Here is a 57,671-nt window from a genome sequence, read left to right as displayed (position 1 = left end):
GCTGTTTAACCATTTCTCATAACTTTTGTATCCTTTTCCAAGTTTTTTAGCCGAGAAGTATTTTACCTTTCCTAAGGCTAGGTGTCCTGGCCCAGTGTTTTCCAGGTTTTGGACCATTACCTCCAACTTATGGGAGGCCATCCTATCATCAGAATCCATTCTGGTGATCAATGTCCCTGTTGCCATGGAAAAAGCTGTTCTTAGGGCATCTATAATCCCATTCCCTTGGTTTTTATACACTTTAATTCGCGCGTCCCCTTGGGCATAGCTTGTCAAAATATGTAAGCAAGAATCGGTTGAATGGTCGTCTACCGCCAGCACTTCCCAATACGGGAAGGTCTGATCCAGTATGGATTGAATACATTGCGCTAAATAGGCTTCCGTGTTTTTAACGGGTATTAGTATGCTTACTTTATTCACCTGCATTTCATTGGCTTCAGTAGTGTGTGGTTCACTCAGTGGTTTTAAATTCTGATTTCAATTCATTGATGGCAGCCAACATGGCTTTAAAGGAGGCCTCTTGGGTGTTTGGATTAAGGTCCTGGGATTGATGGTAGTTTTTAATAAAATCGCTAGCAGATGACCAGACGGTTTGCATTACGCCCAAATATCGATTTTGCAATTGTGGGGTGGAATTTTGTTTAAATTGATGCATCATGGCTACTTGCGCCTTGGCCACAACTGGTTTTCGCCATGGGCAGCTTATAACATTAAAACCCTTAAGGGCAAATAGGGCAGGGGTTGGCAGTGCTTGCTCGTAGTGCCAATCGCAGATAACCACTGAGGTATCTATCATGTCTATCGCTCTAGCAGTATTGTTCATACTGGCTTCCCACATACCAATTCCCGAGGTGGCTCCATCAATGAGTCTATCTCCCCAAATCCACAGCTGAACTCCCTTGTCTTTAAGATGTGAGTTTATAGTGTTTACTTCTTTTGCAAATAGTGTAGCTGGATCTTTCCCTTTACATCTGGGGCAATGCTCATCGGCTATATAGAATACTTCGTCCATCCCTGCATGAAAAGCTTCGGCTTCAAAAACGGCTACAATTTCATCTACAAGATCAAAGACAATATCCTGTACTTCTGGATGTAAGGGACGATAACTCTTACAATAAAGTCCATCGTCATTGGGCCATTCATATTTTTCAGGAAGGTCTATATGAGGCGTCTCGTCTAGCTGAGGGTAAACTTCTAAAAGTTTGGAAATTTTTTCTGCCCAACTTTGGTGTCCCAAAAGATTTATTTGTGGGATTAGTTGTATGCCATGCTTTTTGGCCACGGCAACTATTTTTTTAACCTGACTTTTAGATAGTGGGGCATTACCTCTTAATTCTGGTCTAGACTCATAAGCATAGTTGTAATCTACCCTCAATACCATGGTGTTAATGCCGTTGGGCCCCAATTCCTTATCAATAAATCTTACAAATTCTTCAACACCATCGGAAGTAGGAGCGGCTATAAACAATCCTTTTACAGAAAAAATATCTTGGGACGAAGCCAGGTGGGTTCCTAGTAATAGAATGGTTAGTAAGACGTTTTTCATAGTATTTACCGTGTATATTTTTAGAGTTCCTATCATAATTTTTCAAGTAGATATAATTACAGGAAGATAAGAATAATTAACGGCAACTTTAAAAATAATCATCTCATATTTAACACTTTGGAAATTGCTTCTTCAACCAAAGGTTCCATCACTGCATAGCCTTGGGCGGTAGGGTGGACTTCATCATTGGCATATTTTTTTGGCAATCCGTTTCTTTCATCGGCCATTGCCGAGAAATAATCCAAATAATAAAACCCATTATTTTCTGCGTATTCTTTTAATAGCTTGTTTAATGCAGGTATTTTTTCATTTGGCTTTAATCCTGGACGCCAAGGATAATCGTAGGCCGGTAGTACCGATGAAATAATAACCTTTATACCGTTTGCATTGGCTAATTGAGCCATGGATTTAATATTATCCACTATCATTTCCAAACTAGCAGGGCCTGTATTACCAGCAATATCATTGGTGCCCGCTAATATCACCACAGCCTTAGGACCTAGGTCTATCACGTCCTGTCTAAATCTAATGAGCATCTGAGGCGTGGTCTGTCCGCTAATACCTCTATTGATATAGGGTTTTCCTTCAAAGAATTCTGGGCGAGAATTTAGCCATCCAATGGTAATGGAATTACCCATAAAAACCACCCTATTCTCATTTGCAGTAGGTGGGGAAAGGTTTTTGTTTTGTTCCGCAAAGTGTTGAAGTCCAGCCCAATCTTGAGCCAGGGTAGGCAGGGTGAAAAGCATTGCTAATGTAAAATAAATTGTGGCGGTAGATAAATTCCTCATATTTCTATGGTGTTGGTTATGGTGGTGCTATATCTCGGTTTTAGGTGCTTTTAGTATCCTAAAAAAGAATTAGACTAATAAGACTATCCCTATCGCTAATTATGCCTTTTTATCATTCGCAATAAATTGCCTTTCCTCCTCACTGTTTAAGGATAAATCTTGTACGACCTTTTTTTTATTTGGTCTAATTTTAAGCAAGTATAAAGCTAATGCGGCTGTAATTACTAGGTAAAAGATGTTGTTGTGTTTACTGTATGCAAAAATTCCAACAAGGGAAGCACCTTCCAACAACCCCATACGCAACACACTGGCTTTTAAATATACTTTAAATTTTTGGTTTAAGGAAGCTTCTCGCTTAATGGGGGAAAGCATTTTATTGAATACAAACTCTCCACCAAAATAAGCGAACATGGCTGTCAGGGGTACTAGGTAGATAAATATACCATCTTTAGCAGATACACCGGAGACAATTGTTGTTCCTTGCATATAGATAAATGATCCCAATATTAGGATCCCCAATAAAAAAAGCCCGTGAATAACGGAGAGTAATTTTAAGTCCTTCTTAGGAGACCATTGCTTTTTAGGCGGTTTGTTCATAGTTAAATAATATCAATTTATAGGGCTTAAAAATAGGCAATAATTATAAGCCAATGCAAGTACTTTAAGAGATCCCACACGTCGTAGGTTTATAGGCAGGCTGGGATGATGGCCTTTCACGGTGCCTGGGTTTTATTCGCAAATAAAACAAATAAGTGGGCATTATTGGATGGGCAAATAGTATTCTCAGCTATAAAAATAGTTTAGAACTTCTCAAACACCCCTAGTCCAAATAAGGCGAAATCGTATTTTACTGGGTCTGTGGGGTCTAGTTTACGCAGTTGCGTATCCAATTCCAATAAGGCTTTTGCATCGTTTTGTTTCCTTTGAATTAACCCCAGTTTTCTGGCTACATTACCCGAATGGACGTCCAAAGGACAGGATAATTGGGAGGGCTTTATAGTTTTCCATATCCCAAAATCTACCCCAGTGTCGTTATTTCGTACCATCCACCTCAGGAACATATTGATTCTTTTAGCCGCGGATCCCCTTAATGGGTCTGCAACGTGTTTAGTAGACCTTGGCTGGTGGGGTAGTTCAAAAAAGGTGGCTTTAAAATTGGAAATAGAGGTTTGAAGGGAGTGGGAATCACTGTGTTGGTGAAGAAGATGCTCCATCCCTCCATGATTTTTATAAATATTGTTTAAACTACGGATAAAATAGCTTAGATCTTCTCCGTTAAAAGTTCTATGCACAAAATTGTGAAACCTATCTAAATCTGCTTCCTGGTGACTCATAACAAAATCGTAGGGAGAGAAATCCAATAGCTCCATCATTTTTTCTGCATTCTTTATAATGCTCTTTCTATTGCCCCAAGCGATGGTTGCCGTTAAGAATCCGCTGATTTCTATATCTTCCTTTTTAGTAAATCTGTGGGGGATTTGTAAGGGATCGGTGTCTAGAAATTCCGGATTGTTATATTGTTGGGATTTAGCATCTAAAAATTCCTTTAATTCTTTCTTTGTCATTCTAAGGGGAGGTTTGCTAGTTTCATCATCAATATAGGCACAAGGAGTACCGCATTGTGGGAGGCATGTAAAATAATGGCCCAACCCAAGCCCATTTTAACACGAACATACCCCAAAAAAGAACCTAATATCAGTTGTGGGCCTATTAAAATTGGGGATAGGATTAGAATTTCCTTAAAAAGATCGAAATTCAACAGGTGTACATATCCAAATAATATAATGGATGCGTAATAGGTATATTTAAAATAAGTTTTTTCCCTAAACCAGCTTAATGGACCTCGAAATACGAGTTCTTCTAGTACCGGTGCCATAATAACGGCGAAAAATAATAGGGTAAGGGCAGAGGATTTCTCAAAGAAGTGTTGACTGGCATGTGGACCCAAGTCTAGCTTCAGTATTTCCGTAAGCCAACCAATAATCAAGCTCATAGACATCCCCAGCACTAACCCAAGAACCAATAGGTGGAGTAGTACTTTAAGCTTTAGATCCAAGGAGGCGTGGCGCCATTGAATGCCATCTGGGGATTTAATAAAACGCCATACTCTTTTAAGCATGGCTATTTGGTTATGGATCCATCTACCATGGTCAACTTTCTATCGGCCATATTGGCGAGTTCCTCATTGTGGGTTACTATTACAAAGGTCTGCCCAAACTTATCCCTTAGGTCGAAAAACAATTTGTGGAGGTTATCCGCGCTTTCAGAATCTAGGTTTCCACTTGGTTCGTCGGCAAAAATAACTGCGGGATCATTTACCAGTGCCCTAGCTACCGCAACCCGTTGTTGTTCCCCACCTGAGAGTTCATTGGGCTTGTGGTGCAATCTATGGGATAACCCAAGGAACTTTAGAAGTTCGGTTGCTTTTTCTTCGGCCTCCTGTTTTTTGGTGCCTTTGATAAAAGCAGGTATACATACATTCTCCAGGGCTGTAAACTCTGGCAAGAGTTGATGAAATTGAAAAATAAATCCGATATGGTTGTTTCGAAATTTGGCCAAAGCCTTCTCTGATAGTTTATTTACTGCCTGACCATTGATCAGAAGATCACTTTCATTTTTATTACTTTGTACATCCAAAGTGCCCAAAATTTGTAATAAGGTGGTCTTACCAGCCCCAGAAGGGCCAACAATAGAAATTACTTCCCCCTTTTCTATGTGGAGTTCTACCTCTTTTAGTACCTGAAGGTTTCCGTAGAATTTATTTATGTTCGTAGCTCTGATCATCCTATATAAATATGGTTCTAAACTAAACATTCCCCTTGCAACTGCAAAACCTAGTTGGGTCTAGGGGACTGAAGCTTTGAAAAATCAAAATTAAGGGAAAATAAAGGAGGGTGTATTAAAAATATAATAAAATGGACTTTCATTTCCATTTGATCATTTTTCAAGGTTGGGAGGCTAGGTAGATCTAATAATTCTAAATCGGTTTCCAAGGTATTTGATTATTATATGACAATTTTACTTTAACTTAACCATGGAAAAATGAAATAATCAATACCTTAAGTGGGTTTCCTAGATAGGGGATTGACTTTACAATGAACTTAAAATAGAATAGTACGGGTATGGGACCATATAAAAATTTAGAGGAATATAACCTGGAGATTACCGATGAGGTAAAAATGCGTTATAGGTCTATAATAACGGAAATAGGAGAAGATGTAGAAAGGGAAGGTTTATTAAAAACGCCAGAAAGGGCAGCAAAAGCAATGTTGTTTTTAACCCAAGGGTATAAGCAGGATGCCGTAGAAATATTGGAAGGGGCCATTTTTAAGGAGTCTTATGACGATATGGTTATTATAAAGGATATAGAACTCTATTCCTTGTGCGAGCACCATATGCTGCCTTTTTTTGGAAAAGCCCATATTGCTTATATCCCAGACGGACAGATAGTAGGGCTAAGTAAAATTCCCAGAGTGGTAGATATTTTTGCTAGGCGCTTACAAGTGCAAGAGCGACTAACTCACGATATTCTTGAATGTTTAAATGACACCCTTAAACCCAAAGGGGTAGCGGTGGTTATAGAAGCATCGCATATGTGTATGATGATGCGGGGCATACAGAAACAAAACTCGGTAACTACTACTTCCGGATTTAGGGGGCAATTTGAGAAAATAGAGACTAGAAGCGAATTTTTAAAACTGATCAGTTCAGACCTATCCTAATCTCATTGAATAGAATGCCTTTACGGTAGGCACACAATTTATTACACCAATCTTATTTATTAAGCATGTCGATTTCTAAGAACCAAAAATTTAAAAACCTTTATTTAGGGTTGCTTTTTGATGCTATAGGGATGATTTCCTATGTAATCCCCGGAATAGGAGAGTTTTCCGATATAATTTGGGCCCCAATTGCGGGTTGGTTGATGACTAGAATGTATAAGGGAAGCATGGGCAAGGCAGCCGGATTAGTCGCATTTTTGGAAGAAATAACCCCCGGTTTGGATATTATTCCTTCTTTCACCCTAATGTGGTGTTATACCTACCTATTTAATGCTTCTAAAGTAGACAACTTCATTCAATCAAATAAATAGCGCTTTATCATAAAGAGGAAGCCATTCTACTAGTTAGGGTAGTCAGAAACACCTGTCCTAAAGTTTAGTTATAGGGTTGCCTAAACTCTATATTATTATATACATTTACCGATTGCAGTGGATGGGTAGTGCGGTAAACCAACACCTTTGTAGTAAACGAATATGGTCTGGTGATATTTCTAAAGAATTTCTTATTGCACTATCTTGCCTTTACAATTTTATATTAGTAGTATCTTATGAAGAGAAGACATTTTGTTAAAAGAACGGCCTTAGGGTCTTTGGCTGGATTATTGGGCGCCGAAATTGTTTTCGGTGCTAATATGCCAGAAAATTATGATTTGTTGGGTTTACAGGATCCGGATCCATTTAAATTATTTGGTAAGGACAAGGAGATGAAGGTGTTAAACAGCAATCCATGGAACATGGAGGCGCTTGCACACCAGTTGGATGACAGGGTTACTCCCAATCCTTATATATTTGTACGTAACAACGGTAAGGTTCCCGAAAACATTAACGAGAAAGAATGGACCCTTACTTTTGATGGCGAGTCGGTTAAGGAAGAGAAAACCTTTACCTTGGAAGAGTTGAAAACCAAATTTAAACAATATACCTATCAGCTCACCTTAGAGTGTGGTGGTAATGGGAGACGGGAATTTGATCCGCCTGCGAAAGGAAATCAGTGGGATATTGGTGCGGTGTTTTGTGCCAATTGGACTGGTGTTAGGTTAGGGGATGTCTTGGACGCAGTAGGGATAAAAAGCGATGCGGTGTATATAGGATACCATGGAATAGATCAGCACCTAAGTGGCGATCCTACTAAGGCCTCCATTTCCAGAGGGGTGCCGATGGCCAAGGCCTATCAAGACGAAACCTTGTTGGCCTTCCAAATGAACGGAAAAGATATTCCCTTGGTACATGGGTTCCCATTGCGATTGGTTTGTGGTGGATGGCCCGCATCTGCCTCCGGAAAATGGGTGAATAGGATAAGTGTAAGAAACAAGGTGCACGATGGGGAAAAAATGATGGGGACGGCTTATAGAGTACCTTGTAATCCTCTAGCACCGGGAGAAAAGGTTAAGGATGAGGATATGTGTATTATAGAATCCATGCCCGTTAAATCCTTAATTACCTATCCTAAAACTGGGGCGCAATTGGCAGAGGGAAAGAAACTTACTATAAGGGGACATGCTTGGGCAGGCGAGCTAGAGGTGACTAAAGTTTACTATTCCATTGATTTTGGTGTTACCTGGTCCGAATGTAATCTGGAAAAACCTGTAAATAGATTGGCTTGGCAACATTTTAATGCAAGTATAGATTTCCCTAAAAAAGGTTATTATGAAGTATGGGCCCGTGCCGTTGATGCCAATGGGGACAGCCAGCCTATGCTAGTGCCAGGGTGGAACCCTAAGGGGTATTTGAACAATGCATGCCATAGAATTGCTGTGAAAATTGTATAAATGAAGAAGCAAGACGAATTTAGGGAAAAAGTCATGGCTATTTACAAGGTGCTAATAGTATCTTGTATCATGGTATTTCTTATAGGGGTTTTAGGGGTTATTTATATGGTATCTCCCAACTCCTTTTCATTTGAATCCAACAAGCCTACTACTAAAATGGTTAGTGTTGATGAGGAGGACGATTGGGATAAAATTGAAAATGGTATTCATATAAGAACCGGTTTAAAGGACGCCGAAGGACTAATGGCCGTGGTTAATAATTGTACTAACTGCCACTCTGCCCAATTGGTGATGGAAAATAGGATGAACGAGGAAAGGTGGATCCAGACCATAAGATGGATGCAGGAAACACAGAACCTCTGGGACCTAGGGAAAAATGAAAAAATTATTGTGGATTATTTGGTTACCAATTACCCGATAATAAATAAGGGTAGGAGGGAGAATCTCAACGAAATAGAGTGGTACTCCCTGGATGAATAAATAATTAAGGGATTATGTTTTTTGAAAAATATATAAATGCCTTTACTTCCTCATTTTTCGGGATGGTAAATTGGACCTGGAGGTCCATTACTTTTGATGTGCCTTGGTATACCAATTATTTCTGGGGCCTTATAGTGATTTCCCTCATCGTATGGGGGTTAGAAATTGTTTTCCCATGGCGTAAAAATCAGAAGATTTTTAGAAAGGATTTTTGGCTAGACGGATTTTATATGTTCTTTAATTTCTTCCTTTTTGCCATTGCAATTAGCGGATTTTATAAGGTATTGGAGGTGTTATTCAGTGATTTGGGCATTAAAACTAGCAGCTTAACCATTTTAGATTTGTCTTCCTTGCCCAATTGGTTGCAATTGGTGTTGTTTTTTCTGGTATTAGATCTTGTACAATGGTACACGCATATGCTACTCCATAAACATCCCTTTTTATGGCAGTTCCATAAGATACATCACAGTGTGAAGGAAATGGGATTTGCGGCGCACCTGCGCTTCCATTGGATGGAAAATGTATTATACAAGCCTTTAAAGACCTTTGGTGTAATGATTTTAGGAGGGTTTGAACCAGAGCAAGCCTATTTGGTCCATTTTTTTGCGATTACCATTGGGCATCTTAACCATGCCAATATTAAAATAACCTATGGGCCTTTAAAGTATTTGCTAAATAACCCCGTAATGCACTTATATCATCATGCTTACGAGTTGCCAGAAGGCAAAAAGAATGGGGTTAATTATGGTATAAGTTTAAGTGTCTGGGATTATATTTTTAAGACCAATTATATTCCTGAAGATAGTGGGAAACTTCCCTTGGGCTTTAAAGGGGATGAAGAAATTCCGAAGTCATTTTTTAAACAATTAACCTACGGCTTGCGTAAGAGCATTCTAAGTTAAAAACAAATTTTTAAGCAGCTAATTTAACAAAAGGTTCTTCTCTTTTTGCCACGGCAAAAATCCTTAATACCAATTTGTTGGCAACTGCATTTATTACGCTCATGTGGTGTTTGCCTTCTTTTGTCTTTCGATTGTAATATGCCTTCAATTGGGGATCGTGCTGTACAGCGCTAATAGCGCCTTTGGTTAAAATAGCCTTCAAAGTTTTATCTCTCATAAAGTGAGTTCTTGTTTTACCTCTTATACTGCTTCCAGACTGATGGGGAAAAGGTGCTAGGCCGCAGTGACAACTGAATTTTCTCGGGTTGTCGAACTTAGTGAAGTTATCAGTTTCCACTATGCATTTTGAAGCGATGACCGGACCTACCCCGATAATTCTGGTCACTTTCTTATAACTACTTTTTAAGTCATGGTCTGCCTCAATGATCTTTTGCATTTCACTATCAATTTTTTTAATGCTTTTTTGAAGGAACCTATAATGCTTTCTTTCTTCTTTGATTAACATTTTCACATCAAGGGTCCGATTTAATATCTCATTGGCTTTTAAGCTATTCTGCACTTGGACCGACATCTTTACATAACGTTCCCTTGCAGTAATAAGAGCTTTCAGCGTCCTCAGGTTTTTTGACGGTAGCTGGTAAGGTGTCAATTTGTGATTTTTTACTATGGCGTATTCTGCAATGCGATAAGCGTCTTTTGCATCACTTTTTCCTCTCTGAATACCCAATGATTTTTTAAGATCCAAGGGGGTTATTAGGTAAAAAACAAATCCCTTTTTACTTAGACAGTTTATCAGGGCAGAGCCGTAATGGCCAGTGTGCTCCAAAGCAAACACCGTTGTGTTCCTGTCAAATTCTTCAAGCCAATTTGAAATGACACGGGAATTATTATCAAGCACACCTTTGAATTTTACTTGCACATTTTCTTTGTCAAGGCCACAATAGTCTAAAGTGTCCTTCGAAATGTCGATTCCTGTAACTAGATTTTTCATAACTTTGTTTTGGCTATTAAAAACCTGAAGAACCAAAAGGTCTGTGTACTAACGCTATTAATAAGCCTTTAAGCTTAACATTCTAAATGGTACCCAAAACCTAAGAAGGGAAAGGACTGATGCTCAGGTTAAATCTAAAGTTTAAGAGCCGAAATAGTTCACCTTTTCCTTCTGGTTTTTCAGAAATTTAATATGATTAAATTTCCTCTAAATATACGATGCTAAACTAATAGCAAGCCGTAGGTACTGTTATTTAAGGAAAGAATTTTAAAAAAGAACAGTAGCTCCTAGGGTTATTGATCTTCCCATATTAAATATTCCATCGGGCTTTAAACGAGATAGATGGGCAATGTATTTTTTGTCCAGTATATTGTTGGCGCTGAGGTTAAAATTTACCTGTTTTTTCACAATTGAGACCTCACCACCAAATCCGGCGCTTAATAGGGAGTAACCTGGTGATACGGTTTCATTATCGGCCACTCTATTTTGTTGAAAGGTGTTGTTTAAGGTAATAAAGGCGTTGGACTTCTTTAACCAAGAATCATTATTGGAAAACTCCACCCTAAGGGTGTTGATTAGGGTATTAGCTGGAATCAGGGGAAGTTTGGCTCCTTCGTTTAATTCTCCTAATACCGTCTGGTAGCTACTTTCTACATGTAACCAATCATAAGGGTGTGGGTGAAAATGAAAACCAATTTCTCCTCCATATAGGGTGGCGTCTTGCTGAAGATACCTATAGACAGATCTACCATTAAGAGAAGTCCCATCTGGTGCAATAAATATATAATTCTTAACCCTATTGTGAAAACCGTTTACAAATAATTCCACATGCTCATTTTTAAACTCCAAGGCTAGGTCTAATTGAATATTCTGCTCATTTTTTAAATCAGCATTCCCAATTTCGAACCTGTTGGCCCCAGCATGGCCACCGTAGGAGGTAAGTTCAGCTAAATTGGGGGCCCTAAAACCTGTCGCGATATTAAAACGACCGGTGAGCGACTCGGAAATATTGTTTTTATACCCAAACGCACCATTAAAGCTGTTAAAGCTACGATTGATAGCTGCAATATGTCCTTCTTCCCCCATTTGTCCGTAAGGGCTGCTTTCTATCCTTCTGCGGTCAAACCGAATTCCGAATTGGAAATCGTTGTTTCTATTAACATGATAGTGAGTGGTTCCCAAAATGCCAAAATCTTGGGTGGTTGCATCCGGAATCAAGACTTCTTCTCCGTAATTGGTATTGGTCTGATAAATTCCTTGTACCCCTAGAATAGTTTCAAATTTTTTCCATCTAGGAAGTTGGTATTGTACGTTATAGCTAAAAGTTTTAAGGTCCATATTAAGGGCTGCTTCCGTATGCTCTTCCTCCTCATGGCCATGTTCTTCTTCCTCGTGACCATGTTCCTCACCTTCATGATGGTGGTGTTCTTCAAACTCTTTCCTACCATTTCCAACATATCCCAACGTAACATCCAAACTAGAGTTCTCAAAGAATATTTTGGTCTTGGAGCTAAGAATATGGCTGTTTATTTCCTGAAGCGGCATTTCTGGCGTTCTTGAGGTGGTTTGTAGGCCAATGGCTTCCGGGATCCCTAGATCTGATTCGTTATAGTTATACCTAACTTCCGTTCTAAAAATAGTGTTCTGAAAACCCAGTCCCATTTTTAAATCCTTCTCGTTAAATCGGGTATTGGTTACTCTAACTCCATCACCCCCGGTATAATCTATGTGACTATTGGCAGCGACCCTTGCAAGGAATCTCAATTTTTCACCAGAAGACTTAATGCCCGCGCCGGTGGTAAATCCCCTCGTATTGGTGTTGTAGTTAAAGTTTGCCTCACCTTCCGTACTTTGAGCAGGAGCAAATCTTTCAGGATTTAAATATAGTACTCCTCCCATGGCATCGGAACCATAGAGTAGGGAAGCGGGACCTTTTATGACTTCAACACTTTCTATGCCCGCTTCATTTACGCCCAAGCCGTGTTCTGCCCCAAATTGCTGATTTTCTAGACGTATTCCTTGGGTGTATACCAAAACCCTATTGGAGGTGAGTCCTCTAATGACAGGTTTTCCAATACCTACGCCGGTAGAGACTACATCTACCCCGGGAATTTTTCCAATACCTTCTACCAAAGTAGGGGCTCCTGTAGATTTTAATGCTGCTACTTTAGCATATTCTACCTTCATCACATTGTCGCGTTGAAGTTTGTGAAATGGGGTAGAGACAATAACTTCATCCATTTCAATGGCACTGGGGGCGAGGGCTATATCAAAGGTGTTTTCCCCAGGTTTAATAGTGATGTTTTGGGAGAATGTTTGAAAGCCAATGTAGGAAGCCACCAATTTATAGGTGCCAAGTGGCAAATTATTCAACTTATACTCGCCATTTACAGTGGTAATCCCTCCTTTTTCCAAATCGGGGAAATAAACAGATACTTGCTCCAAGGGTTCATTGGTAGCTTTTTCGATTATCTGTCCTCCCAAAGAATTCTGGGAATGCATGCTAAAGACTGCCATGGCGCAGAGGATGGATAATAATGTTTTTCTCATGTTTAGAATGTTGTTTTTTGGTATTTAAATCGTTGCCAAGCGTATTGTATGTCCGTTGAATACGATATGCTTAATACACTAATTGACAATAAGGGTATCACCCGTATTGGGGTGAAGTTTTTATAATTATTTAATTTTTGGATTTAAGTTGTATTGGTATTCCACCAAACCATAGCAATCACAAATAGGCTTAGGTACTACTTACTATAAAATAATTGGTCCCTAGGAGAGTTGATTGCCACAACCAAGTACATAACAGTTGGCTTATAGAACCTTACCCTTAATGGAAGCTTAGTGAATTAGGAAGGAAGCTTATTAAAAGGTATTCTCCCGCCTAAATAAATGTTGCCTCTGGCATTAAGGAATTGCTATGAGTATGGAAATGTGGAGGTGGACTAAGCCAAAGCCGGTGGTCCTCTTTCAGAAAAGTGTAGTTTTTGATATTTACTTAAAAACTGGTAATAATCGGTGACATTCTCAGTTTTAAATGTCCAGCTATTATCATTCAGCTCAACATACTCTGGAGTAATAAAATGTGAAATGTTGTATTTATAGAACTCACATTCAACTTCTATTTCATGGTAGTGTAACTTACCTTTTTCCTTACACACAAAATTGTGGTGCTCCAATAATGCGTGTTTTGCCTTTAGAGTTCCGGGCAAGGCAAATAGCGCCACCATTAGGATGGAGAAAAAAGATAAGATATGTTCTCGGAGGTTCATCACAGCTCAAATCTATCCTTATACTTACACAAGGGGTGTTAAAGAAAGTATAATTTATTTAAAAATGAACCCAAGGCCCATTCTACTGAGCATCTTTTTCTCAAATTCCCAGAAAAATTTAAATTGCCCAAAGAGCCACCCGTATATAACCAGAAGGATTTGGTAAAAAGGGAAGATTAAAATAATCCTAAAGAAAAGATAGATGAGACCTCCCCATAGAAATTCGGGGGAAAAGCTATCGCGCTGTAAACCTACAAAATTCAAAAAGGGCTTTGCTATAAAAACCGCAGAGGAGCCAGTAATTGAGAAAACCACAAAGATTATTGCCAATTGAAAATTAGAGGTTACTCCCCATCGTTCTTTTAACTTCTTCATACATTTCGTTAATCGATGGCAAATATAAGTTTTTAAATGCGGGGAACAAAGGGGCCTAGACGCTGATTGTATTTACGCTGAAAATATATAAAGTAATTATACAGCTTATAATTTACCTCATAGCCGTAGTCAATACTGGGATTATAATCTATCTGTGCTTCGTATAGATTGGGATTATAGGTGAAAGGTTGAGTAACGCGTATGTTCCATTCGGTTACATAAATTTGATTTCTATTTTCTAGAAATGATTGAGAGTAATAACCTTCGGGTTTGGCGACGCTTTGTAACCAGAAATCGAACCCCGGTTCTATAATTAGAATCTCATACTCGGTCTCATCACTGGCAATTGCAACGGTATCTGCTTCCGTCTGCGAGAAGGCCATTTTCTCTTCCTCAGAGGCTGCCACTATTTGTTTGGTCCCTCCACATCCAATAAGAAAAGATGAGAGCAACAAAGATAGTAACATGATATAAGCTAGTATTCTTCCCATACCTTTAAGATACAAAAAGCTAGTTTATATTACAAATAGCTATATTTAAATTATGTTAAAGTGGTTATTTGCCAAAGAGTCCGCCTAGCATTCCGCCAATTCCGCCCTTCTTTTTATCGCCACCCAAGACCATGCCAGCAACATCGTCTAGCACACTGCCATCTCCATCGGCATCCAAGAGGGAGGTAATAAGGCTTTTGTTCTGATCTGGCTGTCCGCCTAACATGCTTCCCAAGAGGGTGTTTAGCCCTCCAGCATCCTTAACATCGCCTTGTTTTTTTTGCTGTCCTATGTATGCCATGACAAGGGGAGCTGCAATTTTTAATATTTGCGCTACAGCTTCTGTATTTAAGCCTGATTTTTGACTTAGGGTGTTTTCTACAACTGTCTTTTTTCCACCAAAGACGTGATCTAAAATGCCTTCTCCATCCTTAATAACGGATGAATCTACGCCTCCACTAAATAACCCTCCTAAATTGTTTAGCATGCTCCCATCGTGTTTATTATCGGATAATGCACTTAATAGGCTGGCTGCACCTTGAGGAGAGGACGCATTCTTTTTCATTCCACCTAAGAGGAGTGGCATTGCCATACTTAAAACTTCGGCTGTTTTGTTTTCTGGTTGCCCTGTGTGGTTAGCTACACCGTTAACCAATTGCTTACCCATGGGGCTACTTAGTAAATTTAATATTCCTGACATTTTGTATTATTTTATTTTGTGATAACTGCTTAGCACAAGGTACAAAAAAATCAGTTTTAAATGGTGCTATCGTCACCTAATAGAAAGGTAGGTCCAGGCTAAATTCCATGGATCGTAGTTTAGCCTGGAACCTATTAGGGATCCCCCTATTAATTGTGCAGTGAAATAATCTGTGATGCCAATTCACGTCCAATCCGCTCTTGTGCTTCCGAAGTTGCTGCGCCTATGTGTGGTGTAAGCGATATGTCTGGATGCATTAGGATTCTTACTTCGGGCATGGGCTCGGATTCAAAAACATCCAATCCGGCAAAGGCTACCTTACCGCTTTCCAATGCGTCTACTAAAGCTACCTCGTCTAACACCCCTCCACGGGCAGCATTCACGATTCCCACGCCATTCTTCATCATTTCAAATTCTTTTTTGCCAATGAGGTACGATTTCTGGGCGGGTACATGTAGGCTTATGAAGTGAGAATTTTTAAGGAGGTCTTCAAAAGTTGTTCCCGCTAGTTCAAATTCTATGGACCTTCCATCAAAAAAAGGAATGTTAACCGTTGCCTTGTCTAATTTTGGATCTACAAATAAAACTTTCATCCCTAATCCTAGGGCTATTTTGGCCGTTTCTTGGCCCACCCTTCCAAAACCGATAATTCCTAGGGTCTTATTGCGGAGTTCCACTCCCTTGGCATAGGCCTTCTTTAATTTGCTGAAATTGCTATCGCCTTCCAAGGGCATATTTCTATTTGCGTCATGTAAAAAACGAACTCCACTAAATAGATGGGCAAAAACCAGTTCTGCTACAGAGGAAGAAGATGCAGCTGGGGTGTTAATTACATGTATGCCTTTAGATTTCGCATACTCTACCTCAATATTATCCATACCTACTCCTGCACGTCCTATAATCTTAAGGCTAGGACAGTTATCTATTACTTCCTTGGTTACTTGGGTGGCGCTTCTTACCACCAATACCGTAATCTCATTTTCATTGATGTAGGGAATAAGCTGCTCTTGCGCCACGCGAATGGACATTACTTGGAATCCTGCGTTTTCCAATTCGCTTTTTCCATTTTCTGATATTCCGTCGTTTGCCAGTATTTTCATATTTCTATTTCTTATCCCCGCTCTCCAACATGCGAGAGGGTATTTTGGGGGTTATCTCTTTTTTTTGATTGTTAAGCTTTTTAGGAGGTAAAGGGAGAGTTTTAGCCTTTTCTCTCCAATTCGCTCATAACGTCAACAAGGGTGCCCACACTGTCCAAGGATAGGGCATTGTACATGGAGGCTCTATACCCACCAATAGATCGGTGACCGTTTATTCCGCTAATGCCAGCTTCTTTGCACAAACGATCAAAATCTTCTTTCAGCTTCTCATCCGTTAAAGTAAAGGTAGCATTCATTAAAGAGCGATCTTCTTTCTTTGCATATCCTTTAAACACTGGGTTTAAATCTATTTCCGAATAAAGGAGTCGGGCTTTTTTCTCGTTAATTTCTTCTATGGCAGCAATGCCTCCCAGTTCCTTTAACCATTCCAAAGTAAGCATGGATACATAAACCGGAAAAACTGCTGGTGTGTTAAACATACTTTCTTTATCTATATGGACTTTATAGTTCAACATAGACGGAATTTCCCTAGAAACCTTACCAAGGATTTCTTCCTTAACAATTACCAAGGTTGTTCCCGCTGGTCCCATATTCTTTTGTGCTCCCGCATAAATAAGGTCGAACTGGGAAAAATCGAGTTGTCTAGAAAAAATATCCGAACTCATATCACAGATCAAAGGTGCTGAAGCCGTGGGAAATTCCTTGAATTGGGTCCCATATATGGTGTTGTTGGAGGTGATGTGAAGGTAATCCAAGTCTGTAGGGACCTTATACCCCTTGGGAATATGGTTAAAGTTATCACTCTTGGAAGAAGCCACTTCTACGACCTCTCCAAATATTCTAGCCTCCTTAATAGCCTTATCTGCCCAAGTACCTGTATTGAGGTATCCTGCTTTTTTCTCTAAGAGGTTATAGGCCACCATTAAAAACTGCATACTGGCACCGCCTTGTAGAAATAAAGCCTGATATCCTTTTCCTTGCAAGCCCAAAAGCTCCAAGGCTAAGGAACGAGCATTTTCCATCACTTCTACAAAATCCTTGCTCCTGTGTGAGATCTCTATTAAAGACAGTCCTAGGTCGTTAAACTCCAGTACAGCTTCTGATGCTTTCTTCATTACTTCCTGAGGGAGGATGCATGGTCCAGCGCTAAAATTATGTTTTTTCATTTGTTTTACTTTTTCCAGTTTTAATTGTGCCTGTGTAAAAAAGGCGTCTAAATATCATAAATAATTTGAAACGGATGTCCTTGCTTCATGAAAAACTTCCGTTAAAGTTTCAACAGGAAATCCACCGTATCCATATTGTCTGCATATGCATTTAAGGCAGGCTTTTGTGTTTGTCCAAACGGAACTTCATCAGTGGAAAATCCATCTGAAACAATGCATTGCAACTTGTCCTTGTCTTTCTCCAACAGTTCTCTTAATTTTTCTAAGGAGTCATAGGTCTCATAAAATAAGGTTGCGATAGGGGAGGCATAGCTAGTATCCTCCTTAAGCATAAGGAATCCGTTTTCTAAAATAGGGAACAGGCTCATTAAGTACACCGCTTTATTGTAATCGTAATTATTGGCATATTTTATTTGATCCACGATGTTGTGGTAAGGGTAAATAGCCTTAAAAAAAGCATCAAAATCATAGCCTTTTGGGACAAAGAGTTTGGAAACACTTCTACATCCTAGGCCGTAATATCTAAAAACATCTTCGCCCAAGGCTTGTAGCTGTGACTCAGTTTCTTTCCCGGTTAGAACGGCTACGGAGTTCCTGTTTCTTCTAATAATATTGGGTTTCTTTTTAAAGTAGTGCTCAAAATATCGGGAAGTATTATCACTTCCGGTAGCAATAACTGCGTCAAATCCTTCTAACTTACCATCCGAGAAAACAATGGCTTCTTTTAAGCTTGGTTCCACTTCGCATAAGTAACTGCTAATAAAGGGTAGTAATACCTTATCATTGGAAGAAAGCTTAATAATAATCCTGTGGCCTGTAATAAGGGTACTCAAAAAATCGTGAAAACCTACTAGAGGAATATTTCCAGCCATAATCACCGCCACAGACTTAGAGGTTTTATTGTCTAAATGGTATTTGGATAGCCAATTGGTCAGTTTTTCTTTATCTAAAAGATCCCCCCAGGTTTCTATGCTAAAAAGTATATTTTCTGGTGTAAACCAACCATTCTTATGTCCGGCTAAGGTGATGGCTTCATCAAATGCCGTAAACCGTGGATTGGAATTCTGATTATTTTGGGGCTTATTTTTAGCATATTCGCAGTAATCTTTAAAAAAACTGCCCAGCTTAACCAAAGCATTTAATCTTGTTGCGTGCTTAGTCATTATATTTGTAAAAGATTTTATTAGGCTTTATATTTGTGCAAAAGTATCGATCCTTAATTTAATTCAGCATAAAAGAATAGAAAAATGGCAATTATAATAACAGATGAGTGTATAAATTGTGGAGCTTGTGAACCTGAGTGTCCAAATAACGCAATTTATGAGGGGGCGGACGATTGGCGATATAGTGACGGTACACTTTTGGAAGGGACCGTGAAATTGCCTGATGGTAAGGAGGTAGATGCTGATGAGTCCCAAGAGCCAATAAGTGACGAGGTCTATTATATTGTTCCTGATAAGTGTACGGAGTGTATGGGCTTCCACGATGAGCCACAATGTGCTGCTGTGTGTCCCGTAGACTGCTGTGTTCCCGATGAGGACCACGTAGAGACTGAAGAGCAGCTTCTGGCGAAACAAAGATTTATGCATCCAGAATGAGAAGTATCCTAGCTTTTTTAAGGATAACTAAACGGTAAGATTTTTAGAATTTTCACCAATAATAAAAAAGACCTGTCTTATTAATGACAGGTCTTTTTGGTTAAAGGCTAGTGTTGGAAGGGGGCTATTAAAAGCTAAAGGAAAGCCTAGCGTAGTAGTAGGCGCCTCCGAAGCCCATTTGTACCGCATCCCAGTAGCCACCACCTTCTACCCAGTCATCCTGCTGGTCCGGGTAAATATTGAATAGGTTGTTGGCCCCGATATTTAGTTTTAGCCCATCGGTAAACTGGTACCCCAAAACTAGGTCTGTTACCATTTTCGAGTCATAGGTATCCGTAGCCTGCATCACTTTATCTGCAAAACTGGCATAATCCGAAGTGGGTTCTAGCATTTGAAAATCTAATAGCTCTACCTTACTAAAATGGGTAAAGCCCAAGCCTGCATCAAATTTATCTTTACGATAGTTAACGTTTAAGGTGAGCTTACTTTTAGGGGCAGAAGCTAATAAAAAGCCTTTGTCTCTTTCGCCAAAGAAAGTTTCAGCATCCAATCCGCCATTATTAACCTTATCTATCTTCATATCATTGATGTTTCCGGTAAAGGTGGCCGATAGTCTACTGTCCCCAAAATTCTTCAACCAGCTAAGTACGATATCTAAACCAGTGGTTTTGGTATCTACCCCATTAACGAAAAACTGGGCTGCTTCCACATTGGGAATTTGTGGGGCATCAAAATTCCCCGTAAGCACTATCCTGTCATCTACTTTAATGTAGTAACCATCTATCGTTGCAGTGAAATCCCCAAAAGTTGCCGTAAAACCTAATCCCGCGTTAAACGCTTTTTCTTCTTTTAATTGTCCAATTCCAAAAGAAGCGGTAACAGGGCTGTTATTGGGGGACAGCAATTGATCCACGGCATCGCCCCCTATAAAATTGGTGAACCGTAGATTGTAGTAAATCTGGGCTAGGGACGGAGCTCTAAACCCTGTACTTACAGAGCCGCGAATATTAACCTTATCCGAAGCCTTAAGTCGGGCTGCCAATTTCCCGTTCAAGGTGCTGCCAAAATCGCTAAAATTCTCAAATCTTGCTGCTGCACTTAGAAGGAAAGGCTCGGAAAACTCAAACTCGCCGTCTGCATATAATGAAATGTTACTTCTGCTTCTATTTACCTCATTGGCCGGGCCATACCCTGGAAACCCTTGGGAGCCTCCTGGACGCAGTTCTCCACTCTCTGGATCTGTTGGCTGGGTTTGGGTAGAGGGATCGGTAATTAAATTGCCTTTAACGTCATAGGTTCCCCAAGTGCCTTCTTCACCCGCAAATATGATGAAGTTTTCGGTTCTGTATTCAGCCCCAAAAGCTAAGTTTACTCCTTCTAGGGTATCCTCAAAAAATTTGGAGAAATCTAGATTCACCGTATTTTGCATCAAACTATGACCACCTGCATCAAAATCTGTAGGGGAAACATCCTCTAAAGAGGCATTTAAGGTTCCTTTTATGAAATAATGAAATTTGTTCTTCCCATAGGTATTGCTCATGTCCATTTTCCAACCATTCTCCAGTACCGTCCTAAATCCTGCGGAAAGGGAATTATCAATAATATTGGAAGTGATCCGAGGATTAAATCCGTTGGGATAGATAGAAGGTATTACCCTGTTCCCGTCATTTCTCGTAAAGGCAAAGGCGTCTGTATCCCGGTAGTTCCTACCGCCAAATACGTAGAATTCTGATTGTGTTGATAAGGGGATAGAGGCATTGGTCATTAGGTTGAAACCTTCAATGGAAGCCTCTCCGAATCCTCGTCTAAAATCGAATCCAGGTCTAAGGGTCTTGTTTTTCTTAAGGTATTCCGTGGTTACATTAACATAGCCGCCATTATTTCCGATTGCGGCACCAAAGTTTACCCCTGCTTTTACAGACCCTCCGTCTAAGCTTTTATCTTCCCCTATAACATTTCCGTCTTGCTTGGTGTCTAATCTATTGCCGTCGGTATTTGGGGTTCCGGGAGGAAAATCTCCAGGAGCATTGGTGTTATAAGCGCCATAAGACACAAATCCGCTTACCTTGTCCGTTTGATCTTTTAGTACAATATTAATTACCCCTGCAATAGCATCGGAGCCATATTGTGCGGCTGCGCCATCCCTTAAGATTTCTATTCTCTTAATGGCGGAAGCGGGAATAGCATTTAGGTCGGTGCCAGTATTACCTCGGCCCTTAGTACCAAAAATATTGATAAGGGAAGATTGATGTCTTCTCTTACCATTGATGAGTACTAGGGTTTGATCTGGACCTAGCCCTCTAAGCGTTGCCGGGTCTATATGATCTGCCCCGTCCGATCCAGATTGTTTATTAGCATTAAACGAGGGAGCTGCATACTGTAAGAGTTCATTGACCTCTATACGCCCGCTTTGGGTAGCAACCTCTGCTATATCTATCACGTCTACTGGTACCGCCGTATCGGTAGCTGTGCGTTTGGGGCTTCTGGAGCCTACTAATTGAACTTCATCTAACATCATCCCTTCAGATAGGGAAATATTGATGGTTTCTCTTCCAGAGACTTCAACCGCTACGGTATTATAGCCGATATAGCTAAATACCAAAGTGGCATTGGCAAATACGGAAAGCTGATACTTTCCATCAAAATCGGTAGTGGTACCATTGGAAGTTCCTTTTTCCACAATATTCACCCCTACTAAAGGGAGTCCATCCTGGTCAGTCACAGTACCATTTACGGGAGTTTGGGAAGATACAAGAGAAAAATTAAAAACAAGGAAGCATGCTAATAGTCCTATTGGTTTCATAATGGTTGATTTATTGGTTCCTTTAAAAATAATGAATTTAATGTCTACTTAATTTATAATCGGTAAAATAGATGCTAAAAGTCCTAGAAATAGTATCTTTGCCGCTGTCAAAAAAAATGGTTGGAAAGCTATTCGGTTTTCTTACTCTTTTATAATTAATTAGAACCATGAAAGCAGGTATTGTAGGATTGCCCAATGTAGGCAAATCAACCCTTTTTAATTGTTTGTCCAACGCCAAGGCACAGAGCGCCAATTTTCCATTCTGTACCATAGAGCCCAATATAGGGGTGGTGAATGTACCGGATACTCGATTGGAAAAGCTGGAGGAGCTGGTAAAGCCAGAAAGAGTGTTGCCTGCCACTGTAGAGATCGTAGATATTGCAGGATTGGTAAAAGGTGCCAGTAAGGGAGAAGGTTTGGGGAACCAGTTTTTGGGGAATATCAGGGAAACCGATGCTATTCTTCATGTGCTTCGCTGTTTTGACAATGATAATATTGTGCATGTAGATGGTTCCATAGACCCTATACGGGACAAGGAGACCATTGATATGGAGTTGCAGTTAAAAGACCTAGAAACCGTTGAGAAAAAGCTAGACAAGGTAAAACGTGCCGCAAAAACTGGGAATAAGGATGCTCAGAAAGAAGAGGCAGTACTTCAAGTTATAAAAGAAGGCTTGGAAACAGGTACCTCCGTGCGTGCATTGGATATATCCAAAGAAGATAGGGCAGAGTTTGTGAAGCCCTTGCAGTTTATTACGGATAAGCCAGTGATGTACGTTTGTAATGTGGATGAAGACGCTGCAACTACAGGTAATGCCTATGTAGAGCAGGTGAGGGCAGCCGTTGCCAAAGAGAATGCCGAGGTTATCTTTTTGGCGGTTGGTACAGAGGCCGATATCACCGAGTTGGAGAGTTATGAGGAGCGACAGCTGTTTTTGGAAGACTTAGGGTTAACCGAACCCGGCTCAGCAAAGCTGATACGAGGTGCTTATAAATTATTGGATCTAGAAACTTATTTCACCGCAGGTGTTAAGGAAGTCCGCGCTTGGACCATTCCTGTAGGAGCTACCGCACCACAAGCAGCTGGGGTAATTCATACTGACTTTGAGAAAGGGTTTATTAGGGCAGAGGTAATTGCTTATGAAGACTTTATCGCTTACGGTAGTGAGGCAAAGGTGAAGGAAGCGGGAAAAATGAGGGTAGAAGGTAAGGAGTATGTTGTAAAGGACGGTGATGTTGTGCACTTCCGCTTTAATGTGTAGGTAGGACTTCGATTTTATTCTTCGTAATAATCTAGTATTTTTGCTTTTGGGACATTGGTCAATCTTGATGTCCGTACTGTGAGAAATCGATTTTAACTTTCCATCGGATGCTAGGTGGTTAGCTATGCCTAATGCTCCCTAGGGACTAATATAGGTCTTAAGGCTGGAAAGTAGATTTTTTTTAGTATAATAGTCACGTGTTGCAGTCAAGGATTATGAGCCGATAATAATCTGAGGTATAAATTATGTACCTTGGTAGGCTTGCTATCAACAAACTTTAGCTTTTATTGTTAATTACTTTAACAGCTATGGGTTTCATCTTTTTATAACCCTTGCTATATTAGCAACACTTACATTTAAAGCCCTGAAAATGTTAGAAAATACCCAGTATACAGAAGACAATATCCGATCGCTAGATTGGAAAGAACATATTAGGATGCGTCCTGGTATGTATATAGGAAAGTTGGGGGATGGTTCCTCAGCCGATGATGGTATATACATCCTATTAAAGGAGGTCATAGACAATAGTATCGATGAGTTTGTAATGGGATCCGGAAAAACGATCGAAATCGGAATTCGGGACAATGTTGTAACTGTTAGGGATTATGGCCGTGGAATACCTTTGGGCAAAGTGGTAGACGTAGTCTCCAAAATGAATACTGGGGGTAAGTACGATTCTAGGGCCTTTAAAAAATCGGTAGGTTTAAATGGGGTGGGTACCAAAGCGGTAAACGCTTTATCCAGCTTCTTTAAAGTAGAATCTGCACGGGAGAATAAATTAAAGGTTGCCGAATTCTCAAAAGGGAATCTGGTAGAGGAAGTAGGTCCCGAAGATTCGTCTAGGCGAAAAGGAACAAAAGTAAGTTTTGTTCCGGACGAGGAGATATTCAAGAAATACAAGTATCGGAACGAGTACGTGGGGCGTATGCTGAAGTACTACGTGTACCTAAATCCAGGGCTTACAATTATTTTTAATGGCGAAAAGTATCACTCAGAAAATGGATTGAAAGACCTGTTGGAGGATAACAACAGTGTGGATGATATGGTTTACCCCATCATTCATTTGAAAGGGGACGATATTGAAATTGCCCTTAGTCATAGTAAAACACAATATAGTGAGGAGTATTACTCCTTTGTAAACGGGCAAAACACCACTCAGGGTGGAACGCATCTGGCGGCCTTCAGGGAAGCTGTGGTGCGAACGGTGCGTGATTTTTATGAAAAGAATTACGATGCTTCGGATATTAGAAAATCTATCATCGCTGCGATTGCTATTAAAGTGATGGAGCCGGTATTTGAGAGCCAGACGAAAACAAAATTGGGGTCTACGGAAATGGGGGGAGATCTTCCTACCGTAAGAACCTATATCAATGATTTTGTGGGGACTCACTTGGATAATTATCTGCATAAAAATCCTGAAACGGCAGAGTTGCTTCAAAAGAAGATTGTTCAGGCAGAGCGCGAGCGGAAGGAACTATCCGGAATCCGGAAGCTTGCCAGGGATAGAGCCAAAAAGGCGAGTCTCCACAATAAGAAGTTGCGGGACTGTAGAATACACTTGGGAGATTCCAAGAACGAGCGTTGTCTAGAAAGTACTCTTTTTATAACGGAGGGAGATTCCGCATCGGGTTCCATTACCAAATCCAGGGATGTAAATACTCAGGCTGTATTTAGTCTTAGAGGGAAGCCATTAAATTCCTATGGAATGACTAAAAAAATAGTCTATGAAAATGAGGAGTTTAATTTACTACAGGCAGCACTAAATATAGAAGACTCTATAGAGGATTTACGGTATAATAAAATTGTGATTGCGACGGATGCCGATGTGGACGGTATGCATATCCGATTACTGCTTATTACCTTTTTCCTTCAGTTCTTCCCCGAGCTAATTAAAGAGAATCACTTGTTTATCTTACAGACACCACTTTTCCGTGTTCGAAATAAAAAGAAAACCTTTTATTGCTATAGCAATGAAGAAAAGCAGGAAGCGGTGGAGAAGGTGGGTAGCAACCCGGAGATTACAAGATTTAAGGGATTGGGTGAAATTTCCCCAGATGAATTCAAACATTTCATTGGTGAGGATATAAGATTGGAGCCTGTGATGTTAGATAAATCCATGTCCATAGAAAGCCTACTGGAATTTTATATGGGAAAGAATACTCCGGACCGCCAAGAATTCATCATTAAAAACCTTAGAGCAGAGGTTGATCTTATAGAGGACAACCAATTATAAACCAAACTAATACGAGTTTTTCTGAATGGAGGAAAATGAAGATCTAAACCAACTATCACAAGATAATAACGAACAACCTCAAGATGCCCTGACCAAAGTAACAGGGATGTATAAAGACTGGTTTCTGGACTACGCATCCTATGTAATTTTGGAGCGTGCGGTCCCAGCAATAGAGGATGGCTTTAAGCCGGTGCAACGACGAATTATGCATGCCTTAAAGGAGCTAGACGATGGTAGGTATAACAAAGTAGCGAATGTAGTAGGGCACACCATGCAGTATCATCCGCATGGGGATGCTAGTATAGCAGATGCAATGGTCCAAATTGGCCAAAAAGACCTGTTGATAGACACACAGGGGAACTGGGGAAATATTCTAACAGGGGATAGTGCGGCGGCTTCTAGGTATATTGAAGCGCGACTCACAAAATTTGCTTTGGAGGTACTTTTTAGTCCAAAAATCACCGAATGGCAACTATCTTATGACGGTAGAAAAAAAGAACCGGTAAACCTGCCGGTTAAGTTCCCGTTATTATTGGCCCAGGGGGCAGAGGGAATTGCAGTGGGATTATCCACCAAAGTCCTGCCTCATAATTTTATAGAATTAATAGACGGTTCTATAAAACACCTAAAAGGGCAGCGTTTTACGATATATCCAGATTTTCCTACTGCGGGTATCATAGACGTGAGTAATTACAACGATGGGATGCGTGGAGGAAGAATAAGAGTCCGCGCTCGCATTCGGCAATTAGATAAGAACACGCTGGTTATAAATGAGATACCCTACGGCACTAACACTTCTTCTTTAATAGATTCTATCCTTAAAGCAAACGAAAAAGGGAAGATTAGAATCCGTAAAATAGAAGATAATACGGCAGAAAATGTAGAGATATTGGTGCACTTGCCTAACGGTATCTCACCAGATAAGACAATAGATGCACTTTACGCTTTCACCTCCTGCGAGTCTTCCATTTCACCCTTAGGTTGTGTGATAGAAGACCACAAACCTCTTTTTGTTGGGGTAACGGAAATGCTAAAGCACTCTACCGATAATACGGTAGCCTTGTTAAAGGCAGAATTGGAGATTAAGCTGGGAGAATTGGAGGAGCAGTGGCACTTTGCTTCTTTGGAGCGGATTTTTATTGAGAAGAGGATTTATCGTGATATTGAAGAGGAGGAGACTTGGGAAGGGGTGATAGAGGCAATCGATAAAGGTTTGGCTCCTTATACCAAACATCTTAAAAGAGCAGTAACCAAGGAAGACATTGGTCGACTAACAGAAATTAGGATTAAAAGGATTTCTAAATTCGACCTGGACAAGGCTCAGGAGCATTTGGATAACTTAGAGAAGAGTATTGAAGAGGTGAAGCATCATTTGGCTAATCTAATCGATTATGCCATTGCTTATTTTAGATCCCTTAAAGAAAAATACGGGAAGGGCAAGGAGCGTAAATCGGAAATCCGAATATTTGATGATATTGAAGCTACTAAGGTGGTGATCAGAAATACGAAACTTTATGTAAATAGGGAAGAAGGGTTTGTGGGCACCTCCTTGAGGCGTGATGAGTATGTGACCGACTGTAGTGATATTGATGATATTATAGTGTTCACCCGGGATGGAAAGATGATGGTCACCAAGGTGGACAGTAAAACCTTTGTGGGGAAAAATATTATTCACGTTGCGGTCTTTAAGAAAAAGGACAAACGAACTATCTATAACCTAATTTACAAGGATGGTAAGGGAGGTTCCAGTTTTATAAAAAGGTTTAATGTGACCAGTGTAACTAGGGATAGGGAGTACGATCTAACGCAAGGTAAGCCTCAGTCAGCGGTATTGTACTTCTCTGCTAACCCAAACGGGGAGGCAGAGGTGATTTCTGTGCAACTGCGACAGGTGGGAAGTATTAAGAAATTGAAATGGGATATAGATTTTGCCGATGTATTGATTAAAGGTCGTGGTGCAAAAGGAAACTTGGTTACCAAATACTCTGTTAAGCGAATTGAACTGAAGGAGAAAGGCGTTTCAACTCTAAAGCCAAGAAAGATTTGGTTTGATAAGGTTGTGCGTAGGCTGAATGTGGATGGTCGTGGGGAATTACTGGGTGAGTTTAAAGGGGACGATCTGCTATTGGTGGTAACCCGGAAAGGGATCGCAAAAACGTTTACCCCTAATCTATCCACGCACTTTAATGACGATATGTTGATCTTGGAAAAATGGAATCCAGACAAGCCTGTTTCGGTAGTGTATTATGAAGGGGAGAAAGAGCGATTTCATGTAAAGCGCTTTTTGATTGAGAGCGAAAATAGGGAGGATTTAATAATTACCGAGCATCCAAAATCTTATTTGGAGTATGTGAGTACGGATTGGAAACCGGTGATAGAAGTGGAGTTTGTTAAACCTCGAGGTAAAGATGCGAAGCCTAATCAAGTGGTTGAGCTGGAGGAGTTTATATCCATTAAGGGAATTAAAGCTTTAGGCAATCAGCTCACTCCGGATAGGGTGAGGAAAATAAATATTCTAGATCCCATCCCTTACGAGGAGCCTAAGGAGCTTGAGCCAAGTGAAATAGAGGTGGTAGACGAGGAAAAGGTAGCTGGATTGGATTCATCTGCGGAAGGCGCTAATAAGAAAGGCGCAGATAGCAAGAATCTAGATGATGATGAAGGTCAAACCAAACTATTTTAAGATTATAAACCGAGTTCATGGGAAAGTTTTTTAAAGATTTTAGAGAGTTTGCTGTAAAAGGCAATATGATAGACATGGCGGTGGGAGTTATTATAGGAACTGCCTTTAATAAGGTGGTTAGCACGCTGGTGAATCAAGTGTTAATGCCTCCCCTATCCCTTTTAACGGATGATGTACATTTCGCTGATAAGGAATACGTTTTAAGGCCAGGTGCCGAGGGGGTAGAGGAAATAGCAATTGGTTACGGAGCGCTAATTGAAGTGTTGGTAGATTTTCTTATAATCTCCTTAACCATCTTTGTGGTTGTTAAGTTTATCAATAGGTTTAAGGCGAAGGCAGAAGATCCTAAGAATAAGGAAGTGGCCACGCCAAGAAATATAGAGCTGTTGTCTAATATGGAGAAGTTGATGCAAGAGCAGAATGAGTTGCTGAGACGGCAATCCAAATAAAAGATGGTTCCCTAGAAGTTGTTCTCAGCTATGATATTTTATTAATGTTAAATAAGAGGGATTCTTAGGTTTCCCTTTGTGTTGTTATATATTTACCCCAAACTAGTTTAAATATGGATTTTACCAACCCCCTAGTATATGGAGTGCCTTGTTTTATCGCTTTTATATTGCTGGAGCTTACATATAGCAAAACGCATGGCGATGATAAGTTGTATGATTGGAAAGATTTTGCAGCAAGCGGCTTTATGGGAGTAGGGTCTGCTATTATTGCCCCGCTGATTAAGGTGGTATCTGCTATAGTTATTTTTGAGTTCGCTTACGAGCTATTTAATCCTATTACTGATGGGGTGCGGACCAATATTTTGGGGTATGCCTCCTTTAGTTATGCTTGGTATGTGTGGATACTGTGTCAGCTTGCCGACGATTTTACCTATTATTGGTTTCATAGGGCTAATCATGAAATACGTATTCTATGGGCAGCTCATATAGTACATCATTCTTCCGACAACTACAACCTGGGAACCGCTGTGAGAAATGGTTGGTTCACCATCCTTTATAAGCCTTTATTTTACATGTGGATGCCTATGATTGGATTTCCGCCGGAAATGGTTGTGGTGTGCTTAGGAATAGAAGCGTTGTGGCAATTTCAATTGCATACGGTTTACGTACCTAAATTAGGGTTCTTGGAAAAGATTTTTAATACCCACACCATGCATCAGGTGCATCACGCGCAAAATGTGGAGTATTTGGATAAAAACCACGGTGGATTTTTAAACTTATTCGATAAGATGTTTGGTACTTGGAAGGAGTATGATGAGGATATAGATGTGAAGTTTGGTGTTACCAACGCTCCAAACTCCCACAATCCCTTGATTATTTTAACGCATGAGTATAAGGATATCTATAAGGATGTGAAGAGCGCTAAGAAGCTCTCTCATGCGCTTATGTATATCTTTGGTCCGCCAGGATGGAGTCCGGATGGAAGCACCTTAACTGTGAAGCAGCAGCAGCGTTTGTACGAGGGGCAAAAGAAGTTAAATCCCGAGGTGGCTTTTAGTAGGCCAAATTAAATACTGATTATTAGCAACAAAAAAAACCGTCATAATGACGGTTTTTTTTTGTAGTGTTTTTTAGAGGCTCTTTCTTTTGTGTGAGTCCGATAAGTGATGGTTGCTTAATCTACTTTAATGGCGGTTCCGGTAGATCTGTTGGGGCTGCCTACTAATCGGTATTCAAAAGTGTAGGAGTCCTTTGTAGTGGATAAAATCTTCATGTGGATAGACTTTTCCTCGGCCATGTTTTTGGGGTGAAGTTTCCTCACTACGTATTCGCAAGGGTTGATCCACCTAACGGAAGAGGTATCAGACTTTCCTCCAAAGTGTTCTATTTCGATATCTCCTCTTCTTTCAAAGATGGTGGTGTGTTCTTCCCCGTCAATTGTTGCGGTAAAGGAGAATTTACCGTCTTTAAAATCTGCGCAATTTCGCTCGGGTTGATAGCATGCACTCAAGCTTAATAAGGCTACTAAAACAAGGGGTATTCTTTTGATCATAATTCAAAATATAAAAATTAGAGGGTATGAAACGTCAAAAATACCACATTATAACGGTAATATAAAAGGGATTTCAATGCTTTATGTCTGGGATATGCAAGGGTGAAATCTAATTATCCGTGTAGGCTTTAAAACTGCCGTCCGTATAGAAAATAATTATTTTTTCAATTTTTGAGGCAGGCTCGGGGCTCGCTTCAAAAGTTTCTTTGGGAAGGGGAGCTTGAGTTGCGGTAGGTGCTTCGGATTCTGATCTCTTGGGAAAACTTCCCTTACCATACAGTAGCCAGTATAAATCTACCTCTGGAAAAGAGGATACCACTCGCATCACAAAATCTAAGCTAGGTTTGTTTCTTCCAGACAAGAGGTGGGAGATGCTAGATCTTTGCACTCCAATTTTATCGGCAAACACAGAGGCGGGGAGGTCGTAATATTTTAAGACTTGCTCGAGTCTTTTTGTAAATTCCTGGTTGTTTATCATTGTAAATTCATTGATTCAAAGCTAATGAAATATAATTATATATTAATATAAATTCTCAGTTAGGTCGTCAAATGAGTTTAACTTAACGTTTAAGTATTATTACGTAAGTAGTTGAAATTGAGTGAAATAAGTCTCAACTATAGTTTTTGCATATAGGTCCTGAAGGTTGGGTTACAAAAGTAAACTACCGCATCCACCCCCTCTTCATGTTAATTTACAAATGTAAATTAAGAATTGACAAGTGTAAATTATTTTGAAAGTATATTTGTGCTTCATTCCATACTATCAAGTCAGATGTTTAAATACAATTACAATGCAATAAAGGTTAAGGAGGTTCAAGGAAGATATGTTACCCTAAAGGATATTGCTCCTTTTATGGATGCAGTAGCTGCCAATTTTTCAGTTTCTCAAGTAGGGAAATCCGTTCAAAAGAGGGATATAGAATCTATTGATTTGGGTTCTGGAAATACGCGTATTCTCATGTGGTCTCAAATGCATGGAAACGAGTCTACCACCACCAAGGCAGTTTTGGATCTTATTAGTTTCTTAAATGCAGGATCAGATCTTGCGGTCCTAATTTTAGAAGCCTGTACTATAAGAATACTACCTATGTTGAATCCGGATGGCGCTTTAGCGTATACTCGGGTAAATGCCAATAAGGTAGATTTAAATAGGGATGCTCAAGAAAGGACTCAGCCAGAAAGTGAGGTGTTAAGGGAGGCTTATCAAAATTTTAAGCCTCATTTTTGTTTTAATCTACACGACCAACGTACTATATTTAATGTAGGAGATACGAACAAACCAGCTACCGTTTCCTTTTTGGCTCCAGCTAGTGACCCAGAAAGGAGTGTTTCTAAGAATAGGGCGGTAGCCATGAAATTAATCGTAGCAATGAATAATGAGCTGCAACGCTTTATTCCGGGACAAGTAGGGAGGTATGATGATGGGTTTAACAAAAATTGTGTGGGGGATACCTTTCAAATGCTTAACACGCCTACCATCCTCTTTGAAGCGGGACATTATCCGGACGATTATGAACGCGAACAAACCAGGTATTATATATTTTTAGCGTTGATGAAAGCTTTACAGGTAGTTGCCAACGATGAAACGGATGCCTATTCATTGGATTCTTATTTGGATATTCCAGAAAACAACAAGCTTTTTCTGGATGTGATTATCCATCATTTGGAAATCATAAACCCTAGTTATAAGGCTGGAGACAGCGCAGGAATTTTATATGTGGAAACCTTGGTGGAAAATAAAATTGAATTTGTTCCAAAAATGGAAAAAATTGGGGATTTAAGTGGTTTTTTTGGTCATAAAACCTATAATTGCTTAAGTGTTAATGATTTAGCGGATGTGCAAGCTACCCCAAAACTGTCTAATCTTTTAAAATAAATGGAAATACGTTCCCTAATTCCAAAATCATTACACAATTCATATAAAAATGACACTTTCATTACATTTAATTCGATATTTTGTTATTTTTGCATTTAAATTTAACACTGATGGGTAAAGTAAAATTAGACGAAATAGACCACCAAATCTTAGACATGTTAATTGATAACACTAGGACACCTTTTACGGATATTGCTAAGAAACTATTGATTTCTGCAGGTACCGTGCATGTGCGAGTAAAGAAAATGGAGGAAGCGGGAATCATAAGAGGGTCTTCCCTTACGCTAGATTATATAAAGTTGGGATACTCATTTATTGCCTATGTGGGAATTTTTCTTGAAAAGACGCATCAAACAAAATTTGTATTGGAGCGCTTAAATCAGATTCCGAACGTTACCGTAGCACATATTACAACTGGAAAATTCAATATTTTCTGTAAAATAAGAGCCAAGGATACCAATCACGCTAAAAACATCATCTTTAAAATAGATGATATCGATGGAATAAGTAGAACTGAAACCATGATTTCCCTAGAGGAAAGCATAAACGATAAAAAGCGATTGATGCACACTATATTTAATGAGCTGTAGATTGGTTCTTAAAATATAAAATCCCATTCAAGATTTTTTGAATGGGATTTTTTTTGGTCTTAATTCTAGGGGTAGAATAAGCGGTATATCTCCTGTTTCCGATTTCTTAACATCAACAAAATGCTTAACCGCTAAAGGTTAAGTTTCTTAGTGTCTGGCTTCCGTTATTCAGTTGAAATCAATAGGTCCTCTTTCCTTCGCCCATCATTCGGAAACCTCTATAAATCCAGGATCCTTATAGTGTAGCTAGAGGTATTTAGTTGGCGTAATAATCAAAAGCTTCCAACATTAGTTCCGGGCTCACTTTAATATCGATGGCAGGTTCCCCAATGGCGTGTAGTAGCACAAAGTTAATGTTCCCGTGAGAGTTTTTCTTGTCAAACTTCAATAAGGAGAGAATAGATTCAATGTCGGCCTTTGTAAAGGAAACTTTCTTGTATCTGCTTAAAAAAGTTTCTTTTATGTCTTCCAATTCAGCTAGTGGCAGTCCTGTTAATTTATGGGACAGGTAGGCTTCCAGAATCATTCCAACTGCAATTGCTTCTCCATGCAATAGTAATTCGTAGTCTGGGTGCTCCAGAAAATAGGACTCCACCGCGTGGCCTAGGGTGTGCCCATAATTCAATATTTTTCTTAAATGTTGCTCCGTAGGATCTTTAACTACCACCTCATTTTTTATAGAAACCGATGTGTGGATTAAGGAGTCTATCTCCTTAAATCCAGCGACATTTTTTAGGGTGCTCCAATAGTTGGCATCAGAGATTAATCCATGCTTTAGCATTTCGGCAAACCCACTTTGTAGTTGTCTTTCGTCCAGGGTGTTTAAAAACAGGGGATCAACCAACACTAATTCTGGCTGATTAATTACGCCAATTTGGTTTTTTAGGGATCCCAGATCTACTCCGGTTTTGCCTCCAACTGATGCATCTACCATAGCGAGGAGGGTAGTTGGGACATTAATAAAGTCTATTCCTCTCTTAAAACAAGAGGCCACAAATCCACCGAGATCGGTTACTACACCGCCACCCAAATTAATCATGGCGCTCTTGCGATCTGCATCCAATTCTGAGAGCACTTCCCAGACCTGCGTACAGGTCTCAATATTTTTGTTTATTTCCCCGGCTTCTATCTCAATAATCTCAAAATCGTAATCCCCTTCAATGTTTCCCATAAATCTGGGAAGGCAATGGTTATGGGTGTTTTCGTCTACTAGAATAAACAGTTTGGAGTAGTTTTTACTGGCCAACTGATCATTGATAACTTTGTAGCCGTTTTCATTAAAATGTACCGCGTAGGTGTCGGTAATAATGGAGTCCATAATCGCAATAGTTTGATGCAAAATAAAGACTATTTATTGTGATTGAATACAAATTCTGTACTTATCTTTGGATCCTTAATAAATACGTATAAATGAGGGATCTTTTTGAGGATACTGCAACGGCTTTTGCTTTAAAAACCGACTCAGAACTAGAAAGGGCATATTTTTTATTCAAGTTAATAGGAAATGAACCTTTAGTAAGAATAGGTACCGCAGTTACCAACTTCGCCATTAAGGCCAATTTACCGGTAGAGCGCTTAATTAGGGCAACCGTTTTTGACCATTTTTGTGGTGGAACCAATGAAGAGGAATGTCTTGTGGTAGCCAACAGGATGTTCGAAAAGGGAGTTAGTACTATTTTGGACTACTCTGTGGAAGGTCAGCAAGTGGAAAATCAGTTGGATTATTGCTTTGAGAAAACCATGCAGACGCTAGATTTTGTAAAGGAGAAAGAAGCAATTCCCTTTGCGGTATTTAAGCCAACCGGATTTGGTCGATTTAAGTTGTATCAAAAAATTACTGCAGGGGAGGAGTTAACCACCCTGGAGGAGGAAGAATGGCAACGAGTGGTTAATAGGTTTAATAGCGTGTGTAAAAAAGCGCATGACCTAGATGTGGCCCTGCTTATTGATGCTGAAGAGAGTTATATCCAAGGAGCAGCAGATGCATTGGTGGAGCAAATGATGCAGAAATACAACAAAAACAAAGCAATTGTTTTCAACACCCTGCAAACCTATAGGTGGGATCGCTTAGAGTACCTGAAAAAAATTCACGAACATGCCAAGAGTGAGGGGTATTTTATTGGAGTGAAGGTGGTAAGAGGGGCCTATATGGAAAAGGAAAACGAAAGAGCCGAAGAAATGGGGTATGCTACTCCAATATGCTCTTCCAAAAAAGCTACAGATGAAAACTTTGACGAGGTAGCTGCCTATATTTTAGATCATTTGGATAGAATTTCTCTTTTTGCTGGTACCCATAACGAAAATAGCACGTATCTGGTTATGGAGAAGATGGAAGAAAAAGGTATTGAGGTGAACGATCCAAGGGTTTGGTTTGGGCAGCTATATGGGATGAGCGATCATATTTCCTATAATCTATCTGCAAAAGGATATAATGTTGCAAAATACCTACCCTTTGGCCCTGTAAGGGATGTGATGCCATATTTGATTAGAAGGGCTGAGGAGAACACCTCTGTAGCCGGACAAACCAGTAGGGAGCTAACACTATTGAAGAAGGAGCGAAAAAGAAGAAAAATTTAAGTGGTTCTGGTAGCTACTATAGTTTGCTGAACCTATTTTAATATTATAATAAAAGGCGGGCTCGGAAATATTCCAAGCCTGCCTTTTGCTTTTATTGTATTTGTAGGTAATCCCTAAAAGCTTATATCTTCCAAAATACTTTTCTCTGGGCAATTACTAACCCTTAGAATGGCCTTTTTGTCGTTTATTGGTGCTTCTATCAAATAGGTTTTGCATGGGGTGGATTTGGTGTCACTATTCCTGAAATCTACATTGCCATTTCTTAAAAAATGGTTGATATCCGTACTGTCTAGTTTATTTTCCTCTAGTAGTTTATTGATCGCATCGGAATAGGTAACTTCCTTGGACCTAATATCTTTTAAAGTCCGGCAGTTGGGAAAATAACAGAACTCCGTATCGGTTCCTTCAGTTTTTTTCTTGAAAAAAACAGTTAAAAAAACAATGCCAATGGCTAGCCCTATTAGGTAAAAGCCCAAGCGTTTTAAAAAAGCCATAAATTAAAAAATAAGAAAATTAATATCGCTGTAGGAAAGGTCAAACCATTCCCCAACGGATTTATTGGTCAATATGCCGTGGTAAAGATACAATCCACTACGAAGTCCTTTGTCAAAACGCAGCGCATTTTCAAATCCGCCATCTTCCCCGATCTTTAACAAATAAGGGGTAAAGATATTGCTAATGGATATAGAGGCTGTCTTGGGGTATCTAGACGGGATATTAGGAACCCCATAATGCAGCACGCCATTTTTTTCAATAGTGGGTTTGTCGTGCGAGGTTAGTTCGCTAGATTCGAAACATCCACCGGTATCAATACTTACATCTATGACTACGGCGCCCTTCTTCATGTGTTCTACCATGGTATTGGAAACCACCACCGGGGAGCGATCTTTACCTCTGGTTGCTCCTATGGCTACATCACAACGCTTTAAGGCCTTTAAAAGGTTTTTTGGTTGTATGGTAGAGGTGTATACCGTTTGTCTGAGATTGGTCTGAATGCTTCGCAACTTACTTATAGAATTATCAAAAATCTTGATGTTGGCACCTAAGCCCAAGGCAGATCTTGCTGCAAATTCACCAACCGTCCCGGCACCAATGATCACAACTTCTACCGGGGGTACTCCGCTGATATTTCCAAACATCAATCCATTCCCATTATTGGTAGCAGCCATAATTTCGGAGGCAATTAAGACCGAAGCGGTTCCTGCAATTTCACTTAAGGATCGTACTGCGGGAAACTTGCCTTCATCGTCCCTAATATATTCGAATGCAATGGCTGTTATTCGTTTTTTTGCTAGCTCCTGAAAATATTTCTTGCTAGTGGTTTTAATTTGCAAGGCAGATATAATGGTGGACTGCGGGTTAATTAATTGAATTTCTTCTAGGGTAGGGGGTTCTACCTTCAAGATAATAGGGCAGCCAAAAACTTTTTTAGCATCCCTGGTAATCTCTGCGCCCGCATTAGTGTATTCTACGTCTAGGTAATTGGCGCCCAATCCTGCTCCAGATTCTATAAGAATTCGATGTCCATTAGCCGTAATGGCGTTTACCGCGTCGGGAGTGAGGCAAATGCGCTTTTCCTGAAATTGGTTTTCCTTGGGAATTCCAATAAAAAGTTCTCCTTTTTGTTTTAGGATTTCCAAGGTTTCTTCCTGCGGAAGCAATTGCTGCTTACTAAATGGTGAGGATTGTGGGTTCATAGGTTGTAGTGCTGTCTTGGTAGGCGCAGAATTGCTTTGAAACTTTGTGCCCCAAAATTACAATATTTTTTCTTTAGGTGATTTCACTTTATTAGTGACTTCTTTTCTGGTCTCGCCTTTTTACCTTGCCTATTTCAACTTGCCTGTACAGTGTGGATTCTCCGAGTGTAAATGCATAGCTAAACTGCATAGTTAAAGGGGGTGATATGTACTAAGCACTATATGATTAATGCTTAGGGACGTACTGCTTCTAGGATGTCTCGTCCTTGGAAATTTTTAGGCTTCTGGTTTTTTCATCAATTAGATTAATATGTATATGGGTGGCGTATTCTGGTATTAACGACTGAATTTTTTCTGGCCACTCCATAAAAATCCAGCTGTCCGTATATAAGTAATCCTCCAAACCTAAGTCCAAGGCCTCGCTTTCATCCTCTAAACGGTAAAAATCAAAATGGTATCCTAATACCTCTCCATCCTTGTTGTGGTATTCATTAACAATGCCAAAAGTGGGGCTACTACTGGTATTTCCCCCGCCCAGTTCCTTAACCAAGGCTTTAATTAAGGTTGTTTTTCCAGTCCCCATATCTCCGTGGAAGCAGAGCGTCTTGGAGTTAGTCTCCTTTATTATGTATTGCACAATAGACTCCAATTGTGCCAAGGTATAGGTTTTATTCATATTGAAAATCCATATTATTTAGGTTCTAATACAACAAATGGTATCACCATCTCCTCTAAAGATACTCCTCCATGTTGATAGGTATTGCGATAATAACTAACGTAATGGTTGTAGTTGTTGGGATAGGCGAAGAATAAATCATTTTTTGCAAATATAAAAGAACTGCTTACGTTGATGGAAGGCAAATATATTTTGTTTGGATCTTTTGCCATTAAAACGTCTTTCTCATCATAAGTAAGGCTTTTTCCTGTTTTATACCTTAAATTGAGGCTGGTCTCTTTGTCCCCAATTACTTTTGAAGGTTGCTTAACGTTTATAGTGCCGTGATCCGTGGTTAAAATTAGTTTTAATCCCATGGCCTGGGCCTGTTGGATGATTTCCAATAAGGGAGAATTCTTAAACCAGCTTAAGGCAAGGGACCTATAGGCCTTGTCATTGGAAGCTAACTCTTTTACAACCTCCATTTCCGTTTTGGAATGGGAGAGCATATCTACAAAATTGTAAACAATTATAGTGAGGTCATTGTCTTTTTGGGACCTGAGGTTTTGAGCCATGTGCTTGCCCTGCTTTAGGCTACTGATTTTGTGATATTCCCATTTAATATCCAATCCCGTCCGTTTCAGTTGAGCCTCGAAAAACTGGGATTCATGTAGATTCTTTCCTCCTTCGTCGGTGTCGTTTTTCCACCACTGGGGGTGCTTTTTTTCCATATCAAGAGGTGTTAGCCCAGAAAACATGGCATTTCTTGCATACTGGGTGGCTGTGGGGAGGATGCTGTAATAAGGAGTTTCACTTTCTTTTCTATAGTAGGTATTTAAGGTGTCCTCAAACGCCATCCATTGATCATATCGAAGGTTATCGATAATTAACAGCAAGGTTTTTCGGTCCTTTATTTCCGGTTTAATCAATTTATTGAACAGGGTGTGAGACATGATGGGGGCGTCTTGGTCTTGGAACCATTGTGGATAATGTTGGTCTATGAATTTTCCAAAATGTCTATTGGCTTCTGTTTTTTGGGATTCCAAGATTTCGAACATTCCCGAATCTTCAATTTCCTCCAATTGCAATTCCCAGTAAATCAGTTTCCTGTAAAGGTCGGTCCATTCTTCATGGCTATTAACCATGCTTAGGTCCATGGCTATTTTCCGAAACTCCTGTTGGTAGTTAGAAGTGGTTTTTTCCGATACCAGTCGGGAGTGATCTAAATTCTTTTTTAAGGAAAGTAATATTTGATTGGGGTTTACGGGCTTTATGAGATAATCGGCAATCTTAGCACCAATAGCCTCTTCCATAATCATCTCTTCCTCGCTTTTGGTAATCATCACCACGGGAAGGGAGCCATGGGTGGCTTTTATCTCATTAAGTGTCTCTAGTCCGGAAATCCCCGGCATATTTTCATCTAAAAAAACAATGTCTACTCGTTGCTCTTTTAGTACTTCCAACGCTTCGCGACCACTTAAACAGCTAACAACTTCATAGTTTTTATTTTCTAAGAAAAGAATGTGTGGTTTTAACAAATCTATTTCATCATCTACCCAAAGTATTGTTATCTTGTTCATTATATTTGTCGGCGTAAAAGTATTGTGATATTGATCAAATCAAAGAAACTAAAAATTTTCAATGATCCAATTTACGGATTTATTGGAATACCCAGTGCACTTATTTTTAATCTGATCGAGGAACCCTATTTTCAACGGCTCCGGAGGATTTCGCAAATGGGTCTTTCCTATTTAGTGTATCCAGGTGCTCATCACACGCGCTTTCCACATGCATTGGGAAGTATGCATCTAATGCAGCAATCCATTCAAAGTTTACGATTTAAGGGAGTTTCCATTACCAAAGAGGAGGAAGAAGGGTTACTGTGTGCTATTCTGCTGCACGACATTGGTCATGGGCCTTTTTCCCATGCTATGGAGCATTCCATTGTGGAAGGGGTTAGCCATGAGTATATTTCCTTGATGTTTATGGAGGAGCTAAATCGTAAATACAAAGGCAAACTGTCCGTAGCTATCTCTATATTTAAGGGGCAGTATCCCAAAAAGTATTTAAACCAACTAGTATCTAGTCAGATTGATATGGATCGTATGGATTATTTGAAGAGGGATAGCTTCTATACGGGAGTGGCAGAAGGGAACATAAACTCCGAACGACTACTTACCATGTTGAATGTTTACAATGGGGAATTGGTAGTAGAGGAAAAGGGGATTTATTCCGTAGAGAAGTTTCTAATGGCCAGGCGCTTTATGTATTGGCAGGTTTATTTGCACAAAACCGGTTTGGTGGCAGAACAACTTTTGATACGTATTTTAAAAAGGGCTAAAGAACTATTGGAAGCGGGAGAGCAATTACCTTGTAGTGGTGCTTTACGATTTTTTATGGAGCATAAAATATCTAAAGAGGATTTTAATCAGGCGGTGTTGGATCAGTTTGCCAAATTGGACGATGTGGATATCATGTGGGCTATTAAATGTTGGCAAGATGAGGATGATTTTGTACTTTCAACCTTGTGTAAAATGATCGTTAACAGGCGATTGCTCCATGTTAAGCTGAAAAATAAACCAATCAATCAGGAAAGACTTCAAAAACATTTTTTAAAATTTAAAAACAAATATAGCCTAACGGATAAAGAGACGGCTTATTTTGTGTTTTCCGGGGAAACCCATAATCAAGCCTATGACGCAGAAGGTCAGCATATAGGTATATTGCGGTCTAACGGGAAGATAACGGATATAGCTAAGGCATCGGATCAGCGGTACTTGAAAGCGCTTTCAAAAACGGTGGTCAAATATTATATATGTTATCCTAAAGTGGCGGTTTAACTATTTTTCTTACTTTTGTGCCCATGATATTTACAGCTAGCCAAATTGCAGGTATTTTAGAAGGGGATGTGGAGGGTAATCCGGATGTCGCTGTTCATAAATTGTCTAAGATTGAAGAGGGAGAGGAAGGATCATTAACCTTTCTGGCTAACCCTAAGTATACCTCTTATATATATACTACCAAAGCATCTGTGACAATAGTGAATCGAGATTTCGTTCCGGAGCATGAAATCACAACCACGCTCATCAAAGTAGATGATGCCTACAATTCTTTTTCCAAACTGTTGGAGTATTACAATCAGGTAAAAAATAATAAAGTTGGCATTGAAAGTCCGGTTTTCTTATCGGATACCGCAGAACATGGGGAGGATTTCTATTTGGGAGCCTTCGCTTATGTGGGTAACAATGTGAAGATTGGAAACAATGTTAAAATTTATCCTAACGTATATATAGGGGATAATGTAGAGATAGACGACAATGTGGTGTTGTTTGCTGGTGCCAAAATATATTCTGAAACCATTATAGGTAAGAATTGTGTAGTGCACAGCGGAGTAATCCTGGGGGCAGATGGCTTTGGATTTACACCCAATGAACATAATGAATACTCAAAAGTTCCACAGACCGGAAATGTTATCTTGGAAGATAACGTGGAGGTAGGTGCCGGTACAACTATAGATAGAGCTACTTTGGGATCTACCATCTTAAGGAAAGGGGTAAAGTTGGATAATCAGATCCAGATTGCCCATAACGTGGAAATAGGTGAACATACCGTAATTGCCGCGCAAACTGGCATCGCCGGATCTACTAAGATTGGTAAGTATTGCCAAATAGGTGGACAGGTAGGCATAGTGGGGCATATTACTATAGGTGACTATGTGAAAGTACAGGCCCAGTCCGGTGTCGGTAGAAATGTAGACGACAATGAAACCCTTCAGGGGTCACCGGCATTGAGTTATGGCGATTTTAACAAGTCGTACGTCCACTTTAAAAATTTACCTAAAATTATTAATAGATTAGAACATATCGAAAAAAAGGATTGACGGTGGGTAAAACAGAGATTAAACAACGGACAATTGCAAAAGAAGTAACGCTAACAGGCGTTGGTTTGCATACAGGGGAAAATGTTACATTGAAATTTGTACCTGCCCCAGAGAATTACGGGTACGCGTTTAAACGTGTAGATTTGGAAGGGGAGCCCTTGATTGAGGCAAATGCCAATTTTGTGGTTAATACCCAAAGAGGGACCAACCTGGAAAAACGCGGCGTTAAAATTCATACCTCAGAGCATGTTCTTGCTGCATTGGTGGGTATGGAGATCGATAACGTCATTATTGAATTGGATGCCCCAGAACCTCCAATTATGGACGGTTCTTCAAAATATTTTGTGGAAGCATTGGAAAGTGCTGGCATAAAAGAGCAAGAGGCAGCCAGAGAAGAATACATCGTTAAAGATGTTATATCTTATAAGGACGAAGAAACGGGAAGCGAGATTACGATTATTCCGTCAGATAGCTATCAAATAACTACTATGGTAGATTTTGGCACTAAAGTCTTAGGTACTCAAAACGCCACCTTGGAAAAGCTAAGTGATTTTAAAACAGAAATCGCAAATGCCAGGACCTTTAGTTTCTTGCATGAATTAGAGATGTTATTGGATCACGGGCTAATTAAGGGCGGTGACCTTAATAATGCCATCGTTTATGTAGACAAGGAGATTTCCGAGGACACCATGAAAAAATTGGAGAAGTCCTTTAATAAGGAAAAATTGTCCATTAAGCCTAATGGGATTCTAGACAACTTAACCCTGCATCATCCTAACGAGGCAGCCAGACATAAATTGTTGGATGTGATTGGGGATTTGGCTTTAACGGGAACAAGAATCAGGGGAAAGGTAATAGCCAATAAGCCTGGACACTTTGTAAATACCCAGTTTGCTAAAAAACTATCCAAGATCATTAGATTGGAAAAAAGGAATGCCGTTCCTCAATACGATCTTAGTCAGCCTCCATTGATGGATATTCATAAAATTATGGATATGTTGCCGCACAGGCCTCCGTTCTTGTTGATTGATAGGATATTGGAGCTTTCGGATCAGCATGTTGTTGGGATGAAGAATGTTACGATGAACGAGCAGTTCTTTGTTGGGCATTTCCCGGGTGCCCCTGTAATGCCTGGGGTACTTCAGGTAGAGGCTATGGCACAAACAGGAGGTATTCTAGTCTTGAGTACGGTTCCAGATCCAGAGAACTACCTAACTTTCTTTATGAAGATCGATAATGTGAAGTTTAAGCAAAAAGTATTGCCAGGAGATACTTTGGTTTTCCATTGCAGTCTTATTTCGCCCATTCGTAGAGGAATATGTCACATGCAGGCGTACGCGTATGCCAACAATAAATTAGTGTGCGAAGCAGAAATGATGGCGCAAATAGTTAAAAAGAAAGAATAGATGAACCAACCGCTGGCTTATATACACCCAGGCGCTAAAATCGCTAAAAATGTAGTGGTAGACCCGTTTACCACCATCCATAATAATGTAGTTATTGGAGAGGGAACTTGGATAGGATCTAATGTAACCATAATGGACGGGGCTAGAATTGGGAAAAACTGTAATATCTTTCCCGGTGCGGTTATCTCTGCACCTCCACAGGACCTAAAGTACGATGGGGAGGAAACAACCGTTGTAATTGGGGATAATACTACCATTAGAGAGTGTGCCACTATCCATAAGGGTACCGTTGATAGAATGAGAACGGTAATTGGAAAAAATTGCCTAATTATGGCATATTGCCATGTTGCCCACGATTGCCTTGTTGGGGATAATTGTATTTTTTCCAACAATTCTACGCTTGCAGGACATGTGAGTATTGGAGACAATGTTATTCTTGCCGGTCTGGTGGCCGTGCATCAATTTGTGTCCATAGGTAACCATGCCTTTGTTACCGGTGGGTCCTTGGTAAGGAAAGATGTTCCTCCTTTTGTAAAGGCCGCTAGGGAACCATTATCTTACGTAGGAATCAATTCCGTTGGCTTAAGGAGACGTGGATTTACCTCGGAAAAGATTAGGGAGATACAGAACATCTATAGAATATTATATCAGAAAAACTACAATAATAGCCAGGCCTTACAAATCATAGAGGCCGAGATGGAGGCCACTCCAGAAAGGGACGAGATCTTGCAATTTATCAGGGACTCGCAAAGAGGAATTATGAAAGGATACTTTAGTAATAATTAGAATTTATGGCAAATACATCAGACATAAGAAAAGGTTTGTGCATTAGGTACAACAACGACATTTATAAAATAGTTGAATTTCTCCATGTAAAACCAGGGAAGGGTCCAGCTTTTGTTAGAACTAAACTAAAAAGCGTTAGTACTGGGAAAGTTTTGGAGAACACCTTTGCTGCCGGTCATAAATTGGATGATGTGCGAGTAGAAACTCGTTCATACCAATTTTTATACGCCGAAGGGGAGATGTATCATTTTATGAATACAGACGATTACAATCAGATTTCCCTTCAGGAAAGTACTTTGGATGCACCCAACCTACTTAAGGAAGGGGAAGTGGTTACCATTCTCTTTAATACGGAAGACAGTATGCCCTTATCTGTGGATATGCCCGCAAGTGTTATTCTAGAAGTCGCCTATACGGAGCCTGGAGTTAAAGGAAATACCGCTACCAATGCAACTAAGCCTGCAACTTTGGAAACTGGGGCTACCGTAAATGTCCCGCTATTCATCAACGAAGGTGATAAGGTTAAAATAGATACAGAAAAAGGAGCTTATTTAGAGCGGGTTAAATAATATTCCGCCTTCCAGTATAAAGTATTGTATATATGAGATTTCCGTCCCCATATACCCTAAAACAAATTGCAACCATAATCAACTCGGAATATGTGGGGCCTGATGAATTTCCCGTATTGGGAATGAACGAGATCCATGTAGTTCAAAAGGGAGAGATTGTATTTGTAGATCATCCAAAATATTACGAAAAGGCATTGAATTGTAATGCAACCGTAATATTGATCAATAAAAAAGTGGACTGTCCCCCGGGAAAGGCTCTTTTAATTTCTGAAGACCCGTTTAGGGATTTTAATGCCCTAACCCTTTTTTTTAAGCCCTTTGCAAAGTCGGATTCTGCCATTTCCAATACTGCAATAATTGGGGAGAATACGGTGATACAGCCCAATTGTTTTATTGGAAACAATGTAGTAATTGGCAAAAATTGCCTAATCCACTCCAATGTTTCTATTTATGACGACACGGTTATTGGGGATAATGTAGTGATCCATGCAGGTTCTATCCTAGGTTCGGATGCGTTTTATTACAAAAAGAGACCTGAAGGCTTCGATAAGCTGATATCGGGAGGTAGGGTAGTAGTACAGGATAATGTGGATATAGGTGCCCTTTGTACTATAGATAAAGGGGTAACGGGAGATACCTTAATTAAAAAAGGCACCAAGCTAGATAACCAAGTACATGTGGGGCACGATACGGTCATTGGAGAAAACTGTTTAATTGCCTCCCAGACCGGTATTGCGGGTTGTGTTATTATAGAGGATGAAGTTACCCTTTGGGGTCAAGTTGGGGTCACCAGCGCAGCTACCATAGGAAAGAAAGCAGTCGTTTTAGCCCAAACCGGAGTATCCAAATCCTTGGAAGGAGGTAAAAACTACTTCGGGAGTCCGGTAGAGGAAGCTAGGGAAAAGTTAAAGCAATTGGCTTATATAAAACAGCTTCCAGACCTGCTGAGAAAATTAGATAAATAAATAAGCAAGGGAATAGTTTAGTATATCTATTCAAATCTATATTTTTGCTTTAATCAATTTAACGAAAAATAATATAATGAGCGTTTTAGTAAATAAGGATTCCAAGATTATTGTTCAGGGTTTTACAGGTAGCGAAGGTACTTTTCACGCCGAACAAATGATTGAATATGGTACCAATGTTGTTGGAGGTGTAACTCCTGGCAAAGGAGGACAAGAACATTTGGGAAGACCTGTGTTCAACACCGTTGAGGAAGCCGTGCAACAAGTGGGAGCAGATACTTCCATTATATTTGTACCTCCAGCTTTTGCAGCTGATGCTATTATGGAAGCGGCTAGTGCCGGTATTAAGGTGATTATTACTATTACAGAAGGTATTCCAGTTGCCGATATGGTGATGGCATATGATTATATTAAGCATATGGATTGCCGATTGATTGGACCTAACTGTCCTGGAGTAATTACTCCAGGCGAAGCCAAGGTAGGTATTATGCCTGGTTTTGTGTTTAAAAAAGGATCTGTCGGGATTGTTTCCAAATCTGGAACTTTAACCTATGAGGCCGCAGATCAGGTGGTTCGTCAAGGATTGGGTATTACCACGGCTATCGGAATTGGAGGAGATCCTATCATTGGAACCTCTACTAAAGAAGCAGTAGAATTGTTGATTAATGACCCCGAAACGGAATGTGTGGTTATGATCGGTGAGATTGGTGGCCAATTGGAGGCTGATGCCGCTAAATGGTATAAGGCCAGTGGAAGCAAGAAACCAATTGTTGGTTTTATTGCTGGTGAAACTGCCCCTGCAGGAAGAACCATGGGTCACGCAGGAGCTATAGTTGGTGGTAGTGATGATACTGCCCAGGCTAAAAAAGCTATTATGAGGGAATGTGGTATCCACGTGGTAGACTCTCCCGCAGAAATAGGATTAAAAGTTAAGGAAGTAATGGGATAATCCCATTTTAACGATATGAAATTCCGTTTGTGCTGCGTTTTTCCATTCCTATGGAAAGTCTCAGTATAAACGGATTTTTTTGTCCATAGGGACTGGTTTGTAGAAACCTAAAAGCATTTTGGACAAATATTTCCAATCTGGAAAAACAAAACTTATATTTGATACATAACTAAGAAATTATAAAAATGAAGCTACTAGAAGGAAAAAATGCAATTATTACAGGTGCCAGTAGGGGAATAGGAATGGGAATAGCACAGGTTTTCGCTCAACATGGAGCAAACGTGGCCTTCACCTATAGTTCCAGTGAAGCCCCAGCACTAGCCTTGGAAAAGGAACTTACGGCCTTGGGTGTTAAAGCCAAAGCGTATAAGAGTAACGCAGCAAGTTTTGAAGATTCCGAAAAATTGGTAGCCCAAGTATTGGAGGATTTTGACGGGGTAATCGATATTTTGATTAACAATGCCGGTATCACCAAAGATAACCTTCTTATGAGAATGGGGGAGGACGATTTTGATTCTGTGATTGAAATTAACCTTAAGTCGGTCTTTAACATGACCAAAGCCGTACAACGCACCATGTTAAAACAACGAAAAGGCTCTATTGTAAATATGAGTAGCGTGGTTGGGGTAAAAGGAAATGCCGGACAAGCCAACTATGCAGCTTCCAAAGCAGGAATGATCGGATTTACCAAATCTATTGCCTTAGAGTTGGGGTCTAGAAATATCCGTTGTAATGCCATTGCTCCAGGATTTATAGAAACGGAAATGACCGATAAATTGGATGAAAAGGTTGTTCAGGGATGGAGAGACGGAATTCCTTTAAAGCGTGGTGGTGCTCCTGAAGATGTTGCCAATGCTTGTTTATTCTTAGCCTCAGATCTATCGGCCTATATCACAGGACAGGTGCTGAATGTGGATGGAGGTATGCTTACTTAGGTCTGTTTGGGCTATGAATAGTTGCCCTTCAGTATAACGCAGTTATATTCAATTAAAAAGCATCGTTTTATTCCGTAAACGTTTTAAAACGATGCTTAAACTCCTTTTTTAATGCAAACAGCTACAGTTCTATACATATTGCTTGCAGCAATAGCTTCGTTAGCACTTGTACTGTTTCAATACAAATACAGGGTTAAGGGAGATAAAAAAATCCTCTGGGGGCTTTCCCTGCTTCGTTTTATAGCTGTATTTGGTATTTTATTATTATTCTTAAACCCTAAATTTGAACGGAGAAGCCTTACTACCGAAAAACCAAATTTAGTGGTCTTGGCAGATAATTCCTCCTCCATACATCCAGGGGAAGGCGATAAGATCAAAACTGTAATATCCCATCTTCAGGCTGCCAAGAACAGCTTACAGGAACAGTTTAGCGTATTCACCTATACGTTTGGAAACCAGCTAAAGGAAGGGGATAGCCTTACCTTTAGTGAAAACAACACCAATATATCCCAAGCCCTGTCCGCAATAAATGGGGTCTTTGGTAAAACTAACACCGCAGTACTTCTCCTTACTGATGGCAATCAAACCTTGGGGGAAGACTATGAGTTTTATGGGCAAAGGCAAAATCTCCCTATTTATCCCATGGTGGTTGGCGATACCACTACCTATGAAGACCTAGCCATAACCCGAGTCAACAACAATCGTTACGGTTTTCTCAACAGTAAATTTCCTTTAGAAATCTTTGTAACCTATAAGGGAAGGAATTCGGTAACCTCCCAATTGCAAATTTTTCTAAATAACGGATTAGTACATCAAGAGCGTATATCCCTTTCCAATACCAATAGTGCTAAAACCGTACAGGTACAACTACAGGCCAAAAGTGTGGGGGTAAAGGATGTTAGGGTTAAAATAGCTCCCCTTTCCAATGAGAAAAACACAGGGAACAATGAAAGACGTGTGGCTATGGAGGTTTTGGATGAAGGCACTAAAATTGCCCTGATATCCAATATGTTGCATCCAGATCTTGGGGCCCTTAAAAAAATAGTGGAAAGCAATGAACAACGCTCCCTTGAACATTATAAATCTTCCATAGATATATCAGAACTTGATAAGGTAGATCTTTTTATTCTTTATCAACCGGATGCGTCCTTTGAAGAGATTTATAAACAGCTAGCCTTGCGAAAAGCCAATTACCTGACTATCGGTGGCAACCAAACCAATTGGCGAGTACTAACTAGAAACCAAGAAGGGGTACAAGTGGAAAGCGGTTATCCTATTCAGGAGCTTTTTGCTATTTCCAATCCAGGGTTCACCAAGTATGATATCGCCAATTTTTCTTTTGATGGGTTCCCTCCCTTGGAAAGTTCTGCAGGTCCTGTTAGCATCTCATTAGAACAGGAAGGTTTGTTAACGATGAGCAGTAAGGGGATAGTGTTAGAAAGTCCGCTGCTTACCGTAATGGAAGATCAAGGTGTAAGATCTGCCCTGTTGTTAGGGGAGAACCTCTGGAAATGGCGGTTGCACGCTTATAGAGAAGAAGGTAGTTTTAAAAATTTTGACGATTTTTTCGGGAAGTTAATTTTTTACTTATCCACCAATACTGCAAAGGAAAGGTTTAGCCTGAACTTTTCCCCCATTTATAACCATAGTAATGAGGCAATAATACAGGCCACCTATTACGATAAAGCATTTAGGTTAGATCCTAACGCATCGATTAACATTAAAGTGAAGGATAGCGTCACTAACCAACAGCATGAGGCGCCAATGCTGCTAAAAGGCAACTATTTTGAGGCCGACTTAAGGAGTTTAGGGCCCGGAACCTATAGTTTTACCGCTACTGTAGAAAATGAAAATATAAATGAAAAAGGAAGTTTTACCATCCTGGATTTTGAGGTAGAAAAGCAATTTACTTCCAGTAACTATTTAAAGCTGCAGCGATTGGCAGACCACACAGGAGGGAAGCTTTTCTTTCCCGAACAGTTAGACAGTTTGGTGCAAACACTAGCGGCAGACCAAAGCTATGTCCCTACTCAGATAAGCAAACTAATTATTGTATCTTTGGTCGATTTCAGAATAATTTTGGGAATCATTGTGTTGGCATTGACACTGGAATGGATCATTAGAAAATTTAATGGATTAACTTAATATATAACTTGAATGGACAAATTACCAAAAATTACATTACCAATAGTATTCGTTTTAATCGTTGCTGTAATATTAGTTTCTAAATCTGCCGTTACCATCGGTTCCGGAGAAGCAGGAGTACTTTACAAAACATTCGGAGGCGGTGTTGTTACCGATCAACCACCCTTGGGAGAGGGCTTTCACCTAGTTGCTCCCTGGAACCATATTACTATTTACGAAGTGCGTCAACAAGAAGCCTTTGAAAAAATGAACGTATTGTCTTCCAATGGTTTGGATATTAAACTGGAAGCTTCTATTTGGTTTGAGCCCAAGCGAAACCAATTGGGGAAGTTACACCAGGAAAAAGGGGAAGATTATGTACGTAGGGTACTATTGCCCGCGGTTTTCTCTGCTGCGCGGTCAGTGGTGGGAAGGTATACCCCAGAGCAACTATATTCCAGCAAAAGGGACGCTATTCAGCATGAGATTTTTGAGGAGTCTAAGAAAATAGTAGAAAACCAATACATACAGTTAAACGATATCTTGGTTAGGGATGTAACCTTGCCAGCTACTATTAAAGAGGCTATTGAGCGTAAATTGAAGCAAGAGCAAGAATCCTTGGAATACGAGTTTAGGCTGGTTACAGCTCAGAAGGAGGCCGAAAAGGTAAGGATTGAAGCGCAAGGTAAGGCAGATGCTAACCAGATTTTAAGTGCATCTCTGAATGATAGAATTCTTCAAGACAAAGGGATAGATGCCACTATAAAGTTGTCCGAATCCCCTAATGCAAAAGTAATTGTTATTGGCAGTGGTGAATCTGGACTGCCTATCATTCTTGGAAATCAGTAAATCATGGCAAAAGGTGATAATATAACAATATTGGAGCAATTTGTTTAGCATAAATTCTTTAAGGTTGAAAATTAATTTTTACTTTTGTAGCACTATGTTAAACAACAAGGCACATCATCATCATTTCATTACTTGCGTTCAAGCGAGCTAGGAATGTATTGTTGTACCTAAACTATATTCTAACCCGTTTGAGCAATCAAACGGGTTTTGCATTTAAATAAGCCTGTTTGATCTGTTCAGACCAAAAAAATTAAAGAGCCAGAATGAAAAAAATTAAAATTGCTATTCAAAAAAGTGGTCGGTTAAATGAAGATTCCTTAAAAATTTTAAAGGACTGCGGAATTTCCATCGACAATGGAAAAGACCAATTAAAGGCTAGTTCGAGAAACTTCCCCTTAGAGGTCTTTTTTCTTAGGAACGGGGATATTCCTCAATATTTAAGGGATGGGGTTGTAGATATTGCAATTATTGGGGAAAATGTTTTAGTAGAGAAGGGGCACGATATCTCTGTTATTGAGAAATTGGGGTTTTCCAAATGCAAAGTTTCCTTGGCCATTCCTAAAACCATGAAATATAATTCCGTAGAAGATTTTCAAGGAAAACGAATAGCCACCTCCTATCCCAATACTGTAGAGAAATACTTAAAAAGTAAAGGGGTTCAGGCCGATCTTCATATTATTAATGGATCGGTGGAGATTGCACCAAATATTGGTTTGGCAGATGCTGTTTGTGATATTGTTTCTAGCGGAAGTACCTTATTTAAAAACAACCTAAAAGAGGTAGAGGTGATGCATACAAGTGAGGCGGTTTTGGCTGTATCGCCCAAAATATCTGCAGAAAGTACCGAGTTATTGGAAAAACTACACTTTAGAATTCAATCGGTCTTACTTGCCAGAAAAAGTAAATATGTGCTGTTGAATGCCCCCAACAATAAACTGGACGAGATCATAGATTTGTTGCCGGGAATGCGTAGCCCCACGGTACTTCCCTTGGCCGAGGAAGGTTGGAGTTCTGTACATACCGTAATTAACAAGGATAAATTTTGGGAAGTAATACAGGAGCTTAAAGAGGCAGGGGCCGAAGGGATTTTAGTGTGTCCTATAGAAAAGATGGTACTCTAATAAATCCCATTAATTTTTGCCTTTCAATTATAAAGAACATTAGTATACGCATCGGATGAAAAAAATATACAATCCCCAAAAAGTAGATTGGGCTTCCCTATTAAAGAGACCTACACAATCGGTTGCAGACATAGAGGAATTGGTAAACAACATCTTCCTAGATGTACAAAAGGAGGGAGACAAGGCCATTGAAAGCTATACCAATAAATTTGATGGGGTTTTATTGGACAATATTTCCGTTTCCAAAGAAGAAATGGAAGCAGCAGAAGTACAGGTGCCACAGGCATTAAGGTCTGCTATAGAGCAGGCTAAGGGCAATATAGAAAAGTTTCATGCCGCCCAACGTACGCATCGGGTGGAAGTAGAAACTACTGAAGGAGTTAAATGTTGGCAGGAAAAAAGACCTATTCAAAAAGTAGGCCTTTACATTCCTGGAGGTACGGCGCCGTTGTTTTCTACCATTTTAATGCTGGCCATCCCAGCTACCTTGGCCGGATGTAAGGAAATTGTACTGTGTTCGCCACCCAATAAGGAAGGGAAGTTACACCCAGCTATCCTGTATACCGCCAAACTCTGTGGGGTTAATAAAATATTTAAGGTGGGAGGCGTGCAAGCTATTGCTGGTATGACTTTTGGCACGGGAACAATCCCTCAGGTATATAAAATATTTGGACCAGGAAACCAATATGTTACGGTGGCTAAGCAAATTGCTACCAAATATGGCATTGCTATTGATATGCCTGCTGGTCCCAGTGAATTATTGGTAATGGCAGATAACTCCGCCAACGCTGCCTTTGTAGCTTCCGACCTATTAAGTCAGGCAGAACACGGAATAGATAGCCAGGTAATTTTAGTATCTACCTCCAAACAATTTATTAATGAGGTAGAAGAGGAGGTGGAATCTCAATTAGAGGCATTGCCACGAAAGGAAATTGCTCAAAAATCCATCGCAAATAGCAAACTAATCTATGTATCGGACCAAGAAACCGCCGCAGCACTCATTAATGAATATGGTCCGGAGCATTATATACTCTGTGTAGAAGACGAAAAGTTTTTCTTAGACAGGACCTATAATGCGGGCTCTGTGTTTATAGGCAACTATACCCCGGAAAGTGCTGGGGACTACGCCTCCGGAACCAATCATACCTTGCCAACCAATGGATTCGCTAAACAATATAGTGGGGTGAACTTAGATAGCTTTATGAAAGCCATAACCTTTCAGAAAATATCGGAGCAAGGAATCCAAAACATTGGAAATACTATAGAGTTGATGGCCGAAGCCGAAGGATTGTTTGCCCATAAAAATGCGGTAACGTTAAGATTAAAGAGTTTATAGATATTGGAAGGGATTAGAAGGGCAGGTAAAAAATGAAATACCGCTTCCCCTTCGTATTAACAAATAGAAATGAATTACAATACTTTTGATATTACGAGGCTGGTCCGTGAGAATGTAAAGGCGCTAAGCCCTTATTCTTCAGCAAGGGACGAATATGTCTCCGATGGATCCCAAATGGTCTTTTTGGATGCCAATGAAAATCCATTTGAGAGTGGGGTAAATAGATACCCAGACCCCCATCAAAGAACCCTTAAGGCAGCTTTGGCTTCCCATAAAGGAATACATGTAGATCAAATCCTTTTGGGAAATGGCAGTGACGAGGTTTTGGATCTTTTGTTCCGTGCCTTTTGTGAACCAAAGGAAGACCACATCATAACACTGCCCCCTACCTACGGAATGTATAAGGTATTGGCAGGTATTAATAACGTAGGGAATAAGCAAATTTTGCTAAAGGAGGATTTTGAGCCCAATGTAGAGGGAATTCTAAAGGAAGCAAATGAGAACACCAAATTGCTGTTCCTATGCTCTCCCAACAATCCAACCGCCAATAGTTTTAACAGAGGGCTGGTAGAGGAGCTATTAGTGAAATTCAATGGCTTGGTGGTCGTTGATGAGGCTTATATAGACTTTTCCAAAGAAGCGAGTTGGATGAAGGAATTAGATAACTATCCAAATCTAGTAGTTACCCAAACCTTATCTAAGGCCTATGGCATGGCAGGGGTGCGATTAGGGATCTGTTACGCTTCTAAGGATATTATTGATGTTCTCAATAAAATAAAAGCGCCCTATAATGTAAATGAATTAAGCCAGAAGCGGGCCTTACAACGCATCTTGGACGAGGAGACGGTGAATAGGGAGATTCAGGATATTTTATCTGAAAGAGCTGCTTTATCCAGAATATTGGGGCAATTGAGCTTTGTGGAAAAGGTATACGCCTCGGATGCAAACTTTATTTTGGCGAAGGTAGATAATGCCAACAAAAGATATAATCAATTATTGGCAAACGGAATTGTAGTAAGGAATAGAACAACAGATCCTCTCTGTGAAAACACCTTGCGTTTTACCGTGGGAACCAAAGAAGAGAATTTAAAGTTAATAACAGTATTACAAAATATAACAACCGCTTAATTATGAGTATTGAAATAAGTAAAGATGCTGCCCAAATTGGCGAGACAGGGAAAAAGGTGCTTTTTATTGATCGTGACGGTACCATGATCAAAGAACCTGCAGATGAGCAGATAGATGCTTTTGAGAAATTGGAGTTTTATCCGAAGGCAATTACCTATTTGGCTAAGATAGCCAAGGAGCTAGATTATGAATTGGTGATGGTTACCAATCAGGACGGACTGGGGACAGAATCTTACCCCGAAAATACCTTTTGGCCCATCCACAATTTCATAATGGAGACCTTTAAAGGGGAGGGCGTTGTTTTCGATAAGGTATTTATGGATAGGAGTTTCCCACATGAGAATTTGGAAACCCGTAAACCTCGTACAGGGCTATTGACCGAATATTTCACAGAGGCCTACGACCTCACTAACTCCTTTGTGATTGGAGATCGTTTAACGGATATAGAACTAGCCAAAAACCTTGGTGCAAAGGGTATTTTCATAAATGACGAAACTAATTTTGGGGTGGGAGAGATAAGCGTGCAACGTAAAGATCTAGACCCTTATATCGCGTTAGAAAGCAATGACTGGGAAAAGATATATGAGTTTTTAAAATTAGAAAACAGGGTTTCTGAAACTTATAGAAAAACCCATGAAACCGATATTTATATAAAATTGAACCTAGACGGTACCGGGAAAAGCAATATTGATACCGGACTACCTTTCTTTGATCATATGTTGGATCAATTGGCTAGACACGGTCATATGGATCTAGATATAAAGGTAAAGGGGGACCTGGAAATAGATGAGCACCATACCATTGAAGATACTGGAATTGCTTTGGGGGAGGTATTCCACAAAGCATTGGGTAATAAATTAGGAATGGAGCGCTATGGCTTCTGTTTACCTATGGACGATTGCTTGGCTCAGGTAGCTATAGATTTTGGTGGTCGCAATTGGTTGGTATGGGAGGCCGATTTTAAGCGGGAAATGATAGGTAAAATGCCTACGGAAATGTTTCACCATTTCTTTAAGTCGTTTACGGACGGGGCAAAGGCTAACCTAAATATTAAGGCAGAGGGAACCAATGAACACCACAAGATAGAAGCTATTTTTAAGGCATTTGCCAAGGCCATAAAGATGGCATTGAAGCGCGATGTGGAGAAACTGGTACTTCCAAGTACCAAAGGCGTACTGTAAGCCATAAAACCAAGCATCTAAAGAATAGCAGAATGAAAATTGTAATAATAGACTACGGGGCTGGGAATATTCAAAGCATTAAATTTGCTATTCAACGCCTGGGGTACCAGGCGGTACTTAGTTCCGATGTAGAAGAAATTGTGGCAGCAGACAAAGTTATTTTTCCAGGTGTTGGGGAGGCTAGTAGTGCCATGAATAAATTACGGGAAAGTAAATTGGATGGCTTAATTCCACAATTAAAGCAACCTGTGTTGGGTATCTGTTTGGGTATGCAGCTAATGTGTAACCATTCTCAAGAAGGCGATACTAAGGGACTAGGAATTTTTGACGTAGAAGTATCCCAATTTCCTAATTCGGTAAAAGTTCCCCAAATTGGTTGGAATCAGATTAGTCAACTTAAGTCGGACCTATTCAGTGAGGTGAGGGAAGACGAACACGTTTATATGGTCCATAGCTTTTATGCAGCAGTTTGTGAAGCAACTATTGCCCAGTCTAACTATGGACTGGATTATAGCGCGGCTCTGCAAAAAGATAACTTTTATGGAACTCAATTTCATCCCGAAAAAAGTAGCGTGGTGGGTGAGCGGATATTGAAAAACTTTCTTGTAAATATCAATTAGTGAATAAAACAATAACATGAGAATTATACCGGCAATAGATATAATAGACGGAAAATGTGTTCGTCTTTCCAAAGGGGATTACGATACCAAGAAAATTTACAATGAAAATCCATTGGAAGTGGCCAAGGAATTTGAGGCCCATGGGATAAAACACCTCCACTTGGTAGATTTAGACGGTGCCAAGGCAAATCATATTGTCAACTATAAGGTGTTAGAGCGGATCGCTTCCAAAACCAGCTTGAAAATCGATTTCGGTGGTGGACTAAAAGCCAATGAGGATCTAAGGATTGCTTTTGAAAGTGGGGCCGATCAAATTACAGGGGGAAGTATCGCTGTGAAGGATCCCGAAACATTTAAAACATGGATTACGACCTATGGGGGCGATAAAATTATTTTAGGTGCCGATGCTAAGGATGAAATGGTGGCTGTTTCTGGATGGACCGAAGAGTCCAACGAGGAATTAATCCCGTTTATACAAAGCTATCAGAAGGAAGGAATAAAGTCGGTTATCTGTACAGATATCAGTAAGGATGGTATGTTGCAAGGGCCTTCTTTTGAGCTGTACGAAAGAATAATTTCAATTTGTGGGCCACAACTACAACTTATTGCGAGCGGTGGCATCGCTACCTTTGAGGAACTACCCAAATTGGCTGAATTGGGATGCGAAGGCACCATCATTGGAAAGGCAATTTATGAAAACAAGATTTCGCTAAAACAATTGGAAGAATTTATTTTGGCCAATTAGTACGTATAATAAAAAGCTATGGCCATATTCACCCTAAAAAGTTATAATGGGTAGGCCAACCATAATATTTTAAAATGCTGACAAAAAGAATCATACCCTGTTTAGATATCAAAAATGGGAGGACCGTTAAAGGGGTTAACTTTGTAGACCTACGTGATGCTGGAGATCCGGTAGAATTGGCAGAGATTTATGCCAAGACCGGTGCAGATGAACTGGTATTCTTAGATATCTCTGCAACAGAAGAAGGTAGGCGCACCATGGCAGACCTTGTTTTACGGGTTGCCGAAAAAGTGAATATACCCTTTACTGTCGGTGGGGGAATCTCTTCCGTAGCAGATGTGGACATCCTACTGCAGAATGGTGCCGATAAAGTATCCATCAATTCCTCCGCTGTGAAAAATCCACAGTTAATCAATGATTTGGTGGCTAAGTTTGGTTCACAATGTATTGTAGTGGCCATTGATGCAAAAGAGGTAGATGGGGAGTGGATTGTGCATTTAGTAGGAGGAAAGGTCCCTACCGAGCTTAATCTTTTTGATTGGGCTAAGGAAGTGGAAGCGCGTGGTGCAGGTGAAATTTTATTCACTAGTATGAATCACGACGGAACCAAAAACGGATTTGCCAATGAGGCTTTGGCAAAATTGTCCACGGAATTAAACATCCCGATAATTGCCTCTGGAGGAGCGGGTACAATTGCCCATTTCACCGACGCGTTCACCAAAGGGAAAGCAGACGCCGCTTTGGCAGCAAGTGTATTTCATTTTAAGGAAATAGCCATAAAAGAATTAAAGGAAGAATTGCATAGCAAAGACATTCCCGTTAGATTATAAATCGTAAAGGGGCAATGCCATAAAGGGATATACAAGTACGTGTACTCTTTATCGTTATCTCCACTACAACAAGCATAGAACAATGACCATAGATTTCAATAAAAACAAGGACGGATTGGTGCCAGCCGTCATACAAGACGCGAAGACAAAGAATGTACTTATGCTGGGCTATATGAACCAAGAAGCCTATGCGCACACCATAGAGACCAAAAAAGTCACCTTCTTTAGTCGCACTAAAAATAGACTGTGGACCAAGGGAGAGGAAAGCGGTAATTTCCTAAACTTGGTAACCATAAAGTCAGACTGCGACAATGATACGCTTTTAGTGACTGTAGAACCAGTGGGGCCTACTTGTCATAAGGGGACGGACACCTGTTGGGGTGAGGAGAATTTGGAGCGCTATGGATTTTTGAGTGAGTTAGAGGGAGTTATCGCAGATAGAAAGGCACAAGCAGAAGGGAAGGAACCTAATCCTGAGTATAAAGCTAGTTATGTTTCCTCCCTATATCAAAGCGGCATCAATAAAATAGCCCAAAAAGTGGGTGAGGAAGCCGTGGAAGTGGTGATAGAGGCCATGGATAAAAACGACTCACTCTTCCTGGATGAAAGTGCCGATCTGCTTTTTCATTATCTCATATTGCTGCAGGCAAAAGGCTACCAATTGAAAGATATTGTAAAAGTATTGGAGACACGCCACTAGCAATATCCAAAGGGGGCCATACACGGTCTAGGTTTGGCTAACGCTATAATCCTTCAATAGTCCACACCCTAGGGGTATTAATATTTAAAAGACTCTAAAGCTCATCTTGGAGGCCCATCTGGACTAGTTATAATTCTTAAGTCTTATCAAAAACCTGTTATAAATTGTTTAATTTATAACAGGATAAATTTTAAATTAAAAATTAATA

56 protein-coding genes (1 of these 56 cut by a window edge) are annotated in these 57,671 nt (G+C 40.0%); 32 read left to right on the top strand and 24 right to left on the bottom strand.

What is annotated here, in order from left to right; translation table 11 throughout:
- The 7 genes from F1E73_RS01835 to F1E73_RS01805 form a co-directional block, all read right to left on the bottom strand.
- Positions 1–426 carry the beginning of a glycosyltransferase family 2 protein gene (locus F1E73_RS01835; protein ID WP_086476864.1) on the bottom strand. 582 nt of this gene lie to the left of the window's left edge, so the window shows 426 of its 1,008 coding nt (coding positions 1–426); its start codon is at positions 424–426; its stop codon lies off the left edge, out of view.
- A 25-nt stretch (positions 427–451) separates the two neighbouring features.
- On the bottom strand, positions 452–1,546 hold the full coding sequence (locus F1E73_RS01830; RefSeq protein ID WP_150450950.1) for a family 20 glycosylhydrolase: 1,095 nt from the start codon (positions 1,544–1,546) through the stop codon (positions 452–454).
- 98 nt (positions 1,547–1,644) lie between these two features.
- Complete coding sequence (locus F1E73_RS01825) at positions 1,645–2,337, bottom strand: SGNH/GDSL hydrolase family protein (protein WP_150450949.1); 693 nt, start codon at positions 2,335–2,337, stop codon at positions 1,645–1,647.
- A gap of 99 nt (positions 2,338–2,436) precedes the next feature.
- Positions 2,437–2,934, bottom strand: coding sequence for a hypothetical protein (locus tag F1E73_RS01820; RefSeq protein WP_086476841.1), 498 nt, complete (start codon positions 2,932–2,934; stop codon positions 2,437–2,439).
- 203 nt (positions 2,935–3,137) lie between these two features.
- A complete protein-coding gene (locus tag F1E73_RS01815; RefSeq protein ID WP_150450948.1) occupies positions 3,138–3,902 on the bottom strand; it encodes a TIGR02757 family protein in 765 nt (254 codons plus the stop codon).
- Positions 3,899–4,456, bottom strand: a complete 558-nt coding sequence (locus tag F1E73_RS01810) for a CPBP family intramembrane glutamic endopeptidase (protein ID WP_150450947.1) — start codon at positions 4,454–4,456, stop codon at positions 3,899–3,901. Before F1E73_RS01810 ends, F1E73_RS01815 begins: the two co-directional genes overlap by 4 nt.
- A gap of 2 nt (positions 4,457–4,458) precedes the next feature.
- Positions 4,459–5,121 (bottom strand): ABC transporter ATP-binding protein, encoded by a 663-nt coding sequence (locus tag F1E73_RS01805; protein WP_086476838.1) that lies wholly within the window; start codon positions 5,119–5,121, stop codon positions 4,459–4,461.
- 338 nt (positions 5,122–5,459) lie between these two features.
- Between F1E73_RS01805 and folE the strand changes: the two genes are divergently transcribed.
- The 5 genes from folE (at position 5,460) to F1E73_RS01780 (ending at position 9,269) form a co-directional block, all read left to right on the top strand.
- Entirely contained in the window at positions 5,460–6,059 is a 600-nt protein-coding gene (folE, locus tag F1E73_RS01800; RefSeq protein WP_086476837.1) for a GTP cyclohydrolase I FolE, read from the top strand.
- A 65-nt stretch (positions 6,060–6,124) separates the two neighbouring features.
- A complete protein-coding gene (locus F1E73_RS01795) occupies positions 6,125–6,430 on the top strand; it encodes a hypothetical protein (RefSeq protein ID WP_086476836.1) in 306 nt (101 codons plus the stop codon).
- 236 nt (positions 6,431–6,666) lie between these two features.
- Positions 6,667–7,887, top strand: coding sequence for a sulfite oxidase (locus F1E73_RS01790; protein WP_150450946.1), 1,221 nt, complete (start codon positions 6,667–6,669; stop codon positions 7,885–7,887).
- The gene (locus F1E73_RS01785) at positions 7,888–8,367 is read left to right on the top strand and encodes a monoheme cytochrome C (RefSeq protein ID WP_086476834.1); all 480 of its coding nucleotides are present in this window, start codon (positions 7,888–7,890) and stop codon (positions 8,365–8,367) included. It begins immediately after the preceding gene.
- A gap of 14 nt (positions 8,368–8,381) precedes the next feature.
- Positions 8,382–9,269 (top strand): sterol desaturase family protein, encoded by an 888-nt coding sequence (locus F1E73_RS01780; RefSeq protein WP_150450945.1) that lies wholly within the window; start codon positions 8,382–8,384, stop codon positions 9,267–9,269.
- Between the two features lie 10 nt (positions 9,270–9,279).
- Here the strand turns inward: F1E73_RS01780 and F1E73_RS01775 are convergent, their stop codons facing one another.
- The 9 genes from F1E73_RS01775 to F1E73_RS01735 all read right to left on the bottom strand — a co-directional run bounded on the left by F1E73_RS01775 (position 9,280) and on the right by F1E73_RS01735 (position 18,527).
- Positions 9,280–10,260, bottom strand: a complete 981-nt coding sequence (locus tag F1E73_RS01775) for an IS110 family RNA-guided transposase (RefSeq protein WP_150450944.1) — start codon at positions 10,258–10,260, stop codon at positions 9,280–9,282.
- Positions 10,261–10,527: 267 nt separating this feature from the next.
- Positions 10,528–12,810 carry a TonB-dependent receptor gene (locus F1E73_RS01770; protein ID WP_150450943.1) on the bottom strand — a complete coding sequence of 761 codons (2,283 nt, stop codon included), beginning with the start codon at positions 12,808–12,810 and terminating at the stop codon, positions 10,528–10,530.
- Positions 12,811–13,205: 395 nt separating this feature from the next.
- Positions 13,206–13,532 (bottom strand): hypothetical protein, encoded by a 327-nt coding sequence (locus F1E73_RS01765; RefSeq protein WP_086476831.1) that lies wholly within the window; start codon positions 13,530–13,532, stop codon positions 13,206–13,208.
- A 54-nt stretch (positions 13,533–13,586) separates the two neighbouring features.
- Complete coding sequence (locus F1E73_RS01760; RefSeq protein ID WP_086476830.1) at positions 13,587–13,907, bottom strand: DUF6787 family protein; 321 nt, start codon at positions 13,905–13,907, stop codon at positions 13,587–13,589.
- A 32-nt stretch (positions 13,908–13,939) separates the two neighbouring features.
- On the bottom strand, positions 13,940–14,398 hold the full coding sequence (locus F1E73_RS01755; protein WP_176328475.1) for a DUF6146 family protein: 459 nt from the start codon (positions 14,396–14,398) through the stop codon (positions 13,940–13,942).
- Between the two features lie 64 nt (positions 14,399–14,462).
- Positions 14,463–15,098 carry a DUF937 domain-containing protein gene (locus F1E73_RS01750; RefSeq protein ID WP_150450942.1) on the bottom strand — a complete coding sequence of 212 codons (636 nt, stop codon included), beginning with the start codon at positions 15,096–15,098 and terminating at the stop codon, positions 14,463–14,465.
- Positions 15,099–15,247: 149 nt separating this feature from the next.
- Entirely contained in the window at positions 15,248–16,198 is a 951-nt protein-coding gene (locus tag F1E73_RS01745; RefSeq protein ID WP_086476828.1) for a D-2-hydroxyacid dehydrogenase, read from the bottom strand.
- A gap of 101 nt (positions 16,199–16,299) precedes the next feature.
- Positions 16,300–17,364 carry a 3-phosphoserine/phosphohydroxythreonine transaminase gene (gene serC / locus F1E73_RS01740; RefSeq protein WP_086476827.1) on the bottom strand — a complete coding sequence of 355 codons (1,065 nt, stop codon included), beginning with the start codon at positions 17,362–17,364 and terminating at the stop codon, positions 16,300–16,302.
- Between the two features lie 101 nt (positions 17,365–17,465).
- On the bottom strand, positions 17,466–18,527 hold the full coding sequence (locus F1E73_RS01735) for an acyl-CoA reductase (protein ID WP_150450941.1): 1,062 nt from the start codon (positions 18,525–18,527) through the stop codon (positions 17,466–17,468).
- Positions 18,528–18,611: 84 nt separating this feature from the next.
- On the opposite strand from F1E73_RS01735, the gene F1E73_RS01730 reads away from it, so the two are divergent.
- Entirely contained in the window at positions 18,612–18,962 is a 351-nt protein-coding gene (locus F1E73_RS01730) for a 4Fe-4S dicluster domain-containing protein (RefSeq protein WP_086476825.1), read from the top strand.
- A gap of 127 nt (positions 18,963–19,089) precedes the next feature.
- Here F1E73_RS01730 and F1E73_RS01725 read toward each other — a convergent pair whose 3' ends face one another.
- The gene (locus F1E73_RS01725; protein ID WP_150450940.1) at positions 19,090–21,765 is read right to left on the bottom strand and encodes a TonB-dependent receptor; all 2,676 of its coding nucleotides are present in this window, start codon (positions 21,763–21,765) and stop codon (positions 19,090–19,092) included.
- Positions 21,766–21,932: 167 nt separating this feature from the next.
- Between F1E73_RS01725 and ychF the strand changes: the two genes are divergently transcribed.
- The 5 genes from ychF to F1E73_RS01700 all read left to right on the top strand — a co-directional run bounded on the left by ychF (position 21,933) and on the right by F1E73_RS01700 (position 29,462).
- Positions 21,933–23,027, top strand: a complete 1,095-nt coding sequence (gene ychF / locus F1E73_RS01720) for a redox-regulated ATPase YchF (RefSeq protein WP_086476823.1) — start codon at positions 21,933–21,935, stop codon at positions 23,025–23,027.
- A gap of 370 nt (positions 23,028–23,397) precedes the next feature.
- Complete coding sequence (locus F1E73_RS01715) at positions 23,398–25,260, top strand: DNA topoisomerase IV subunit B (RefSeq protein ID WP_150450939.1); 1,863 nt, start codon at positions 23,398–23,400, stop codon at positions 25,258–25,260.
- Positions 25,261–25,285: 25 nt separating this feature from the next.
- Complete coding sequence (locus tag F1E73_RS01710; RefSeq protein ID WP_086476821.1) at positions 25,286–27,943, top strand: DNA gyrase/topoisomerase IV subunit A; 2,658 nt, start codon at positions 25,286–25,288, stop codon at positions 27,941–27,943.
- A 17-nt stretch (positions 27,944–27,960) separates the two neighbouring features.
- Positions 27,961–28,392, top strand: coding sequence for a large-conductance mechanosensitive channel protein MscL (gene mscL / locus F1E73_RS01705; RefSeq protein ID WP_150450938.1), 432 nt, complete (start codon positions 27,961–27,963; stop codon positions 28,390–28,392).
- 113 nt (positions 28,393–28,505) lie between these two features.
- Complete coding sequence (locus F1E73_RS01700; protein ID WP_150450937.1) at positions 28,506–29,462, top strand: sterol desaturase family protein; 957 nt, start codon at positions 28,506–28,508, stop codon at positions 29,460–29,462.
- Between the two features lie 104 nt (positions 29,463–29,566).
- Here F1E73_RS01700 and F1E73_RS01695 read toward each other — a convergent pair whose 3' ends face one another.
- Together F1E73_RS01695 and F1E73_RS01690 are read right to left on the bottom strand one after the other, a co-directional pair.
- Complete coding sequence (locus F1E73_RS01695; RefSeq protein WP_086476818.1) at positions 29,567–29,944, bottom strand: DNA topoisomerase IV; 378 nt, start codon at positions 29,942–29,944, stop codon at positions 29,567–29,569.
- A 109-nt stretch (positions 29,945–30,053) separates the two neighbouring features.
- Positions 30,054–30,422, bottom strand: a complete 369-nt coding sequence (locus F1E73_RS01690; protein ID WP_150450936.1) for a helix-turn-helix transcriptional regulator — start codon at positions 30,420–30,422, stop codon at positions 30,054–30,056.
- A gap of 294 nt (positions 30,423–30,716) precedes the next feature.
- On the opposite strand from F1E73_RS01690, the gene F1E73_RS01685 reads away from it, so the two are divergent.
- Together F1E73_RS01685 and F1E73_RS01680 are read left to right on the top strand one after the other, a co-directional pair.
- The gene (locus F1E73_RS01685) at positions 30,717–31,820 is read left to right on the top strand and encodes a M14 family metallopeptidase (protein WP_150450935.1); all 1,104 of its coding nucleotides are present in this window, start codon (positions 30,717–30,719) and stop codon (positions 31,818–31,820) included.
- A gap of 110 nt (positions 31,821–31,930) precedes the next feature.
- On the top strand, positions 31,931–32,410 hold the full coding sequence (locus tag F1E73_RS01680; RefSeq protein ID WP_086476815.1) for an Lrp/AsnC family transcriptional regulator: 480 nt from the start codon (positions 31,931–31,933) through the stop codon (positions 32,408–32,410).
- Positions 32,411–32,666: 256 nt separating this feature from the next.
- On the opposite strand, the gene aroB is transcribed toward F1E73_RS01680, so the two are convergent.
- Positions 32,667–33,728, bottom strand: coding sequence for a 3-dehydroquinate synthase (gene aroB, locus F1E73_RS01675; RefSeq protein ID WP_086476814.1), 1,062 nt, complete (start codon positions 33,726–33,728; stop codon positions 32,667–32,669).
- Between the two features lie 92 nt (positions 33,729–33,820).
- On the opposite strand from aroB, the gene F1E73_RS01670 reads away from it, so the two are divergent.
- The gene (locus F1E73_RS01670; RefSeq protein WP_150450934.1) at positions 33,821–34,987 is read left to right on the top strand and encodes a proline dehydrogenase family protein; all 1,167 of its coding nucleotides are present in this window, start codon (positions 33,821–33,823) and stop codon (positions 34,985–34,987) included.
- A 113-nt stretch (positions 34,988–35,100) separates the two neighbouring features.
- On the opposite strand, the gene F1E73_RS01665 is transcribed toward F1E73_RS01670, so the two are convergent.
- The 4 genes from F1E73_RS01665 to porX form a co-directional block, all read right to left on the bottom strand.
- Positions 35,101–35,481, bottom strand: a complete 381-nt coding sequence (locus tag F1E73_RS01665; RefSeq protein ID WP_086476812.1) for a hypothetical protein — start codon at positions 35,479–35,481, stop codon at positions 35,101–35,103.
- A gap of 3 nt (positions 35,482–35,484) precedes the next feature.
- Complete coding sequence (locus F1E73_RS01660; protein WP_086476811.1) at positions 35,485–36,684, bottom strand: alanine dehydrogenase; 1,200 nt, start codon at positions 36,682–36,684, stop codon at positions 35,485–35,487.
- Between the two features lie 250 nt (positions 36,685–36,934).
- Complete coding sequence (gene tsaE / locus F1E73_RS01655; RefSeq protein WP_150450933.1) at positions 36,935–37,360, bottom strand: tRNA (adenosine(37)-N6)-threonylcarbamoyltransferase complex ATPase subunit type 1 TsaE; 426 nt, start codon at positions 37,358–37,360, stop codon at positions 36,935–36,937.
- A gap of 14 nt (positions 37,361–37,374) precedes the next feature.
- Positions 37,375–38,919: a T9SS response regulator signal transducer PorX gene (gene porX / locus F1E73_RS01650; protein WP_086476809.1), complete on the bottom strand. Its 1,545-nt coding sequence runs from the start codon at positions 38,917–38,919 to the stop codon at positions 37,375–37,377.
- Between the two features lie 30 nt (positions 38,920–38,949).
- Here porX and F1E73_RS01645 point away from each other — a divergent pair, with 30 nt between their 5' ends.
- The 18 genes from F1E73_RS01645 to hisIE all read left to right on the top strand — a co-directional run bounded on the left by F1E73_RS01645 (position 38,950) and on the right by hisIE (position 57,463).
- Positions 38,950–40,179 (top strand): HD domain-containing protein, encoded by a 1,230-nt coding sequence (locus F1E73_RS01645; protein WP_086476808.1) that lies wholly within the window; start codon positions 38,950–38,952, stop codon positions 40,177–40,179.
- A 23-nt stretch (positions 40,180–40,202) separates the two neighbouring features.
- Positions 40,203–41,219, top strand: coding sequence for a UDP-3-O-(3-hydroxymyristoyl)glucosamine N-acyltransferase (gene lpxD, locus F1E73_RS01640; RefSeq protein ID WP_086476807.1), 1,017 nt, complete (start codon positions 40,203–40,205; stop codon positions 41,217–41,219).
- Complete coding sequence (locus F1E73_RS01635) at positions 41,216–42,625, top strand: bifunctional UDP-3-O-[3-hydroxymyristoyl] N-acetylglucosamine deacetylase/3-hydroxyacyl-ACP dehydratase (protein ID WP_086476806.1); 1,410 nt, start codon at positions 41,216–41,218, stop codon at positions 42,623–42,625. The genes lpxD and F1E73_RS01635 overlap by 4 nt, the downstream gene beginning before the upstream one ends.
- Positions 42,626–43,411 (top strand): acyl-ACP--UDP-N-acetylglucosamine O-acyltransferase, encoded by a 786-nt coding sequence (gene lpxA, locus F1E73_RS01630; protein ID WP_086476805.1) that lies wholly within the window; start codon positions 42,626–42,628, stop codon positions 43,409–43,411.
- 5 nt (positions 43,412–43,416) lie between these two features.
- The gene (gene efp, locus F1E73_RS01625) at positions 43,417–43,980 is read left to right on the top strand and encodes an elongation factor P (protein WP_086476804.1); all 564 of its coding nucleotides are present in this window, start codon (positions 43,417–43,419) and stop codon (positions 43,978–43,980) included.
- Between the two features lie 32 nt (positions 43,981–44,012).
- On the top strand, positions 44,013–44,945 hold the full coding sequence (locus F1E73_RS01620) for a UDP-3-O-(3-hydroxymyristoyl)glucosamine N-acyltransferase (RefSeq protein ID WP_086476803.1): 933 nt from the start codon (positions 44,013–44,015) through the stop codon (positions 44,943–44,945).
- A gap of 76 nt (positions 44,946–45,021) precedes the next feature.
- Positions 45,022–45,894 (top strand): succinate--CoA ligase subunit alpha, encoded by an 873-nt coding sequence (gene sucD, locus F1E73_RS01615; RefSeq protein WP_086476802.1) that lies wholly within the window; start codon positions 45,022–45,024, stop codon positions 45,892–45,894.
- A 185-nt stretch (positions 45,895–46,079) separates the two neighbouring features.
- Complete coding sequence (gene fabG / locus F1E73_RS01610) at positions 46,080–46,829, top strand: 3-oxoacyl-[acyl-carrier-protein] reductase (RefSeq protein ID WP_086476801.1); 750 nt, start codon at positions 46,080–46,082, stop codon at positions 46,827–46,829.
- 111 nt (positions 46,830–46,940) lie between these two features.
- Complete coding sequence (locus F1E73_RS01605) at positions 46,941–48,974, top strand: vWA domain-containing protein (protein ID WP_150450932.1); 2,034 nt, start codon at positions 46,941–46,943, stop codon at positions 48,972–48,974.
- 12 nt (positions 48,975–48,986) lie between these two features.
- Positions 48,987–49,802 carry a prohibitin family protein gene (locus F1E73_RS01600; RefSeq protein WP_150450931.1) on the top strand — a complete coding sequence of 272 codons (816 nt, stop codon included), beginning with the start codon at positions 48,987–48,989 and terminating at the stop codon, positions 49,800–49,802.
- 263 nt (positions 49,803–50,065) lie between these two features.
- Positions 50,066–50,923 (top strand): ATP phosphoribosyltransferase, encoded by an 858-nt coding sequence (gene hisG, locus F1E73_RS01595; RefSeq protein WP_086476798.1) that lies wholly within the window; start codon positions 50,066–50,068, stop codon positions 50,921–50,923.
- A 55-nt stretch (positions 50,924–50,978) separates the two neighbouring features.
- Positions 50,979–52,259 carry a histidinol dehydrogenase gene (gene hisD, locus F1E73_RS01590; protein ID WP_150450930.1) on the top strand — a complete coding sequence of 427 codons (1,281 nt, stop codon included), beginning with the start codon at positions 50,979–50,981 and terminating at the stop codon, positions 52,257–52,259.
- A 69-nt stretch (positions 52,260–52,328) separates the two neighbouring features.
- A complete protein-coding gene (gene hisC, locus F1E73_RS01585; RefSeq protein ID WP_086476796.1) occupies positions 52,329–53,387 on the top strand; it encodes a histidinol-phosphate transaminase in 1,059 nt (352 codons plus the stop codon).
- A 2-nt stretch (positions 53,388–53,389) separates the two neighbouring features.
- Positions 53,390–54,568, top strand: a complete 1,179-nt coding sequence (hisB, locus tag F1E73_RS01580; protein ID WP_086476795.1) for a bifunctional histidinol-phosphatase/imidazoleglycerol-phosphate dehydratase HisB — start codon at positions 53,390–53,392, stop codon at positions 54,566–54,568.
- A 32-nt stretch (positions 54,569–54,600) separates the two neighbouring features.
- Complete coding sequence (gene hisH, locus F1E73_RS01575) at positions 54,601–55,188, top strand: imidazole glycerol phosphate synthase subunit HisH (RefSeq protein WP_086476794.1); 588 nt, start codon at positions 54,601–54,603, stop codon at positions 55,186–55,188.
- A 16-nt stretch (positions 55,189–55,204) separates the two neighbouring features.
- Positions 55,205–55,933: a 1-(5-phosphoribosyl)-5-[(5-phosphoribosylamino)methylideneamino]imidazole-4-carboxamide isomerase gene (gene hisA / locus F1E73_RS01570; RefSeq protein ID WP_150450929.1), complete on the top strand. Its 729-nt coding sequence runs from the start codon at positions 55,205–55,207 to the stop codon at positions 55,931–55,933.
- A 74-nt stretch (positions 55,934–56,007) separates the two neighbouring features.
- Entirely contained in the window at positions 56,008–56,763 is a 756-nt protein-coding gene (gene hisF, locus F1E73_RS01565) for an imidazole glycerol phosphate synthase subunit HisF (protein WP_086476792.1), read from the top strand.
- An 82-nt stretch (positions 56,764–56,845) separates the two neighbouring features.
- Positions 56,846–57,463, top strand: coding sequence for a bifunctional phosphoribosyl-AMP cyclohydrolase/phosphoribosyl-ATP diphosphatase HisIE (hisIE, locus tag F1E73_RS01560; RefSeq protein ID WP_086476791.1), 618 nt, complete (start codon positions 56,846–56,848; stop codon positions 57,461–57,463).
- The last annotated feature ends 208 nt before the right edge of the window (positions 57,464–57,671 follow it).

Source organism: Arenibacter lacus, assembly GCF_008711145.1.
In the GTDB taxonomy this organism is placed as follows: domain Bacteria; phylum Bacteroidota; class Bacteroidia; order Flavobacteriales; family Flavobacteriaceae; genus Arenibacter; species Arenibacter amylolyticus.
This window is presented reverse-complemented; position numbering and strand designations above follow the sequence as displayed.

Excerpts from the sequence above, each read along its gene's own strand:
- F1E73_RS01830 (WP_150450950.1), bottom strand. The coding sequence starts at position 1,546 with ATGAAAAACGTCTTACTAACCATTCTATTACTAGGAACCCACCTGGCT.
- F1E73_RS01825 (WP_150450949.1), bottom strand. The coding sequence starts at position 2,337 with ATGAGGAATTTATCTACCGCCACAATTTATTTTACATTAGCAATGCTT.
- F1E73_RS01820 (WP_086476841.1), bottom strand. The coding sequence starts at position 2,934 with ATGAACAAACCGCCTAAAAAGCAATGGTCTCCTAAGAAGGACTTAAAA.
- F1E73_RS01815 (WP_150450948.1), bottom strand. The coding sequence starts at position 3,902 with ATGACAAAGAAAGAATTAAAGGAATTTTTAGATGCTAAATCCCAACAA.
- F1E73_RS01810 (WP_150450947.1), bottom strand. The coding sequence starts at position 4,456 with ATGCTTAAAAGAGTATGGCGTTTTATTAAATCCCCAGATGGCATTCAA.
- F1E73_RS01805 (WP_086476838.1), bottom strand. The coding sequence starts at position 5,121 with ATGATCAGAGCTACGAACATAAATAAATTCTACGGAAACCTTCAGGTA.
- folE (WP_086476837.1), top strand. The coding sequence starts at position 5,460 with ATGGGACCATATAAAAATTTAGAGGAATATAACCTGGAGATTACCGAT.
- F1E73_RS01795 (WP_086476836.1), top strand. The coding sequence starts at position 6,125 with ATGTCGATTTCTAAGAACCAAAAATTTAAAAACCTTTATTTAGGGTTG.
- F1E73_RS01790 (WP_150450946.1), top strand. The coding sequence starts at position 6,667 with ATGAAGAGAAGACATTTTGTTAAAAGAACGGCCTTAGGGTCTTTGGCT.
- F1E73_RS01785 (WP_086476834.1), top strand. The coding sequence starts at position 7,888 with ATGAAGAAGCAAGACGAATTTAGGGAAAAAGTCATGGCTATTTACAAG.
- F1E73_RS01780 (WP_150450945.1), top strand. The coding sequence starts at position 8,382 with ATGTTTTTTGAAAAATATATAAATGCCTTTACTTCCTCATTTTTCGGG.
- F1E73_RS01775 (WP_150450944.1), bottom strand. The coding sequence starts at position 10,260 with ATGAAAAATCTAGTTACAGGAATCGACATTTCGAAGGACACTTTAGAC.
- F1E73_RS01770 (WP_150450943.1), bottom strand. The coding sequence starts at position 12,810 with ATGAGAAAAACATTATTATCCATCCTCTGCGCCATGGCAGTCTTTAGC.
- F1E73_RS01765 (WP_086476831.1), bottom strand. The coding sequence starts at position 13,532 with ATGAACCTCCGAGAACATATCTTATCTTTTTTCTCCATCCTAATGGTG.
- F1E73_RS01760 (WP_086476830.1), bottom strand. The coding sequence starts at position 13,907 with ATGAAGAAGTTAAAAGAACGATGGGGAGTAACCTCTAATTTTCAATTG.
- F1E73_RS01755 (WP_176328475.1), bottom strand. The coding sequence starts at position 14,398 with ATGGGAAGAATACTAGCTTATATCATGTTACTATCTTTGTTGCTCTCA.
- F1E73_RS01750 (WP_150450942.1), bottom strand. The coding sequence starts at position 15,098 with ATGTCAGGAATATTAAATTTACTAAGTAGCCCCATGGGTAAGCAATTG.
- F1E73_RS01745 (WP_086476828.1), bottom strand. The coding sequence starts at position 16,198 with ATGAAAATACTGGCAAACGACGGAATATCAGAAAATGGAAAAAGCGAA.
- serC (WP_086476827.1), bottom strand. The coding sequence starts at position 17,364 with ATGAAAAAACATAATTTTAGCGCTGGACCATGCATCCTCCCTCAGGAA.
- F1E73_RS01735 (WP_150450941.1), bottom strand. The coding sequence starts at position 18,527 with ATGACTAAGCACGCAACAAGATTAAATGCTTTGGTTAAGCTGGGCAGT.
- F1E73_RS01730 (WP_086476825.1), top strand. The coding sequence starts at position 18,612 with ATGGCAATTATAATAACAGATGAGTGTATAAATTGTGGAGCTTGTGAA.
- F1E73_RS01725 (WP_150450940.1), bottom strand. The coding sequence starts at position 21,765 with ATGAAACCAATAGGACTATTAGCATGCTTCCTTGTTTTTAATTTTTCT.
- ychF (WP_086476823.1), top strand. The coding sequence starts at position 21,933 with ATGAAAGCAGGTATTGTAGGATTGCCCAATGTAGGCAAATCAACCCTT.
- F1E73_RS01715 (WP_150450939.1), top strand. The coding sequence starts at position 23,398 with ATGTTAGAAAATACCCAGTATACAGAAGACAATATCCGATCGCTAGAT.
- F1E73_RS01710 (WP_086476821.1), top strand. The coding sequence starts at position 25,286 with ATGGAGGAAAATGAAGATCTAAACCAACTATCACAAGATAATAACGAA.
- mscL (WP_150450938.1), top strand. The coding sequence starts at position 27,961 with ATGGGAAAGTTTTTTAAAGATTTTAGAGAGTTTGCTGTAAAAGGCAAT.
- F1E73_RS01700 (WP_150450937.1), top strand. The coding sequence starts at position 28,506 with ATGGATTTTACCAACCCCCTAGTATATGGAGTGCCTTGTTTTATCGCT.
- F1E73_RS01695 (WP_086476818.1), bottom strand. The coding sequence starts at position 29,944 with ATGATCAAAAGAATACCCCTTGTTTTAGTAGCCTTATTAAGCTTGAGT.
- F1E73_RS01690 (WP_150450936.1), bottom strand. The coding sequence starts at position 30,422 with ATGATAAACAACCAGGAATTTACAAAAAGACTCGAGCAAGTCTTAAAA.
- F1E73_RS01685 (WP_150450935.1), top strand. The coding sequence starts at position 30,717 with ATGTTTAAATACAATTACAATGCAATAAAGGTTAAGGAGGTTCAAGGA.
- F1E73_RS01680 (WP_086476815.1), top strand. The coding sequence starts at position 31,931 with ATGGGTAAAGTAAAATTAGACGAAATAGACCACCAAATCTTAGACATG.
- aroB (WP_086476814.1), bottom strand. The coding sequence starts at position 33,728 with ATGGACTCCATTATTACCGACACCTACGCGGTACATTTTAATGAAAAC.
- F1E73_RS01670 (WP_150450934.1), top strand. The coding sequence starts at position 33,821 with ATGAGGGATCTTTTTGAGGATACTGCAACGGCTTTTGCTTTAAAAACC.
- F1E73_RS01665 (WP_086476812.1), bottom strand. The coding sequence starts at position 35,481 with ATGGCTTTTTTAAAACGCTTGGGCTTTTACCTAATAGGGCTAGCCATT.
- F1E73_RS01660 (WP_086476811.1), bottom strand. The coding sequence starts at position 36,684 with ATGAACCCACAATCCTCACCATTTAGTAAGCAGCAATTGCTTCCGCAG.
- tsaE (WP_150450933.1), bottom strand. The coding sequence starts at position 37,360 with ATGAATAAAACCTATACCTTGGCACAATTGGAGTCTATTGTGCAATAC.
- porX (WP_086476809.1), bottom strand. The coding sequence starts at position 38,919 with ATGAACAAGATAACAATACTTTGGGTAGATGATGAAATAGATTTGTTA.
- lpxD (WP_086476807.1), top strand. The coding sequence starts at position 40,203 with ATGATATTTACAGCTAGCCAAATTGCAGGTATTTTAGAAGGGGATGTG.
- lpxA (WP_086476805.1), top strand. The coding sequence starts at position 42,626 with ATGAACCAACCGCTGGCTTATATACACCCAGGCGCTAAAATCGCTAAA.
- efp (WP_086476804.1), top strand. The coding sequence starts at position 43,417 with ATGGCAAATACATCAGACATAAGAAAAGGTTTGTGCATTAGGTACAAC.
- F1E73_RS01620 (WP_086476803.1), top strand. The coding sequence starts at position 44,013 with ATGAGATTTCCGTCCCCATATACCCTAAAACAAATTGCAACCATAATC.
- sucD (WP_086476802.1), top strand. The coding sequence starts at position 45,022 with ATGAGCGTTTTAGTAAATAAGGATTCCAAGATTATTGTTCAGGGTTTT.
- fabG (WP_086476801.1), top strand. The coding sequence starts at position 46,080 with ATGAAGCTACTAGAAGGAAAAAATGCAATTATTACAGGTGCCAGTAGG.
- F1E73_RS01605 (WP_150450932.1), top strand. The coding sequence starts at position 46,941 with ATGCAAACAGCTACAGTTCTATACATATTGCTTGCAGCAATAGCTTCG.
- F1E73_RS01600 (WP_150450931.1), top strand. The coding sequence starts at position 48,987 with ATGGACAAATTACCAAAAATTACATTACCAATAGTATTCGTTTTAATC.
- hisG (WP_086476798.1), top strand. The coding sequence starts at position 50,066 with ATGAAAAAAATTAAAATTGCTATTCAAAAAAGTGGTCGGTTAAATGAA.
- hisD (WP_150450930.1), top strand. The coding sequence starts at position 50,979 with ATGAAAAAAATATACAATCCCCAAAAAGTAGATTGGGCTTCCCTATTA.
- hisC (WP_086476796.1), top strand. The coding sequence starts at position 52,329 with ATGAATTACAATACTTTTGATATTACGAGGCTGGTCCGTGAGAATGTA.
- hisB (WP_086476795.1), top strand. The coding sequence starts at position 53,390 with ATGAGTATTGAAATAAGTAAAGATGCTGCCCAAATTGGCGAGACAGGG.
- hisH (WP_086476794.1), top strand. The coding sequence starts at position 54,601 with ATGAAAATTGTAATAATAGACTACGGGGCTGGGAATATTCAAAGCATT.
- hisA (WP_150450929.1), top strand. The coding sequence starts at position 55,205 with ATGAGAATTATACCGGCAATAGATATAATAGACGGAAAATGTGTTCGT.
- hisF (WP_086476792.1), top strand. The coding sequence starts at position 56,008 with ATGCTGACAAAAAGAATCATACCCTGTTTAGATATCAAAAATGGGAGG.
- hisIE (WP_086476791.1), top strand. The coding sequence starts at position 56,846 with ATGACCATAGATTTCAATAAAAACAAGGACGGATTGGTGCCAGCCGTC.